The organism is Pedobacter sp. NEAU-ZC8, from assembly GCF_059278965.1.
The window spans coordinates 115344-164809 of the sequence record NZ_JCAJXC010000009.1; the positions used below are offsets into that span (position 1 = coordinate 115344).

A 49466-nucleotide genomic window follows, 5' to 3' on the forward strand; every position below is an offset into this window, starting at 1 on the left:
AATATTGGTGGGGCGAGTGCGGGTGGTGTAAACAGCACCTGGATAGCCGGACTACATTACAGTCAGAGCCCCGGTGGAAACAACGGATTCGCTACCCTATCCGGATTTTATAACAAATTCGAAGCTAACGATCAGCGCAGAGGTGGAGACTACCCTGGGGTTACAAATGTTAGTGGAGTGAAAGTTGGGTTTTTAGTTGGCCAGCAGGTTAACCAAACCGGAACCTTGCTGAAGGACAGAAGGGGTAACAACCTGATTTTTACCCCTGAAGTAAGTATAATCGAAAGAGATCCCAACCACCTTGAGGTTGCCGGTATCCGGGTAATTAAATATCCAATCGACTATGCCAATCTTGCAACCGGAGTTTCCGAAAATGACTGGGTTTATTTCCGTTATGCGGATGTACTGCTGATGAAAGCTGAAGCATTGTTGAGAACTTCGCAAAACGGACCAGCCTTAACCATTGTGAACAGTTTGAGAGCAGTACGCGGCGCCACACCAATGACGGGATTAACGCTGCAGAATCTTTTAGATGAACGTGGAAGGGAATTTTTCTGGGAAGGTGTGAGACGACAAGACCTCATTCGTTTCGGCGAGTATCTAACACCTACACAGGAAAAAACGGTTGATGATCCAAAATATCTGCTGTTTCCAATTCCGAACAACCAGTTAACCAATCAAAACCTGGTGCAAAATCCAGGCTATTAATATCAGTTAAGTTGAATAAGGGCTAATAACTTCAGGTTGTTAGCCCTTTTTTGTTGGTGTTGTGCAATCGCAGCGATTTCCTTTACAAAACCAAACATTTTGCACAGGTTTCCGTGCTTTTTTTACCTTTGCCAAAACTTTAATTTAATGCGTGAGAAAATACTTGTTTTAGGCTCCAACGGGCAGATAGGTACCGAACTTGTTACCGCTCTTAGAAAAATTTACGGCGAGGATTATGTAATCGCATGCGATATCCGCCGCCCAGACTATGACATCAAAAATTCTGGTCCCTTTGAGTTCGTCAATGTTCTGGAAAAAGATACCTTAAATACCATCTTCCAGAAGTATAAACCAACACAAGTTTATCTTTTAGCAGCATTATTATCCGCAACTGGCGAACAGAATCCAAAACTTGCCTGGGACCTGAACATGAACGGCTTGTTAAATGTGCTTGAGCTTGCTTTGACTTACAAAACTGCCAAAGTCTACTGGCCGAGTTCTATCGCTGTATTCGGTCCGAATTCACCAAAGAACAATACCCCACAATATTGTGTCATGGACCCAAACACCGTTTACGGTATCAGTAAGCTGGCAGGTGAAAGATGGTGCGAATACTATAACCAGAAATACGGGCTTGACGTTAGAAGCATCCGCTACCCAGGACTGATCAGCTGGAAAGCTGCACCAGGTGGAGGCACCACAGACTATGCCATCCATATTTTCCATGATGCTTTGAAAAAAAGCAGTTACGCGTCCTTCCTGGATGCGGACACCGAGCTGCCAATGATGTATATGGATGACGCAATCCGTGGTACAATTGAATTAATGGATGCACCCGCACAATACATCAGCATCAGATCTAGTTATAACTTCGCAGGTGTAAGTTTTACCCCAGAGGTGCTCGCCTCGGAAATTAAAAAGCATATTCCGGATTTTGAGCTAACTTACACCAACAATGATCCGCGCCAACTTATCGCCAACAGCTGGCCAAGTTCTATCGATGATTCCTTCGCCACCAAAGATTGGGCATGGAAACCACAGTTTGATCTGGCAAAGATGACCTCGGATATGTTAGACAATTTAAAAAACAAATAAGGTAACCCCTTCAACAAAATACAATGGGAAGAGCATTTGAATTTAGAAAAGAAAGAAAATTTAAACGCTGGGCAAAAATGGCTGTCCAGTTTACACGTATAGGTAAAGAGATCGTAATGGCTGTTAAAGATGGCGGCCCAAACCCTGATACCAACTCCCGACTGCGTACGGCCGTTCAGAATGCGAAAGCGGTGAACATGCCGAAAGATCGCGTCGACGCTGCCATCAAACGTGCATCAAATAAGGATGAGAACGGATACGAAGAACACGTATATGAAGGTTATGCACAACATGGTGTAGCCATCCTGATAGAAACTGCTACCGACAATACCAACAGAACCGTAGCCAACGTTCGTAGTTATTTCAATAAGACCGGCGGTACCCTTGGTAAAACAGGTTCCCTGGATTTTATCTTTAACCGTAAATCAATCTTCAGATTTATACCAGGTGATCGCGATCTTGAAGAACTGGAATTTGAATTGATCGATGCCGGACTTGAGGAACTCTACCTGGAATCTGACGAAGAAGGAAATGATATTGCAGTTGTTCAGACCGCATTCGAAGACTTCGGTAAAATGCAGAAGTCGCTTGAAGACCTAGGTGTTGAAATGAAGAGTGCCAAACTGGAGCGTGTAGCTTTATCTACCACGCCAATCTCCGAAGAGCAGGCTGCTGATGTTTTCAAGCTTATTGATAAGCTGGAGGAAGACGACGACGTACAGGCGGTTTACCATAACATGGCAGACTAGAAATTAAATAAAGCACATAAAAAAAGCGACTTACACTTAGTGTAAGCCGCTTTTTTTATGTGCTCCTGATAACGATTATAGCAGTTTAAAATCCGCTTCTTTAACGTCTCTGGAGTTTGATCCAATAAACAACTTGAAATCGCCTGGCTCGGCAACATATTGCAGATCGGCATTGAAAAACTTCAGATCATCCGCGGTAAGCGTAAAAGTCACTTCCTTACTTTCACCTGGCTTCAAGCTGATCTTCTGGAAGCCTTTAAGCTCCTTTACCGGGCGGGTGATGCTGCCCACCATGTCACGGGTATAAAGCTGAACTACTTCCTTACCTTGATACTTTCCAGTGTTTGTCACCGTAACTTTTGCCGCAATGGATTCACCAGCTTTGAAAGATGATGCAGACAACTTGATATCACCATAACTGAAAGTGGTATAACTTAATCCATAGCCAAAAGGATAAAGTGGTTCATTGGTTACATCCAGGTAATTGGAGCGGAACTTAGAAAACCATTTTCCTTCTTCCAATGGCCGGCCGGTATTTTTATGGCTATAATAGATTGGCACCTGACCAACATTCTGCGGGAAGGTTGCAGTAAGCTTTCCGGAAGGATTTACATTTCCAAAAAGCACATCTGCAATCGCTGGGGCTGCCTGGGTACCACCAAACCAAACGTTCAAAATCGCAGGTACATTTTCACTTTCCCATTTCAATGCCAATGGTCTGCCGGTAAATAGTACTAATACCACCGGCTTGCCAGTTTTTAACAAGGCAGCCAACAAACGTTGTTGTACATCTGGAATCTCCAGGTCTGTACGGCTGGAACTTTCGCCGCTCATCTCCGAACTTTCACCTAAAGCTGCAACAACAACGTCCGCTTTTTTAGCATTTTCTACCGCTTCCTGAATGATCACTTCTTCACTACGGTTATCACGTGGGATCTCACGACCAAACATGGTCGCTCTTTCCTGGTAAGCAGGATCTGAAAGCAAGTTTGAACCCAGGCTATGCAGGATCTTTACATTTTTGCTAACCACAGTTTGAAGACCCTCCAACAAGGATGGCGTGTTGTTCAATTCAGCATTCACACTCCAGGTACCCGGCATGTTGCTTCTGGTATTTGCCAATGGTCCCACCAGCGCAATGGTACCCGTTTTCTTAAGCGGTAACAAATTGTTCTGGTTTTTTAAAAGCACGAAACTTTGTGTCGCTACCTCACGTGCAGCTTGCAGGTTTGCAGGGGTTAAGATTTCTTTTTTCGCCCTTGCGTCATTGCAGTAGCGGAAGGGGTCATCAAATAAGCCGAGTTTATATTTTGCTTCCAAAACTAAACGGCAGGCATTGTTAATCTGTTCTTCGGTTACTTTACCTTCTTTCAGCGATTTTCCAAGGGTGTTCAAAAAGCCCTCACTTACCATATCCATCTCCACACCAGCTTTCAAGGATAAAGCAGATACCTGCTGAAGATCGCCAAGTCCGTGATCAATCAATTCGGAAACGGCAGTATAATCTGTAACAACAAAACCATCGAAGCCCCATTGCTTACGCAGCAGGTCAGTCATCAACCACTTATTTGCAGTCGCAGGCACACCGTTGATGTCGTTAAAGGAAGTCATCACGCTACCTGCACCAGCATCAATCGCTGCCTTGTAAGGTGGCAGGTATTCGTTGTACATGCGGTGTAAGCTCATGTCGGTGGTATTGTAATCACGACCTGATTCTGCAGCTCCATACAAAGCAAAGTGTTTTACACAAGCCATAATGGTGTTGTATTTCGTCAGGTCGTCACCCTGATAGCCTTTTACCATCGCTTTAGCGATTTCTGAACCCAGGTAAGTGTCTTCTCCACTGCCTTCCGAGATCCTGCCCCAGCGTGGGTCCCTCGAAATGTCAACCATAGGGGAGAAGGTCCAGTTCAGACCATCTGCACTGGCTTCTCTTGCTGCAATTTTTGCTGTTTTCTGGATCAAGGGCAGATCCCAGGTCGCTGCCAGACCTAGTGGAATGGGGAAGGTGGTTTTGTAACCATGGATCACGTCCTGACCGAAGATCAAAGGGATCTTCAATCTGCTTTTGTTCACCGCAATCTCCTGTGCTTTGCGGATGCGTTGTGGCGTGGTCATGCTGAAAATACCGCCGACCTGGCCACGCTGAATTTTACCTTCAACATCCGAACTTACCGCAGAGCCCGTTGTAGCCTCTCCGCCGGTCACCAGGTTTAACTGGCCAATTTTCTCTTCAATCGTCATTTTCGACATCAATGTCGAAATAAACGAATTCATTTTCGGATTTGCAGAAGCCGCTGGCTTCGTCTGTGCAAACCCACCGCCACTGCTAAAAAGCAGTGCAGTTATCATCAGATAAGTTGATTTTTTCATATTCATTTCTTGTCTTTATTCTGCCTTAATGATGTCCGACAATTTTGATTGTCCGTTCTCATTCAATGCCTCAATACGGAAGTAGTATGGCTTTTCTTTGTCCATGCCTTTGTACCAGTACTCGTTGGCACCATAGATCATGATGCAGTTATACAGCTTTTCGGGATCCGTACCAATGTAAATGTTGTAAGCATAGGCGTCATCATTCGTGATCCACCTGATCCAGGCGCTTCGCTTGTCTTTTTCAGTTCTTAAAACCATGAAGTCCTTAACAGGAGCAGGTTTCGCGATAGCTGCCTTTCCGAATACCCTTAAACCGCTGATCGCAAACTTTCCAGTTGGCATGTGGATGTTAACCATTTTGATGAATCTGGCATTTACCGGCTTTTCGAGCTCCAGGTAATCGTGTGGAACATCGGTTTTGTTCTTGCTCTTATCTACGAGCAACTGCCACTTCTTTCCATCTACGCTGTATAGAAGTTGATATTGGTGGTAAATGCCCTGCTGTTTACCCAGGAATGTTGCATCCTGATCAGCATAGTTCAACTGTACAGCATGTACGGTGGAAACACGGCCCAGATCTGTTTGGATCCATTCGCCATTTTTGGCACTTGCTGCACTCCAGTAGGTCCTGATGCGCTCATCCACGGCGTTGTTTGCGTGGTAGCCACCTAAGGTGCTCGAAACCTGTACGGGTTTGTTATAGTTTAGCAACATCCAACCAGTAAACCTGCTTTTTAGATGATTATCAGCCTTCGTCGGGAGGTAATGCGGATAGTCTCCAAAGGCTGTGTTGGTGTACATTACATCATCTTTATCAAAGCCAGTCGGCCAGATCCCGATCCGTCGTTCGAAGTTATTCTTCACCGATACGACCATCGTGGATACATGCCAGTAGTTCTTCCAGTTGTCCTGGAAGGTTGCACCATGACCTGCACCTCTGGCAAATCCACCCGCTTTCCAGGATAGGGGCAGCGACTGATGTTCGAAAGGCCCAAGCGGCGTTGTACCTATAGCTACACCATCTGCATAGCCGCTAAATTCTGTTGCTGGGGCACCATACTGCAGGTAGTATTTGTTGTTGTGTTTGGTTACCCAGGCACCTTCCATAAATGGATCCAGAAAGGTGTTGTCCAGGTGTTCGCCAAAGCGCTGCCAGCCGTAGCGATCCGGGCGTAGTAACAACAGCTCCTTGCGGGTACCGATCGGCTCAAAGGTTTTCCGGTTTAACTCCACACCATACAAGGGGTAAACATTGCTGCTGCCGTTGTACATGTATAAGCGCCCGTCATCATCTACAAAGTGTGCCGGATCCCATCCACCGATGTCAAAGTTCTCCACCACCTCTTTCCAGTCATTACCCTTCGGATTGGTACTCATCCAGATCGGGAAATTGCGGGCATAGGTAGAACCGAAAACCAGCATGGTATCGCCCTGTATCCATACAGAAGGCGCACAGAGGTCATCATAAACCTTGTGCTCGGGGCGCAGGAAAGATTTGGACACGAAGTTCCAGTTGCTTAAGTCACTGCTCCACCAATATCCCCATTGATTGGTGGAAAACAGGTAATAGTCGCCTTTATAGTTCACAATTACCGGATCAGCAGTCGCCCGGTGTTTACCTTGCGTAGCGAAGTTGGGGATAGGCGTATAGCCGTAATCCAGGTTAATTGGATTGCAATAGGTAAGCTGTTTCTTCTGTGCGATTAACTGCACAGAAAGCAATAATAAAGCAATCAAAAGTGGAGTTCTCTTAAACATACTATGGATTTAAAGCCGGACTTTTAAAGCCCAGCTTGGTTAAACCTGCTTTTACATCCGGGTTGCTCATAAAAAGCTTCCACAACAATCCGCTGCGGTGGTTCTCGATCATCAAGATGATCGGCCCTTGATCAATCGCCAGGTGCGACTTCGCTACCCAGTTGTGCTGATCACTAAAAGCGTCTGCAAATCCATATTCGGTCCAGATCTGATCACCTTTATCCTCGTAAAAGTGTCTTAAAGCCTGCATCGAATACTCCGGGGTATAAGGAAAGGACGACAAAGCCGCAGTAGGGGTGATTACACCCAGATCTTCCGTCGGTGAATGTGCCGCATAACCTTGCCAGCTGTCACTTGCAGTTAAACCCCAGCTGTTTGCGCTGTAGCCTTTGTAGCCTTTTGGATTTTCAATACAGTAGGCACGATTAATCAGCGTGTGTGCCTTATTCTGCTCAAAGTAGTCGGCCTTGCCATCGTTTAATCCTCTTGGATCAAGTCCCAGGAAGGAGTAATGTGAAAAGAACAGCGGACCGCCGTATTCAAAGCCTAAGGGAAGTGTGATGTCAAAGTATTTTTTACCATTGAAGAAAGTATTGTTATTGGCGAATCCATCTTCATATACTCTACGGCTAATGGAGTTTTTCGGCGAAGCCGCTGCCAATACATAACTCATCAGGCATTCATTCCAGCCTTTGATCTGGTGGTTCATGCTCCAGCCGTTATTAGGGCTCCAATGCCAGTAAAGAACATTCTGGTCTTGGGTAAACCAATCCCACTCAATGCCTTCCCACATCCAGGTAATCTTATTACGGATGTCCCGCTCTACGGCATTATCTGCTGTATAGTATTGTTTCGCGGTCAACAGTCCCTGGAAAAGAAATGCGGTTTCTACAATATCAGCACCATCGTCCTTAGGACTAAAACGAATGACCTTTCCCGTTGCACCGTTTAGCCAGTGCGGAAAAGCACCATGGAACATGTCTGCTTTCCAAAGGAAATCCACAATTTTCTTGGTGTGTGCTGCAGCCTCTTCGCGGCTGATGAACTTACGTTCGGCGGCAACAATGGTAGCCATAACACCGAAGCCAGTACCGCCTGTGGTCACTACTTCATCGCCATAGTCGAAGGAGCGATTGCTTCGTTCCCTTGCCATGCCGCTTACCGGGTGTGCAAAGTCCCAGAAATAGCGGAAGGTTTGTTTCTGCACCAGGTCAAGTAGCTGATCATCCGTCAGCCCTTTTTTGATCTTCAACTCCGGTTTAATGTAGTTTGCAGTTTTCTTTTGCGCCGATGCTGTGATACTCAGACAGGAGAATAAAGACACTACTGCGAGGATTAGGAGTTGCCTTTGGTTAATCTTTAGCATAGTCTTGATTTTAAAAAGGTTGCCGTTGATGCGGCAACCTTCAAGTTAAAATATAGATAAGGGTTTGTGTGTGTATTAGTAGCCGGGGTTTTGGGTAAGTAAGCCACCACTCAGGTCAATCTCCTGTTGTGGTACCGGCCAGACTTCGTTCTTATTCGCTTTCCAGCCTTTAGGACCAAATACTTCCAGTCCACGACCTTGACGAATGACGTCGAAATAGCGGTCGTTTTCCATCGCAAGTTCCACCTGACGCTCTTTGTAGATCGCGTTTCTAAGTATTGCCTGATCTGTTGCAGTTACCGGAGGTAATACACTCAGCGGATTATTGCCTCTTGCTCTGGCACGTACCAGGTTAAGTGATGTCAATGCGCGTCCCGCATCGCCAAGTTCGTTTGCCGCCTCAGCATTCATTAACAGAATGTCGGCATAGCGCAGTACGCGGATATTTTGTTGCGCACCTTCATTGAAGCCGGAAACACGAAGGTTAAATGGTACATACGACTTCTGGTTATACATTGGATTAGGAACCGTGGTCGGGATGGTATCTCTTTGAGGAGTAACTTCACCTCTGAAAATAATGGTTGCATCTCTTCTTGGATCATTTGGCTCATATGCTGCAGCCAATGCCGGTGATGGTACATTAAAGCCCCATCCGCCACCAGGTACACCAGCCACACCCTGAACCTGGCTGTACTGGGAATTCGACGCAGGCGCATTACCTGGTAGAAGTTCTGCCTGGATTTCAAACACAGATTCACTGTTATTTTCATTCTCCGTACGGAATTGCTTTTCATAGTCCGGAAACAACGCATAACCCATGCCCATTACCTGATTGGTCAGCGACAGCACGTCGTTCCACTTCTTCTGGTATAAAGCTACTTTGGCGTGTAATCCCAATGCTGCACCTTTGGTAGCGCGTCCGAGGTCTGTAGCAGGGTAGTTCGGCGGAAGTACAGCGGCCGCATCAGTTAGATCCTGCTCAATTTGTGCATAAACCTGATCCTTTGCTGCACGTGGCACGTTGTATTCAGAGGCGTCTTTCGGTATGGAAATCCTTAAAGGGACGTCTCCATAAGCCCGCACCAATCTAAAGTAAGATAAAGCCCGTAAGAACTTCGCTTCGGCAATGAATCTTGCTTTTAGATTTTCATCCATCTCAATTGCCGGGATATTTGTAATCACCTGGTTTGCAAGATTGATGTTCTGGTATTGACCGGTCCAGAAGCTCTGTAGTGATCCCTCGGTAGAGGTTACAGTATAGGTGTCATACAGGTTCCAAAAGGTTGCGTCATTCGGCGTGCTACCTTTATCCGCTTCATCCGAACCTACACTTTCAATAACCAATGCCGGGAAGGCTACATTCTCCCAGGAGCGTAGATTGGCGTAAATTGCGTTTACCGCTTTGGTTGCATCATCGGCGGAAGTCCAGAATTGTGATGATGGCTGTTGTGCTTGTGGGTCAACATCCAGGAAGCTTTTTTTACAAGCGGATACCAGGAGTGTCGTGGATAATAAAGCTACACCCAGACTTTTAATGATATAGGTATTATTTAGGGTTTTCATGGTTAGTTCAATTAAAATGTAACATTTACACCAACATTATAAGTTGCAAACAATGGATACACATTGGCGTCCACACCTGCATTGGTCGGCGATCCGCCAACTTCAGGGCTGAAGCCTCTGTAGCCGAAAAAGTTCAAGGCATTTTGTGCATTTGCGAATACCCTTAGTTTTCTCATTTTCCATTTACTTACCAGCTCAGTAGGTAAAGAATAACCTAACTGAACGTTTCTCAACCTTACATAAGCACCACTTTCTACATAGAATTCGTTCGGCTGGTAGTTGGTTGAACCACCCAATTTAGCAGATGGGTAGCTGTTGGTAGATCCAGGTCCTGTCCAACGGTTGTCAAAGAACTCTTTTGTGAAGTTCTCGTTACCGAAACGGTATCCCAGGTTCGCATTGTAGATGTCTACGCCTGCAACACCTTGGATATCCAGGGTCAGGTCGAAGTTTTTATAAGCAAAGTTGGTGTTCACACCATAATTGTATTTTGGATTCGGATTACCCAATGGAACACGGTCGCGTCCATCGATTAAACCGTCGCCGTTCTGATCAACATATTTGAAATCACCTGCGGTTGTTCCGGCTTGTGGAGATGCAGCCGCTTCTTCATTGCTTTGGAAGATACCCGCTACCTGATAACCGAAGAACTCACCAATAGGTCGTCCTGCGACGGTTCTGGTTGCCAAGGCGCCACTTACAAGACCAGTTCCACCGGCATAGATCGGGTTATTTCCGGTAGTTACCTCAAGCACCTTATTGTTGTTGATACCTAGGTTGGCACTGATGGTATAGGTCAGGTCACCAGCAGTCTTGTCAGACCAGGTTGCACTAACTTCGAAACCACGGTTACGGAAGTCAGCCTGGTTGCCAATTAATCTACTGTTAGAGGTACCCAGCGATCCGAAAATTGGAATATCAAAGATTGCCTGTTCCGTAGTTTTGTTGTAGTAATCTAACTCTACATTCAATCGGTTTTTAAGAAATCCCATTTCTAAACCGATGTCTGTTCCTGCACTACGCTCCCAGAATAATGCTGGTGGCACAAGAGTGGTGATACCGGCACCGGTATAAGGAAGTCCACCAAAGTACGCGATCAAGTTTGCACCTTGCGATACAAGTTGTGTAGTTGGATTAAATGGTACTCCTGCGTTACCTACTTTACCCCAGCTAGCACGAAGTTTCAAATTGGTGAATATGGTTTGATCTTTCATGAAATCTTCATTCGTGATCACCCAGCCTGCACCAATGGAAGGGAAATAGCCCCAAAGATCAGATCCGCCGAAGAACTGTGAGGCACCATCTGCTCTGATCGAAGCGTTCAATAAATATTTGTTTGCAAAGGAATAGTTTACTCTACCGAAATAAGAAGCTGCGGTATTTAAGGATCCACTATCGTTGATTACACGACTGGCCGCATCACCTAAGCTTAAATATAGATCTGCATCGCTGCTAAATGGTACGTTCTGGGCAGTAGCGTTTAAGTTATATCTCTTGAAACGCTGCGCAGTCTGTCCAGCTAAAATGGTGAACTTGTGATCGTTGATGGTCTTGTCGTAAGACAAGGTGTTCTCAATGATCCAATTTCTGTCTTCCACGCGATTAACACCTAACACACTTACCGTTGCATTCTGTGCCGTGGTAGCGAAGTATTTAGGGGTATATGAGCGAACTTCTTCTTGTCCAAAGTCACCACCAAAGCTGGTCTTGAAGGTGAAATCTTTTAAGAACTTTAGTTCCGCAAACACGTTACCGGTTACTTTATAACGTGCAGTACGCTGATTAAAGAAGTCCAAAGTTGCCTGCGGGTTCATGTTACTTCCGTTACCCAGGTTAAAGGTGTTTGGATCTCCATAACTGCCGTCTGGATTAAACACCGGTACTACAGGGGAGGCAGCGTACATGCCACGGAAAATAGAGCCCGGAGCATCTTTCGAAGCACTTGAACTACCAGTAACGTTATAACCAATTTTCAAAGGCTCAAAAATTTGGAAGTCGCTGGACAACCTTGCCGTATAACGTTTGTAGTTGTTGTTCTCCACGATACCATCCTGGTTTAAATAACCCAGTGATAAGTTGTAAGTAGATTTTTCCCCACCGCCATTAACGGAGATCTGGTGATTCGTTACCATCGCGTCTCTCAGAATCACATCACGCCAGTTGGTACCTTCACCAAGATTGGTGTTTGTAAATAATGGATCTTGATTTAGTAAACCATACAACTCGTTCACCGCAGTTGCATATTCTGTTGCATTGGTCATCTCAACGGCGTTGGTTACGCTTTGCAAACCTACATAACCGTTGTAGTTAATGGTGGCGTCACCTCTTTTACCGCGGTTTGTCGTTACCAATACCACACCATTCGCTGCACGAATACCGTAGATCGACTGGCTGGATGCATCTTTAAGGATACTGATATTGGCAATATCGGCCGGGTTCAGGAAGTTGATATCGTCATACCAAACACCATCTACCACATATAATACGCCGGTGTTACCATAAATGGTACCCGTACCACGAATGGTGATCTGCGGAGAGGAACCAGGTGTACCGTTGTTGGTGATAGACACACCCGCCACGCGGCCTTGCAAGGAACTTACCGGGTTAACTGATGCTTGTTTGGTAATGTCTTCTCCCTTAACGGAACTTACAGATCCGGTTACGTCAACTTTTCGCTGCGTACCGTAACCCACCACAACAACCTGTTCCAGGTTCTGGGCTTCTGTTTGTAATGCGATATTAAGGCTTGTTTGATTGTTAACAGGCACCTCTCTGGTGGTGTAACCGATATAAGTAAATACCAGGGTGCTGTTTGCTGGTGCAGCGATGGAATACCTTCCATTTGCGTCTGTTTGTGTTCCTGTAGTTGTGCCTTTTACCACAATGCTTACAGCTGGAATTGCCGACCGGTCTGCGGCATCTGTAACTACGCCCGTAATGGTAATATTTTGGGCAAAAGCATTACTGATAAAAAGTAACCCAAGAAAAGTCAGAACAGAGATTCTTGTAAACATTCTTTTCATACTCGTTTATATTTGAAATATATTGAAGGCTAAATCTCAGGCACAAAATGCTGTATCCCAAAATATTCACCTATACATGAATACATCAGGAAGCGGATGTGTATTCGTACAAGAGACGTAGTATGTTGTATAACAGCCGAACTGCCTGATTGTTGGGGATTTAACGTGTTTTTGAGAAAGGGGTACAAACCCTTGTTGGGTACAGGGTGTGAAGGGGTTTTTAACCCCCTGATGTAGTGTTGATGTAGTATTAAATGCTCATCAGGAACTCGGTAAGGTTCATATCGTGCGGTATATTCAGCTTTTTCCGTAAGCGATACCGGCGAATTTCCACACCCCGGAGTGAAATGTTTAACAAGGAAGCCATCTCTTTACTGCTCATATTCATGTGCAGAAAAGCACAAAGTTTAAGGTCATTTGGCACCAGTTCGGGGTGTTTTGTTTTTAGCTTTTTGAAGAAGCTATCATGCGCATCATTGAAGCTGTTTTCAAACAGTACCCAATCGCGTTCATCATTCATGCCTTCGGTGATGATTTGCTGAATCTTCCGTTGCTGATCTTCCGAGATCAACTTGCCGGTACCGTCTTTCAATTTAGCAACTTCCTGACTTAGTTTCTGCAACAATTCATTTTTATAAACCAGGCTCATTGCCGAGTTCGCAAGTTCACGGTTCTTACTGGCGAGTTCGGCCTGCAGCTTCTCGTGTTCAAGTTTGATGATCTGCTTTTCGGTATGTTCTGCTTCCCGCTTCAGGAACTCATCTTTTTCCTTTTGCAGCTTTTCCGTTATCCGCTGTTTGTCCTGAAGCAGTTTGTGCTCGTATAAACGTTTGGATAGATAGGCAAGCCCAACAAGCAGAAGCAGGTAAATGAAATAAGCAAAGTTCGTGGCATAGAAGGGTGGTAGCACTTCAAATTCAAATACGGTAACCTTACTTTGTGTCTCGCGATCTATGGATGCACGCACCAGGAATCTGTATTTACCCCAGCTTAAATTGGTGAAATCTTTCTGTGAAGCCGTACTCCAATCTGACCAGTCTTTAGAATAGCCTTCCAGCTTGTACTGATACCGGACATTGGCATTGCGGTAGTAAGGAAGGGAATAGGAGATACGGATGTTGTTCCTGCTGTAAGCAATTTCAATGGGATCCCTTGTGCTTCCGTGTTCTGAAATTACCTTGTAGGTATCGGTTAGGTCATAGAGCCCACGGATAAGCACGGATGGCAGTTGTTTAACATCCTTGGTTGCAGCCAGCGTTGCTTCATTATAGACCACAAAGCCATCATCCGCACTGATCAGGTAAATGCCCTCACTGATCTTGCTGATGTTCTCGTAATACTGCACCATGCGGCCATCAAGTACGCTGAAACGTTCAGACTCAATTTTCGCTTTCCCCGGTACACTGAAATCGGCCAGGCCGGTCTTCCCGTGATTGATGAACCAGTAGCGGTGCCGGCCAGCTGGAATGATCTTATTCGATCCCGCAAAGACCCCTAGTTCTTTGTTCAGTGCTGTATAGGGATTGAACTTGTTACTTACCTCGTCATAGAGGTAAAAGCCTCTATCGGAGGAAAAGATCAGTTTATTTTCAAAAGGAAATACATTGATGTTGATGTTATTGGGTAGGCCATTTCTTTCCTCATAAGATGTTGAGGCCGTTACTTTTTTAAGATCTGCACTTAAGGTAAGGCGGTAAAGGCCTTTATACGGGTGACTCACCCAGATGTCGCCTTTAGCATCCTGCTCCACATAGCGGGAAGGTTCCACGAAACCTTCGATCTTATGATGAAATCGCCAAATGCCGGAAGGATCTTTCTTAAATAACACCAAGCCATTGTAGGTGCCCTGTATTAGATATTCAGGGTCACGTTGTAGTCTGGTGATCGTCCACCCGCCACTGGCTGTAGAAATCCGCTCCAGATTACCAGCACTTACGCGGAAAGTTCCGTCGTTATGCCCACAAAACAGCTGGCCATCGATATTTTTCAGTTCCCATACTTGTCCCTGAGAGTTGGGGATCAGTTTGAAATCAAATGCGTTTCCACCCTCGGGTGCCCAGCGGCTATAGAACAGACCCTGATTGGTGCCCAGGTAAATGTTACCCTCGAAAATAAGGCTGGAGTACACGGTGCCAAATTGCCCGACCTTATCAAAGTAGAAGTTTAAAGGTGAGTTCAGCTCAATGCGGTCTATACCATTATCCAGTCCCAGCCAGAGATTTTGCTCCTGGTCAGCAAGAATGCTCAAAACGGTATTGTTTTGTAACCCGGTTGATTTATTCATCCGCTGAATGACAGCACCTCTTTCGTCAAGGATCACCAAACCATTCAGAATCGTGCCGTATGCATAGTATTTATTCAAGATCTTTGTTCCGTTATTCAGCTGGTAACGCTGCAGGAACTCATCAGCCTGTGTTTTAAACTGGCGGTAGCTCCGTCCATCATACAGGTACAAACCATTTTTTCGCGTTCCAATTAGAAGCTGCCCATCCTTAAAGGGCAAAATGGAAAGGACATCTGAAGGATTTACCAGGCCTTCATTTTTAAGTGCAACCAGGCGATTACCCTGGAGTTCAAATAATCCCTGACCAAGGACTTCAGCAATATACCGCTTGCCCACCTGATGCAAGAACAGCAACGAACCACGATGTTCTATCACCGTAACTTTGTTGTCCTGAAAAATGTAGATCGCCGAAAACGATTGAAAGATGGTACGCGTTCCTTCCGCATAGATCTTCCAGACTTCACTGTCTAAAGCATGTGTATTCGGAACCAGCCCCTTCAGCGAGGTATACTGCATCCGGTTATTTTTGATGCTCCAATATCCGAACTCGGCGTAGCTGCCAACGTAGATCCTGCCATTTTTATCAGCAGCGACCGATCGTACAATCTGCCGTCCAGGCATCTCATATTGTTTCCAATATTTGCCGTCGTAACTTAAGAGGCCCTCCCCGTTACCGAAGTACATTACCCCTTGTTTATCTCGTGTAATGGACCAGTTCTGATTGCCAGAACTGTACATGTCTTTGCTGTAGTTCTGGATGTAGGGTACACCAATACGCTTGATATCTTCGGCAGCAAGGTTGCTGAAAACACTTAAGCAGCATACAAAGAACAAAAGAAAACGTCTGAAACCGTTTTTCTGAAATAACATCAATGATCTGAACCTTCTTTATTTTCTATGTGAGAACAGCCATGGAAGCAGGGTAGGCTCTGCAAATGCAGCATCCCAGCTGTTGTGATTGGCCTCCGGGTAATGGGTGTACTTCACCTCTTTCCCAATTATTTTAAGCTGATCGGCAATCTCTTTGGAGAACCTTGGATCAACAACATCATCTTTTCCACCATGAAAGATCCAAAGTGGAACCTTTTTGTATTTATTTACGTTCGCAAGGTTATCGCCACCGCAGATGGCAAATGCTGCGGCAAATGTTCGTGGTTTCCTTCTGAGCATCTCATAGGTACCCATACCGCCCATCGAAAGTCCCCCGATATACACCTGCTTTTTATCCGCATATGGCTTATCCAGAAAATTGTCGACCATGCCAAGCAGCGCATGCATTGCTTTAGTAGGCTTTCCACCTTTCCTGAATTCAAAATGACGTTTACCGAGGGAATCTGTTGACGCTATGGTGTTCGACCAATAAGAATCCCTTGTGCACTGTGGAAAGATCACGATTGCCGGAAATTCTTTTCTGATACCCGGTTCCAGAAACAGCTTTGCGCCATGAACCAGCTGTGCCTCATTGTCATTGCCCCGTTCACCGCCACCATGCAAAAAGAAAAGCACCGGATATTTCTGTTTTGGGTCGAAATGCTCCGGAAATAAAACGCGGTATTGGATGGTGTCTTGTTTGTTGGCGTAAATACCTTTTACAAACGGTGTAAGATCCTGGGCATTCGACTTTATTGCCAGTGACAATAAAGTCAATAAGATCAACGGAAGTCTTTTCATCGCTAATGGTTATGGATTAACTTTATGGTTTTAACAGATGTGGCAGAAGTGCCTTTTTCCAAATGTCGTAGCCCGGTTTTTTCATGTGTAACATGTCCTCGCGGAAGAGCTCCGGCCGGGTATTCCCATTTTTATCGAGCATTTTAGCATTTACGTCTACATAGACCGCCTTAGACATGGTCGCGATATAATCTTTGATCATGCTGTTCGCTTTCAAAAGGGTGACACGATATTGCTGACGTGATGGTGATTCCTTCATGGAAAGATAAATCAACGGGACCTCTGGTTGTCTTTCCCTGATTTTAGTTACCAGCGTTTTAAAACGGTCAAAGGTCTCTGTTGCACTAACGCCCATCGCGACGTCATTTTCACCGCTATAGATCACCACTTGGCGAGGTTCATAAGGGAACACCAGGTAGTCGAGGTAGGTAATGGCATCTGCGAGTGTAGATCCGCCGAATCCACGATTGATCACCTGATACTTTTTGAATGTCTGCTCCGCATCTTTCCACATCCGTATGGAGGAACTACCCACGAACACGATGCCGTTTTTCGCTGGCATAGCAAGGCTATCCTGTTTTTGAAAGGCTTCAATTTCTGACCAGAAAGGACGTGCATCCTGTGCAAGGGCCTTCAGCTGCAGTGACATGCAGGCCAGACAGATCAAAAGAATAAGGTATAGATTACTTCGCTTCATACTGAGGTATTTTCAGTAACGAAGGTAATTATTTCGCCGGAACTTTAACAGGTTGCGGTACTTTCACATAATATCCGGTACCATCATACGTGCGGCGGCGTGGGTTGCTGATGCAGGCATCACTGCAGCATCCTAACATCTTTTCGCCACAAGCATCACACTGTGTAATGTGCTCGTTGCACTCTGGATTAGCGCAGTTGATCATCTTCGGTGTAACCGTTCCACAGTTGTAGCATTTAGATACCACTGTTGGGTTTACCGTATTCACGTCCACGGCGATCCGGTTATCGAATACATAACATTTACCTTCAAAATCTTCTCCTTTTGCCTCTTTTCCGTACTTAATGATACCACCATGTAACTGATAGACATCGTTGAAGCCGTGATGCAATAGCAAAGCACTTGCTTTCTCACATTTGATACCGCCAGTGCAGTAGGTCAGGATCTTCTTGTCTTTATATTTCGCAAGCTCATTGATCTTATCCGGAAAATCCCTGAAGTTCTCCATGTCAAGGGTCACTGCGTTTTTAAAGCGGCCAAGGTTATGTTCATAATTGGAACGCACATCCAGGATCACCACATCTTCTTCGTGGATCATTTTTTTAAACTCTTCCGGCTCCAGGTGTTTTCCAGTCTGTTTATTCGGATCAATGATGGTCTTGTCGCGTAAGCCAGAGTGCACAATTTCTGCTTTGTAGCGGCAGTGCATCTTCATGAAAGAAGGCTCGGCAACATCGTCGATCTTAAACTCGGTTTTGGCGAATCGCGGATCAGCATGTAACGCCGCCATATAAGCTTCACAAGATTCCTTGGTTCCTGAAACGGTGCCATTGAGACCTTCGTCAGCGACAATGATCCTTCCGGTAAGGTTCAGTGATTTACAAAATGCAAGATGATCGGCGGCAAATTGTTCAGCCTCCGCTATTGGGGAATAGCAGTAATAAAGTAAGGTTTGATACTGTGTCATAAGTTATTGATACCGCTGCAAACGGCGTTAAAATGTTGCAAAAGTAAGTAAATCGCTGACGATTGTCAATAGCAAGGCCATTAACCTGGGCCGGGTTTTGAACTGGAGTGGTATTGACAAGGAGTTAACAAGGGGTTCGCAAGGCTTTAGCCTTGACAAGGCCTTGTCAACCCCTTGTCAACCCCCTGTCAAAGCCATGATAACCACAGCCGGAAAACCTGTCACATACCTTTCTCATCCTGTATATCTCATGTGCATAATTCTGTTACAATATAAATACCGGAACTCCTTGACATTATCAATTTGAATACCCTATCTTAGTTAGTGTAAAAATTACACCATTGTCAACCTCAACCACCTCTTATAGATTAATTTAAAATGCCACCCCTGGGTGGCATTTTATTTTTTATGTTTAGGTAAATTATTCCCATGAAAAAAATTTCTACGCTCATTATTGCCTGTGGCCTGTATGCTACAGCGGCTGCACAATCACCTGTTGTGATCAATAAAGACCCGGAGATTGCTGGTATGGTCACGGAAGTTTCCGCCGATTCGCTTAAAGCGCACGTGGAGAAACTTGTCAGTTTCGGTACACGCAATACCCTGAGTTCGCTTACCGACAAAAAGCGCGGCATTGGTGCTGCCGGCAGGTGGATCCTGTCGCATTTTAATAGCTATGCAAAGACTTCTGGCGGGCGATTAACCGCCAAGCTGGACACCTCGACTTACCAGCCCGACGGCCGCCGTATTGATGTGCCTGTGCTGCTTACCAATGTGGTGGCGACCCTGAAGGGTGCTGATCCGAACGATAAACGTATTTTTATCATCAGCGGTCACATGGATAATATGCGTACCAACGTGATGGACCGTACGGGTGATGCACCTGGTGCGAATGATGATGGCAGCGGCACCGCGGCAGTTATGGAATGTGCCAGGATCATGAGTAAACACAATTTCCCGGCTACCATAATTTTCGTGGCCGTATGCGGAGAAGAGCAGGGGCTGTTGGGCTCTGGTTTTATGGCACGTAATGCCAAACGCGATAACTGGGAGATCGCTGCGGTATTGAACAACGACATTATGGGCAGTAACAACAGCAATGAAACGAACATCATCAACAATACACAGGTTCGTGTTTTTAGTGAGGGACTTCCTGTTTATGAGCTGGATGCGAAAAAGGCTGCAACCATCCGGTCTATGGGGTTGGAGAATGAAAGTCCGTCGAGGCAGCTTGCCCGTTATGTGAAGGAAACCGGCGAACGTTACGTGGACAACCTGCAGGTGATGATGATCTACCGCCCAGACCGTTTTCTGCGCGGTGGCGATCATACGCCGTACCAGCAACAGGGCTACGCTGCTGTGCGCATTACCGAGATGAATGAGAACTTCTATCACCAGCACCAGGATGTACGTAAGGAAAACGGGATTGCATACGGCGATCTGGTAGAGTATATGGACTTTGAATACCTGCGTAAGAATACCGCTATGAACCTGAGTAACCTGGCTAACCTTGCGAAATCGCCTTCCCTGCCGCAGGAAGTTAATATGCTGGTTGCTGGACTGGGCAATTCAACAAGTTTAACCTGGAAAGCACCGGCAACCGGTAAAACAAAGGGCTATTATGTACTGATGCGTGAGACTTCCAGCCCGGTATGGCAAAAGAAGTTTTTCACTGCAGAAACCAACATTAAGCTTCCATATTCCAAAGACAACTACTTTTTTGCCGTACAATCACTGAGTGCGGACGGAAACGAAGGGCTGCCTGTGGTACCAGGTGTACTGCGGCAGCCGCGCTAGAAGCCGTAGGAAATGCGGAATCCGTGTTGCACTTTCTTGTTACCATCATAGGCAAAGCCATAAGTTGCACGGAATATCAACCGTTGCAGCCCGAAGTAGTATTCCTTGTAATTCTTTTTGTCGGGCTGCGTCAGGAAGTTAACGCCGATCAGTTCTTCCAGCTTTAGCTTCCTGATGACCGGTAATTTATTCATGATCAATCCGGCGAAGTTCTGCTCAAAATGGGCTTCGAAGTATTGCTGATCCGTGCTGTATTCGTAGAAATCCAGAAACTGGAACTTGCGCAAATTCGGCAGGGTGGTCAGGGAGTTGTTACCACGGAAGTGTTTACGATCCGGGTAGTACACCGTTTCACGGTTCAGGAATTTACCGGCACTGATCATAAAAGAAGAGAAGCCCCATAAGCCTTCGCCAATGCGCTCCTGTGATATTTCAAGGTTCAGCAGGTCGTAGTCCGCGTCACTGCCAAATACGTTTTTGATACCTCTTCTATAGCTTAGCTGTACCTCCGGGTATCTGGATTCCTGGTAAAACTTGCCTTCAGGACGGGTGATGAACCTGCGGCCGATGTTGTAGGTTAAGGTGGCACGAGCTGTCAGGGCCTTGTAGTCAGGGAACAATGGTATTTCCGCTTCTGGCGTGAATGGGTTATTGGAAGTGAAGGAACGGTCGCTGTATTCAAAGAACCTGAATCTGGTATTGTTCATCAGGAACCTGTTTTCCGAATATTCCAGGTTTACATTACCCTGTAGCCCGGTGAAGATTTCCCTGGATGTACCTGCGGAAAGGAACGACTTCCGGTATAATTTCATAAAGTTTCGTTCGAATAACAGGTTGTTCAACGAATTTGACAGCATCGTCATGGTGCCATAACGGTTCAGATCGTACACCCCCGAACCCACACCGAAGTTTATGCTGGCCCTTTTTGCCGGGTTGTAAATGTAGGTCGCATTCAGATTTGCGGTGACCGTCTCCGAGGAGAAGCCGTAGCGGACTTCAGGGCGTATGGTATAGGAGCGGTAGTTAGAGAGTTCTTGTAGATAGGTGAGCCCGTAGTTGATACCAAAGCCCTCCACTGTATTGTAAAACATGGACTTTAACACCGGATCCAACTTCAGATAGCGCTTGTCGTAACGGTTATTGATGCTATGACCGCTCAACAGGAGTCTGCTGACGGAGAATTTATTGATGCTCCGCTCCAATGAATCGAGGTAACGTTTGGAAACTTTCAGCTGTTCGATCTGATCTTTACGGATATAGTCTGCCCGCTCTTCGGATGTTAGCGGAATTGGCCGGTTTTCCGCCCAATAGGTCGAATCCTTTTTGTTTACAGTTTGCGGTACTTTCAGCAGCTCGCCGGTAAAGAAGCCTTTTGGGAAGTTTGGGCGCAGGTTATACTGCGTGTAAACGCCAAGGTAGTAGCCCTCGAACTTGAAGCCCATTACATTTCCATTAAATTGAAAATTAACATTCGAAGGCATGTAGGCATTATCGACTTTGATAAACTGCTGTTTGATGTTCAATGTATCGATCAGGTTTACCCCGGTGTTTTTAGTCAGGTAAAGTTCTGCACCCAGTAAGCGCCAGCTGTCATCGGTGATGTACATGATCCCCCGGAATACCGGGTCATGTTCTCTGCGGGGAATGACCTGGATCTTGTTGATGGTTTCGCCGCTGTGGGTAGACATACCCAGGAACTTATAGTTGTAATAAAACAGGGCATTATCTGCCAGTGGAGAAACAAAGCCACGGGAACTTAATACGTTTTCCAGCAGCATGTTGTTGTAAAAATTGATGTTCAGGTCTGAAGCTTTGTTGAAACTGAAGGCATTATTCCGGCCTGCAACCTTTGAAGAGATCATTTCTTCGTGAATTTTGTCGGGCTGCTGGTAGTTGTAGATGGACTGTGATTCGGAGAGATAGAGGATGCCTTTGCGGTTGGTATCCAGATCTAGCGTTTTCTGTATGTCCCTGCCGAAGAACTTTTTAGGTGCACCAACCAGCTTTTGAAGGCCTTTGATGTAGACATTACAGTTGAATTCCTCCACTTCCTCCAGGTGTGCTTTTCTTCTTTTTATGGCCTGCCGGATGATCTCGTAGGCAGGGTCTTCCGCATTGGCGGAGATGGTTACCCCCTCCAGCGTGTAGGTTTCTGTAGGCAGGACCACGTCTTGCCTAAGCCCTTCGGCTGGGTTTATCGTGATCTCTACTGGTTTAAACCCGATAGCTTTGTATAACAGGGTATGCTGTCCCGGGTCAACCATGATGGTGTACACCCCGTCGATATTTGCTGAGGTGCCTTTACTGGTTTCTTTAACGTAAACAGAAGCGAAGGAAACCGCTGCACCCTGAGTGTCTTTAATCGTTCCACGAACCTTAATTTGTTGTGCATGGACTTGCTGAAAACCTAAGAGCGTTAGTAAGAAAACGAGAAAGAGTTTGTTCATAAATGAATTAAGAGGCCGTTTAATGCCCTAAAGATATGCGTTAACAGCATCTCCTGTATGAAAGTTTGACAACTCATCATGATTAGGGTTAGCAGCAAAGGTGAGAATTGCCTAACTTTGGTACATCAATATAGACATTTATGTACAAAACACTGCAGCCGGTTCTTCAACAAGAACTAGAACAAATCGAGAAAGACGGATTATACAAACGTGAAAGGATCATCACCAGTCCTCAGGGTGCCGATATCAAAGTGAGCACTGGTCAGGAAGTGATCAATTTCTGTGCGAACAACTATCTTGGGTTATCATCAGATCCAAGGGTTATTGAAGCCTCGAAAAAAGCACTGGATAAATATGGTTATGGCATGTCATCCGTTCGATTTATTTGCGGTACGCAGGATGTACATAAAGAATTGGAAGCAAAGTTATCCAGCTTCCTTGGTGCAGAAGATACCATCTTGTATGCTGCAGCTTTTGACGCGAATGGCGGTGTTTTCGAGCCCCTGTTCAATGATCAGGATGCCATCATCTCTGATGAACTGAACCATGCTTCGATCATCGACGGTGTGCGTTTATGTAAAGCCAAACGTTTCCGGTATAAACACAATGATATGGCCGATCTGGAAGCGCAGTTGCAACAAGCTGAAGGCTGCAGACACCGGATCATCGTGACCGATGGGGCATTTTCTATGGATGGTACCATTGCGCAGCTGGACAAGATCTGCGACCTGGCAGATAAATACGAAGCTTTAGTGATGATCGATGAGTCGCACTGCTCCGGCTTTATGGGTAAGAACGGTCGCGGTACACATGAGCACTTTGACGTGATGGATCGTATCGATATCATCACCGGAACATTGGGTAAAGCCCTTGGCGGTGCTTCAGGTGGTTTTACTGCCGGCCGTAAAGAGATCATCGATATGCTCCGCCAACGCTCAAGACCTTATCTTTTCTCCAACACTTTGGCTCCTGGTATTGCGGGTGCCTCTGTAGCGGTGTTAGATATGCTGAACGAGACGACAGCACTAAGAGACAAACTGGAATACAACACCATGTATTTCCGTAAGAAAATGACGGAAGCAGGTTTTGATATTAAGGAAGGTATTCACCCGATCGTACCGGTAATGTTATATGATGCCAAGCTTGCACAGGAGTTTGCCGCGAAAATGCTGAATGAAGGTATTTACGTGATTGGTTTCTACTATCCGGTTGTTCCGCAAGGAAAAGCGAGGATCAGGGTACAGTTGTCGGCAGCACATGAGCAACATCATTTAGATAAAGCCATCGAAGCTTTCACCAAGGTTGGTAAGGACCTTGGAGTAATATAATTCTTTTTTAAGCAGTATATTTGCGGCATGTTACAAGACAAGATAACACAATACACAGCGGAGATCAATGCATTCAGCACGACGAATGCAGATGAGCTGGAGCAATTCAGAATTAAATTCCTTGGTACCAAGGGTATAATCAAAGATATATTTGATGCGTTTAAAGCCGTTTCACCAGAGGAGAAAAGAACGCTGGGTAAGGTGTTAAATGAGTTCAAGCAACTTGCAGAAGCAAAATACCAAAGCTTAAAAGAAGAGGGTAGTCAGGAGCAGGGCGGCAAAGATGCCGGTATGGACCTGACCTTACCCGGCGAAGGATTTGAAGTGGGTACCCGTCACCCACTTGCATTGGTTCGAAGAGAGATTGTGGAGATCTTCAATAAACTTGGTTTCATCGTTGCAGAAGGACCGGAGATTGAGGATGACTGGCATAATTTCTCGGCCTTAAACTTCCCTGAGGAGCACCCTGCTAGAGATATGCAGGACACGTTCTTCATCAAAAAGGGCGGTGAAAAAGGGGATATTGCCCTGCGTACCCATACTTCTTCGGTACAGGTGCGGATGATGGAGCATGGTAAACCGCCTTTCCGGGCTTTAATGCCAGGCCGGGTGTACCGCAATGAGGCCATTTCTGCGCGTGCACACTGCTTCTTCCACCAGGTAGAAGGTTTGTATGTTGATGAGAAGGTTTCTTTTGCGGATCTGAAGCAAACGTTATTTTACTTTGTGCAGGAGCTTTATGGTGAAGGTACTAAGGTGCGTTTCAGACCATCTTACTTCCCCTTCACAGAGCCATCAGCAGAGATGGACATCAGCTGTACGATCTGTAAAGGTGATGGCTGTCAGCTGTGCAAATACAGCGGCTGGGTGGAAATTTTAGGCTGTGGTATGGTTGACCCGAATGTTCTGGAAAACTGTGGTATCGACAGCAAGAAATACAGCGGTTTTGCTTTCGGTATGGGTATTGAACGTATTGCCAACCTGAAGTTCGAGATTAAGGATCTGCGTCTGTTCTCTGAAAACGATGTACGTTTCCTTAAGCAGTTTAAAAGTGCATTAATTTAGACGTATTGTGTAAGCCTAAGTATATATGGTTGCTGTTGCTGGTATTGCTAAGCTGCTCGAAAGGGGAAGGGTATGTGCCTGAGATTCCGCTAAACTATTCGCTTACCATTCAGCAGTTTAACATTCAGGCAAAGAATGGCATCTATGAAGTGCCTGATGTGGGTGTTGCGGGCCTGCTTATTGTTGCTACCGCAACGGGTTATAAAGCTTATGACCGCTGCAGTCCTGTTAATCCGGAGAATTTGTGTAAGATTGTACCGGATGCCGGTGGTATTACCGTTACAGATCCTTGTACCGGGGCCAAATGGTTACTGATGGATGGCAGTCCACAGAAAGCCCCGGCAGTTCACTATTTAAAAACGTATACCGTCCGCATTCAGGGCAGTCAACTAATACAGGTCACTAATTAAATGGAACCAGAAAAGATTAAAGAAAGCATAATTAGGGCCGCAAAGGACTTATTTCGCAAATATGGCTATCATAAGACCAGTGTAAATGAGATTGCCAAGAAGGCCCGTATCGCCAAGGCTACCATATACAAGTACTTCGAAAGTAAGGAGCAGATTCTGGATGCCATTCTGATGGACTACCTGGATTTGAACCTGAAAGAGATCCTGAAGAACAAAGCCCAGTTTACCAATGAGGAAGCCCATCTTACTGCATTGGTGATGAAAACCTGCCGGTTAACCTATACCGTGTGTAATGAATTTATCGGTTGGGATTTCGTTCGCGAAAATGCCAACTCGCAGGAGTTTCTGAAACATTTATCGGATCAGTTGGAATCGCTGCTATTGGCAGCATATCTGGAACTGGATCATTTTAAAAACAATCCTTCCCGACGTGAAGGCCTTGCATTTTTGCTTAAAGCGAGCAAAAGCATTGTATTTTCATTTGCATTTACCTCCGTTAGCGAGTCTGACGTTAGAAAAAATTTTGTGAGTTTCCAAAAAGATCTGCTTCCATTCCTGGTTAAAGCTGCTTTATAAATCTTTGTAGCAGGTCCGGCGTTTTACTTTACAAATTCTTAACATAGACCGTTCTGGTTTTTGGTATGAAATCTGCTATATTTGGTATATATCGCCGTTTATCATGAGCAAAGAGGTTTTAGAATTTTCAGTTTTGGTAGAGGAGAAATTTGATATGAGCTTTAACCTGGTTGGGGGTGTTTTTGGTTTTTTCCTTAAATTCTTTGACAAGTAGAAGTTTGAGATCCTGATTTCTTGTTTCCTGTGTACCGTTAAAACGTTACATGGGCTTGCTATTGCCTGAATTTTTCCTGCTTCATGCATAAAAATCTTAAATTTGCATTCTGATGAGTAGAAAAAGAAAAGACGGAGTGGTAAGTATCCTTCAGGACTTGCACATAATTGATATCGCAGAAGAAGGGAAGGGTGTTGCAAAAGCGGAAGATCTTGTTGTATTTGTAGAGAAAGCCGTACCAGGTGATGTGGTTGATGCACGTGTGGTTAGAAAGAAAAAGAACTTCGCAGAAGCGGTTATAGAAACCTTGCACACCAGTTCTGCGCTTAGGACAGATCCTTTTTGCCAGCACTTTGGCACCTGTGGCGGTTGTAAGTGGCAACACATGCAATATGAGGCACAGCTTCAATTTAAATACAAAAGTGTAGAAGCTGCTTTACAACGTTTGGGTAAAGTAGATACCTCCATGATGGAGCCTATTCTAGGTTCTGCAGAAGATACCTATTACCGGAATAAGCTGGAGTATACTTTCTCGAACAAACGCTGGTTGAACCGCGGTGACATGGATGATACCTCCGAGCTGGAGATGAATGCCCTTGGTTTCCACGTACCCTTGCGTTTCGATAAGATATTAGACATTCAGCACTGCTATTTGCAGGCAGAACCCTCAAATACGCTTCGTAATCAGGTTAGGAACTATGCATTGCGTATGGGACTTAGTTTTTATGATCTCCGTAATCATACTGGCAATTTGCGTAACCTGATCATCCGGACTTCCTCAATAGGAGAAGTGATGGTGGTTGTGGTGTTTGCTTATGTGGAGCAGGAGCAGATCGATGGGTTGATGACCTATCTGCAGCAGGAGTTTCCGCAAATTACGTCTTTACTTTACATCATCAATCAAAAGAAGAATGATACCATCTTTGATCAGGAAGTGATCACCTTCGCAGGTCGCGATCACATCTTTGAAGAGATGAATGGTCTTAAATTTAAGATCGGTGCGAAGTCGTTTTACCAGACGAACTCTGCACAGGCTTATGAACTGTATAAGATTACCAAAGCGTTTGCTGGCTTTAAAGGCGATGAGCTGGTTTATGACCTTTACACAGGTGCAGGTACCATTGCAAACTTTGTGGCCGGTGGCGTAAAGCAGGTGGTAGGTATTGAATATGTACCAACTGCAATTGAAGATGCCAAGTTTAACAGTGCGCTGAATGGCATTGACAACACCATCTTCTATGCGGGTGACATGAAGGACATTCTTACAGCCTCATTCATTGAAAGTCATGGTAAACCGGATGTCGTTATTACCGATCCACCACGTGCGGGGATGCACGCGGATGTGGTAGCCCGTTTGCTGGAAATGGAAGCCGAGAAGATTGTTTATGTAAGTTGTAATGCGGCAACGCAGGCCAGAGACATCGCATTGCTGAATGAGAAATACGACGTGGTCCGGATTAAACCAGTAGATATGTTTCCTCACACACAACATGTGGAGAACGTTGTTTTACTTAAACTGAAAGCTAATTAATGGATATAGAAGAATTAATGCCCCAGCAGCCGGAAGGCGAAAAGAAAGATAAGAAGAAGGAGAGTCCGCTGGTAAGTCTCGAGAAGGATTTGGATCTGTATGCAGACTCCATCCGGGAGGTGGCCATTGACATTATGTTTGAGGGAATTTCCTCACATCCGATTTTTATTGCACATCAGCACAGTGTAAGTATCGGCGAAGTGATCCTGAACCGCGAGGAGTTGAATACCAACTGGACGATACAGGCTTCTACCTTGGAGGAGTTTGTGGAAAAAGGTATCATTAACCCTGAAAAGAAGGTGCTGTTTTTGAAAAGCTACAAGAAGCCTGAGGACTTCATGTGTGTATTTGTAATTGTGCCTGAAGGTGCAAACTTCATATACTACCCATACAAGACCAAACGTGCATAAAAAAGCCCGGCAGGACATCCATCCGGCCGGGTTTCTTAACTAAAAACTCAAACTAACTAATTTTTACGCTTTACGCTTCCACTTTTGGAAGATGATGTTTTCTTGTAAGAAGCATCACCGCTGAAAGTAACGTCGCTGCCGCCGCTTGCATCCGCTTCAAGCGCCTTGTTTACGCGGACATCTGCATCAGAACCGCCACTGGCATGTACCTTTGCGTAGTCTACGCTGAAAGCCTCAGCGTCTACATCACTACCGCCGCTGATATCCAGATTCATATTCGTTGCCGAACCTTTAAGGTCTACATCTGAACCTCCACTTGCCTTTATGGAAATGTCTTTGCAGACGATATTCATGTCTACGTCTGAACCGCCGGAGCTGGCCAATGTTAACCTATTGGTCTTAATCGTATTTTGTGTGTACACATCGCTACCGCCACTGGAAGAAAGTTCATCTAAATTCTTGAAGCTCAGGTACACCTTTATGCCTTGTCTATTTCTGAACATGCCAGACCAGCTGCTGTTTTCCTTAAACCTGATGGTTAAATGGTTCCCTTCCTTTTGAAGCACAATCTTCTCTACAAGCTCCTTGTCTCCGACAACCTTAGCGGCCTCTGTGCTGCCTTGGCTAAGGTATAGATCGATGCCACTGGACACGCTGACCTTGCTGAAGTTGTTGACAGCGATGTTCTTCGTGTATTGTGCAAATACGCTGTTGCTAAATAACAAGGCGCCGGTAAACAGGATGGCTGATGTTGTATAGATCTTTCTCATGTTCTGCTTGGTATGTTTATGGATTAGACGCAGATGCTTCAAAAACGTTGCAGTGAAAAGTAAATATTTTTAGGATATTTGATTAAACCCGTTTAAATTGTTCTTTTTGCAGGGTAAAACATATTCTATGGCAGATTCTCCATTACTCATCTTAGACAAAACACAAATTCAGCAGAAGATTAACAGGATAGCGTACCAGATATTGGAAGATAACCTAAATGAGAAGGAGATCGTGCTTGCTGGTATCTGGGATAGAGGTTACAAGTTTGCATTAAGGCTGCAAAGCAAACTTCAGGAGATTTCAAGCCTTAATATTTTGCTGCTGCGGATTGACCTGGAAAAAGAGAACAGTAAACTGGTTGCCAAAACCGACCTTGAGGAGGCGAAATGGAAGAACAAGGTGATCATTATTGTAGATGATGTTTTAAATAGCGGTCGAACCCTTGCTTATGGACTCGGTGTATTTCTGAATACGCCGCATAAGAAGATCAGAACGGTTGTTCTGGTAGACAGGAGTCATAAGATCTTTCCAATAGCGACTGATTTTGTAGGGCTGAAAATGGCTACGGTATTAAAAGAGCATATTGATGTTGTGATGGATGTACCTAATGAGGAAGACGGTGTTTATTTAAGTTGATATGATCGTCTTTACGTTTACGGTACTCGTTTTCCTTGTGCTTCGGTTTACCGTAACGCTATTTAATTTTCTATCCAACCCTAAACTTAGTGCTTTCCGGCCTGCTTTTGCCTCCTCCGTATCCATTGTCATTATGCTGCGGAATGAAGAAAGCAATCTTCTGAACCTCTTGGATTCTATAAAACTGCAGGATTTCTCCAACTTTGAAGTGTTCATCTGCTATAACGAAATGGAACAGCATGATGAAGAAACCGTTGCCCAATTCTGCAGCCAGGACGCCCGCTTTTCGATGCTTCAGGGCTACTTAAACGATTATTCATGGATTGAGAGCCGTGCCAAGGGGAATTACCTGATGCTGCTGGACTCAAACACCCATATTCAGGCAGGCTTGCTGAATTCCTTGATCTATAGAATCCGGATCTTTAAACTCGGCATCATCAGTGTTATTCCAACGCAGGTTGTAAAAAGTTTCCGGCAGCAGCTGTTGGTTCCATTGAGCGATTTTATACTGCTGAATATGGTTCCGTTACGACTGGTACGGCTTTTTAGAACGCCGGTGCTTTCGGTTTCAAGCCGGGATTGTCTTTTTGTCGATGCAGAAAAATGCTTTGCCAATGAATGGCTGGCGCGACTTGATCTGAAAAAGGGGCCATCCGAGTTGCTCAGGATGGTGAAGCAGGACCAGCAGAAAGCGGAGGTGTTGCTGGGCAATACTTTCCTGTATAAACGCCCGAAACATAATGACGAAGAAGCATTGTCTACTGCGGCTGAAAACTTGAAATTGTACTTTAATGGCAACTTACTGGTAGCCTTTCTTTATGTCTTTCTCGTGGTTTTAGGGCCACTTATTGTGCTGATCGGTTTTGACATCAAGGTGCTGGTGCTGCCAATCGGACTGATTTTTCTTTCCCGGGTGATGACGGCTTTTTTAACCCTCCAAAACCCGGTATACACCGTGCTTACCCATCCCTTACAAATGGCCATGCTGCTGGTGATTTACGTAAAAGCGCTGAGCAAACAATTATTGACCTCCGGTAAACAGAAGTCGTAATATTGTACTGCCTTTTTGTGTAAATTTGTGGCTTAAACTTGCAACCTGGATGAGTTATAATTTAGCTGTAAACATTGACAAAGCATCGGGCTTCTGCTTCGGCGTGGTTTATGCCATTGATATGGCAGAAGATATTCTGGACCGGGAGGATTACCTGTATTGCCTCGGCGACATTGTACACAACGATGAAGAGGTGAAAAGGCTTACCGACAAAGGGCTTCGGATCATTGATCATGAGGACCTGAAGAACCTGCGCCAGGAGAAAGTGCTGATCCGTGCACATGGGGAGGCGCCATCTACTTATCAGATTGCTTTAGAAAATCAGCTTACACTTATCGATGCCTCCTGCCCCGTGGTGTTAAAGTTGCAGAACCGCATCAAGAATTCCCATGATGAAAAAGAACAGATCGTGATCTTCGGTAAACATGGACATGCGGAAGTGATCGGTTTACAGGGGCAGACCAACGGGGAAGCCCTGGTTTTCCAGGATGTTGCGGAGTTGGAGCAGCTGAACCTGCCACAAAAGTTCACTTTATATAGCCAGACGACTAAAAGCACGGATAAGTTTTACGCCATCAAGGATCACCTGATCAATAAAGGTTATGACGTCAAAGCGAATGACACGATCTGCAGACAGGTTTCCAACCGATATGAAGATCTCGCAAAGTTTGTGGTCGATTATGACAAGATTGTATTTGTTTCAGGTAAGAAGTCTTCTAATGGAAAGGTCTTGTATGATGTCTGCAAGAAATATAATGAACATTGCTACTTCATATCCGCTGTTGATGAGCTTGATAAAAGCTGGTTTAGTCCGAACGATCGTGTCGGCATTTGTGGGGCAACATCCACTCCAATGTGGCTCATGGAAAAGGTTAAGGAAGAAATTCAATTATATTAAAATTTAAACGAATCAGGCGGTTTGATGCCTGAATATATATGGGAAAAAAGGGTGTACTATTAGTGAATTTGGGAACGCCGGATAGTCCGGAGGTGAAGGATGTGCGTAAGTATCTTGATGAGTTTCTGATGGATGAACGTGTGATTGACATTCCTACTTTAAACCGGAACCTGTTGGTTCGCGGTATTATTGTTCCGTTCAGGAGCCCTAAGACGGCAAAATTATACAAAGAGATCTGGGATGAGAATGGTTCGCCTTTGTTGTATTTCAGTGAAGTACAGCTGGCGATGGTTCGCGAACAGCTTGGTGACGAATACCAGGTGGAGCTCGCCATGCGTTATCAGAATCCTTCGATCGAGTCTGCACTTGCGAAACTCCGGGCAGGGCAGGTGGATAGCATCCGGGTGTTGCCACTATTCCCGCAATACGCTTCTGCGAGTACAGGTTCTGTCATTCAGAAGGTGATGGAGATCGTTGGAAAATGGCCGACCATACCAAATGTGAGCTTTGTAAACTCCTTCCATGATAACAAACTGATGATTGAGGCTTTTGCGGATAATGCGAAGAAGTATCAACCGGAAACGTATGATCATGTGTTATTTAGCTTTCATGGCTTACCGGAACGTCAGCTGATCAAATGTGATGTTTCTGGAAAACATTGCCTTAAAACTGCGGATTGCTGTTCCAGGCTTACTGATGTAAACAAGTTTTGCTATTCCGCACAAAGTCATGATACGGCACGTTTGATTGCCGCAGAATTGAATATTCCTTCGGAGAAGTTTTCGGTATGTTTCCAGAGTCGCCTGGGTAAGGAACCCTGGGTGCAACCCTACACTAGTGATGTGCTGAAAGATCTGGCTGCGCAAGGGAAGAAAAGGCTGTTGGTATTCTGTCCTGCATTCGTTGCAGATTGTCTGGAGACCTTATACGAGGTTACCGTTGAATACGGGGAGGAGTTTAAGAAGCTTGGTGGCGATGAAGTACAGTTGGTTGCCAGCCTAAATGATCACCCGAAATGGATCGAAGCGATGATCCAGATGATTAAAAATTAATTCAGGTATTTCCTGATCTTATCATAGATGCTTGCGGTGGCACCTTTCTGTTGTGCTACATATTCTTTGGCAAGCTGTGCTGCTTTCTGGTTGTTTTTCAACAGCTGGAAAGCAGTAATTAACGACTGATCATCTTCTATACTTTTTGCGGCACCCAGCTTTAGCAGGTCATGTGCTTCCTGAAATTTGCGGTAGTTTGGTCCGAAGATCACGGGTAGGCCGAAGGCTGCTGCTTCTAAGGTATTGTGGATGCCCACGCCAAAGCCACCGCCAATGTAGGCTACACGGGCATACTGATAAAGGGAGGATAACATCCCGATGTTGTCGATTAGCAGGATTCTCGATGCCCCGGCATTTTCAGCATTTAAGTTTGAATACCGGATGGCTGTTGGAAAAAGGCTCTCGATCTGCTTCAGGTGATCAGCAGCAATTTCATGCGGCGCAAGAATGATCTTCCAGTCTTGAATTTCTGCGTCAAGGGCTTTTATCATGCTTTCATCTGCGGGCCAAGTGCTTCCGGCGATGAAGACCTTACTGCCTTCCGCGAAAGTCTGGACCAATGTTAAGGCTGGCGGATTTGCTGCGTTCTCGGCTACCCGGTCGAACCTGGTATCGCCTGCAATACTTACCTGAGTGATGTCTAATGACTTCAGCAGATCTACGCTTTGCTGGTTTTGTACAAAGAACCAGTTTACCTGCCTAAGGATGTTACGGTTAAATCCGCCGTAGAATTTGAAAAAGATCTGATCCGGACGGAAGATACCGGAGATCAGAAATAGCGGGATTTCCCTCGCGGAAAGTGCTTTAAAGTAATGGTGCCAGAATTCATACTTTGTGAATATGGCAAGTTCAGGATTGATCGCTTCGATAAATTTTTCTGCATTGCTGCGGGTATCTAATGGCAGATAGAATACACCTGTAGCAAGGGCATAGTTCTTCCGGACCTCATATCCCGAGGGAGAGAAAAAGGTTACGACAATCTTTTTACCGGGGTATTCTGCCTTGATTTTCTCCAGCACCGGGCGGCCCTGTTCAAATTCACCAAGCGAAGCGAAATGAAACCAAATATGTTTGTCGGCATTGCTGATGCGTTCAGCAATTTGTTTGAAGATGTGTTTTCTGCCCTCTACAAATTGTTTGGCTTTAGGGTTAAATGTAGCGATGAGCCTGACCATCAGTCCGTAAAGGAAAATGCCAATATTATAAAGGAAAATCATTTTGTATGTTTATTTATTATCTTAGCCGAAGATACCCCAATTAAATTAAAGGGAAACAAATTTAAAGAAAAGGCAGTTTAAAGACAGCCAAGGCTATTGCAATCGTACAACGTCATACCCTTACTTATATCTCAAAATAAATGAAACGCAAAAGAGTATTAATCACCGGTGCTGCCGGTTTCTTAGGTTCGCACTTGTGCGACAGGTTTATAAAAGAAGATTTCCATGTGATTGCAATGGACAACCTGATTACCGGAGATTTAAAGAATATTGAACACCTATTTCCACTGGAGAACTTCGAATTTGCGCATCATGACGTGTCAAAGTTTGTATATGTTCCTGGTGACCTGGATTATATACTTCATTTCGCTTCTCCAGCAAGTCCAATCGACTATTTAAAGATCCCGATTCAAACCTTAAAGGTAGGTTCCCTGGGTACCCATAACCTGCTTGGACTTGCACGTGCTAAAGGTGCAAGAATGATCATCGCTTCTACTTCAGAGGTTTACGGTGATCCAAACGTAAATCCACAGCCTGAGGAATACTGGGGTAATGTAAACCCGGTTGGTCCAAGGGGTGTATATGATGAAGCGAAACGTTTTCAGGAAGCCATGACCATGGCATATCATACTTTCCACGGTCTGGAGACCAGGATTGTAAGGATTTTCAATACCTATGGTCCTAGAATGCGACTGAATGATGGACGTGTATTACCTGCTTTTATTGGTCAGGCGCTAAGGGGTGAAGATCTTACTGTGTTTGGCGACGGCTCACAAACCCGTTCTTTCTGTTATGTGGATGACTTGATCGAGGGTATTTATCGTTTGTTATTCAGCGACTATGCACTACCGATGAACATCGGTAACCCAGATGAAATTACGATTAAGCAGTTTGGCGAGGAGATCATTAAACTGACTGGTACAACACAAAAGCTGGTGCTTAGAGATCTTCCAGTGGATGATCCAAAACAGCGTCGCCCGGATATCACAAAAGCAAGAGAGATCTTAGGCTGGGAGCCAAAGGTGAGCAGGGAAGAAGGTTTGAAGATCACCTATGAATATTTCAAAACCCTTCCTCAAGAAGCTTTGGTTAACGTTGAACATAAAGATTTTACAACTTATAACAAATAGTAAATGGCAAAGATATTAGTTACCGGTGGCACGGGCTTCATCGGCTCACACACTGTAGTAGAACTATATGCAGCAGGCTATGATGTCATCATCGTCGATGATTTTTCAAATTCAAATCCTAAGATATTAAACCAGTTAGAAACAATCACCGGTAAGAAGCCGGAATTCGTGGAGCTGGATCTATGTGATGAAACAAAAGTAAGGGACTTTGTAGCGGCAAACACTGACATTACAGGTGTGATCCATTTTGCTGCTTTCAAAGCAGTAGGGGAGTCGGTACAGCAACCCCTGAAGTACTACAGAAATAACTTTTACTCACTGCTTAACCTGCTGTTCGCTTTTAACAGCAAAATTGATTTTGTATTCTCTTCATCCTGCACAGTATATGGCCAGCCAGACCAGTTACCGGTGACGGAAGCTGCCCCGGTTAAAAGAGCGGAATCTCCTTATGGTAACACCAAACAGATCGCTGAAGAAATGTTGTCTGAGGCCTGTGCAGTGAGCCCGGAGCTGTTCGTGACCTCTTTAAGGTATTTTAACCCTGTAGGCGCCCATGAATCTGCATTGATCGGTGAACTTCCGATTGGAGTACCGCAGAACCTGGTGCCGTTCATTACACAGTCTGCGATAGGCAAACGTGGTCCGATAACGGTTTATGGTAACGACTACAATACCCCGGACGGCAGTGCGATCCGCGATTACATCCACGTGGTAGATCTTGCTAAAGCGCACGTTGCTGCTATTAAGCGCTTGGAAAGTAAGGTGGCCAGCTCTAATTATGAGGTGTTTAACCTTGGAACCGGTAAAGGTTCATCGGTACTGGAGATCATCCATGCCTTTGAAGAATCAACAGGTGAAAAGCTAAATTACCAGATTGGTCCAAGGAGAGAAGGGGATATTGAGCAGGTTTACGGAGACGTGACCAAAGCTGCCAATGAACTAGGCTGGAAGGCTGAACTTGGCATTCAGGAGATGATGCGTTCGGCATGGAACTGGGAGAAGTACTTGAAAGATAACCCGTTTTAATGGTTTTAAGCGAACATAAGGATCTTAAATACGCCATCACTTCTCTGCCTGCAAAGGAAAAGGATAAGCTGCTGCTGCGGTTGATTGCGAAAGATAAGATCCTTACCGAACACTTGCACTTCAAGCTGCTGGAGGATGCTTCAGATTTGGAAGGACGAAGATTGGCCCTTTCAGAATTGATTGAAGATAACATCGCTGCCCTGACAGCAAATATCAGGTTCAACGTGAAGGATACCCTGCTTCTGCTGCGTACCCTGAATGGTAAGATCAATCACCACTATAAAGTAACGAAAGATCTGAACTCGGAAATTGAGCTTCGTATGCAGCTGCTGAACCAGATTCCACTGGTGCTGACCGCAAGTATTCACGCCACTTTAAGTAAATATAATGACCGGATGGTGTTGTACTTTCTACGTACATCACTTTCCGTTTATAAGAAATTCCTGAAACTACATGAAGACCTGCAGTTTGATCTGCAGGACGCGCTAAATAAATTGCTCAAAAAGGCATATATGCCCAAATTTGCAGAAACTGCCGAAGCCTTAGGCTTACCAGAAAGTTTCTAGCAGGTGTGGGCTGAAAATGCTTCATTTAATACAATATACCCCATGAAAAAAATCTTAATCACCGGTGGAGCCGGTTTTATCGGTTCACATGTTGTACGGAGATTCGTGAACACTTATCCGGAGTACGAGATTGTAAATCTCGATAAACTAACTTATGCAGGGAACCTGGCAAATCTTAAGGATGTTGAAGATAAGCCAAATTACAGATTCGTAAAAGCGGACATTACAGATGCTGCCGAGATGAACAATCTGTTTGAAGCTGAAAACTTTGACGCTGTAATTCACCTGGCCGCAGAATCGCATGTTGACCGCTCGATCTCGGATCCGACAGCTTTTGTGATGACTAATGTTATTGGTACGGTAAACCTCCTAAATGCCGCAAGAGAATATTGGAAAGGACACTACGATACCAAAAGGTTCTATCATGTATCTACTGACGAGGTTTATGGTGCCTTGGGGGAAACCGGAATGTTTACTGAAAGCACGGCGTATGATCCACATAGCCCATATTCAGCGTCAAAAGCAAGTTCAGATCATTTTGTACGTGCTTATCATGATACCTACGGACTGGATGTGGTGATCTCCAACTGTTCAAATAACTATGGATCGCACCATTTCCCAGAGAAACTTATCCCACTTGCCATCAACAACATCAAGAACAATCAGCCTGTTCCGGTTTATGGAAAGGGAGAGAACGTTCGCGACTGGTTATGGGTAGAAGATCATGCACGCGCAATTGACGTGATCTTTCATCAGGCGGCAAGCGGTGAAACGTATAATATTGGCGGTCATAATGAATGGAAGAACATTGATCTGATCAACCTGCTATGCCGTATCATGGATGAAAAGCTTGGAAGACCAGCGGGTGAATCTGCAAAGCTGATTACCTATGTTACTGACCGTGCAGGCCACGATCTTCGCTACGCGATCGATTCTACTAAGCTCCAGCAAAAACTTGGTTGGGTACCAAGCCTGCAGTTTGAAGAAGGTCTGGCAAAAACCGTAGACTGGTTCCTGGAGAATGAGGAATGGTTGAAAGACGTGACTTCTGGAAACTACCAGGCTTACTATGACACGCAGTACAAAGCGCGTTAGTCATAGAAAAGTTCATATACAAAGAAGGGTGCCGATAAGTTATCGGCACCCTTCTTTGTATAGGTTAAGTTAGCGACCAGGCCCGCAGTGCTGGCAGGGAACTAACCGAGTTAATTCTTTTACGCGGTATAGATGGTTATTCGTAACGTAAAGCTTCTACGGGATCGAGTTTAGATGCCTTCTTAGCAGGATAGTAGCCTGAAATAATACCTACAAACACACAAAGTGCAAAGCCTCCAACGATGAACAGCCAAGGGATAATAAAAGTACCACCCATGGCGAGCGATATGGCGTTCCCGAGACCAATTCCAAGCAATATGCCTAGCGCACCACCAAACAGGCAGATCATCACCGCTTCGATCAGGAACTGTTTACGGATGGTTGAGGGATTGGCGCCGATAGCTTTGCGAATCCCGATCTCCCGGGTACGTTCCGTCACCGAAACCAGCATGATGTTCATTAGTCCGATGGAAGCCCCGATGAGCGTAATTGCTCCGATAGCTACACCGCCAATTGCAATGAAGGCCAGGTTTTCGAATAGCGTTTGTGCTACTGCATCACTCTTGGTGATCTCGAAATTGTTAGGCTGTTTAACTTTGAGCTTCCGGATGTTCCGGAATTCCGCGGTCGATTCACCAATGATGTTCTCCATTAGATCGTTGCTCGGCACCATTACCGTGATGGTATAGGAAGGCTCGGAGCTGGTGATCATCTGTTTTCCTCTAAGCAGTGGTACGTAAACGGATCTGTCACTGTTATTGCCCATGCTGGAGCCCTTAGCATCCAAAACCCCAATGATCTTCAATCTGTTGTTACCAACGTTTATGATCTTATCTATCGGAGATTCATCTTTAAACAAGGTGGTCTTCAATTCATTTCCGATGATGCAGTTATTGGTGCCGGTGAAGATTTCCGACTTGTTCAGGTTCCGTCCCTCGACGAGTTCCAGTCCTTGTGCAGCAAGTCCATTTTCATCAATGGCTTGCACGCTGATGTTCGGATTGGTCTTAATCGAACCATATTTCGCTGTTGCTCCCCCAGTGGCCCTAATGGTCACCGCTACGGTAGCTGGTGTATTAAGCTGTTCTTTAAATTTGATGGCATCTTCGTAACGGATCACCGGGAAAGGTTTTGGTCGCTGGCCCGAGCCACCTACACGAATACCGATCCCGCGGTTGCGGATGGTAAAGGAATTGGCACCCATGCTAGAGAAAGCGTCCGTCATACTTTTCTTAACCGCATCCAAGGTTGTTAGAATGCCTACCAGTGCCATGAGTCCGATCGCAATGATCAATGCCGTTAACATGGTACGCAGACGGTTACTTTGAATGGATTGCAGCGCGAGCCGGACGTTTTCTTGATAAGTCATTGAAGTATGTGGTTAGCCAATAAAGGGACTTCACAAAAAAGTCCCGCTGTTAAGACAACGGGACCCTGTGATATGTTACAAAGAATATCTACTATTTATACGGAGAAACTGCTGCCGCATCCACATGAACTTGCTGCATTCGGATTGCTGAAAGTAAATCCTCTGGAATTTAAGCCATCCTGCCAGTCCACCTGCATTCCTAAAAGGTACATCTGGTGTGCTTTATGCATGAAAACCTTAATTCCGCTGATGATAAATTCCTGATCGCCTTCTTTCTTCTGGTCGAAACCCAACACATAGCTCATGCCCGAGCAACCTCCGCCTTCTACGCCAACACGTAAGCCAAAGTTTTCACCGATCTCTTGCTGGTCTTTCAGCTTAAGTAGTTCTTTTACTGCGCCTTCTGTAAAAATAACAGGTGCAAATGCTGTATCAACTGCTGTACTCATCTTGTTTCAATTTAGGAATAACAAATATAATTAATATAAATAATTTGTACATTTTTGTTGAAGCGAAAGCATTAATTATTACGGAACTTAAACAAAAATCCGTAGGCCTAGACCTCATTGACATGACTGAAAAGAAATTTGTGACCAGCTCTGGTATTGAAATCAAAGAAACTTATCCACCTTATAATCGTACACCTGAAAAGCCCGGAGCATTTCCTTTTACAAGGGGTATACAGAAAGATATGTACCGAGGCCGGCTCTGGACCATGCGCCAATATGCCGGATTCTCTACTGCTAAAGCTTCCAATGAACGCTACCACTATCTCCTAAGCCAGGGTACCATGGGCTTGTCGGTGGCTTTTGACCTGCCCACGCAGATCGGCTACGACTCCGACCATGACATGGCAGAAGGAGAGGTCGGAAAAGTAGGGGTAGCTATTGATTCTTTAAGAGATATGGAGATCCTCTTCGATGGCATCAAGCTGGAAGACATCACCACTTCCATGACCATTAATGCCACAGCTTCTATATTATTGGCGATGTACATTGCATTGGCCAAAAAGCAAGGCGCTGACCTGAAGAAGATCTCCGGTACCATACAAAATGATATACTTAAGGAATACGCGGCACGTGGCACCTATATCTATCCGCCTAAACCCTCCATGCGTATCATCACCGACATCTTTGAATATTGCAGTAAGGAGGTGCCCAAGTGGAACACCATATCCATATCCGGATACCACATCCGCGAGGCAGGATCTACAGCGGTGCAGGAATTGGCCTTCACTTTAGCTAATGGAAAAGCATACTTAAACGCCGCCTTAGAGAAGGGTTTAGATATTAACATATTCGCAAAACGACTGTCCTTCTTTTTTAACTGTCACAATAATTTCTTTGAAGAGATCGCCAAGTTCAGAGCCGCAAGGCGGATGTGGGCAGGCATCACAAAAGGTCTTGGCGCGACCGATGAGAAAGCGCAGATGCTCCGTTTTCACACCCAGACCGGGGGCTCTACATTGACGGCTCAACAGCCCCTGAACAACGTGATCAGAGTAACCAACCAGGCCATGGCGGCAGTGCTTGGCGGCACCCAATCCCTGCATACAAATGGCTATGATGAGGCCCTGTCATTGCCTACCGAGGCGGCTGCCAAGATCGCCCTGCGCACCCAGCAGGTCATTGCCTTTGAGAGTGGGGTAACTGACACTGTAGACCCTCTTGCGGGCTCCTATTTCATAGAGGCACTAACCGACGAGATCGAGCAGGCAGCCCAAATTTACATCGAAAGGATCGATGCGATGGGCGGTTCGGTCGAAGCCATCGAGAACGGCTACATCCAGAACGAGATTGCTGCAGCAAGTTATCAACACCAGCTCGAGGTGGAGAATGGCAGCCGGATCATTGTCGGTGTTAATAAGTTTACTCAAGATCTTGAAAACATCACTGAAACCATGGAAATCGATGAATCCATCCGTACTTTTCAGATGGAGCAGCTAAGATTGTTGAAAACGCAGCGGAATGCCGATTTGGTGCAAAAAACGCTGGATGATTTAAAGGCTGCAGCAGCAACAGAAAGCAACTTAATGCCCTTTATACTAGCTTCAGTGGAGGTTTATGCTACTTTGGGCGAAATTGCGGACGTGTTGAGAGGGTCTTTTGGTGAATACTAAAAATAACCGGATTTGCACAATTTATTTGCCGATTTTAGAGTTATCCACATTAAACGTTGAAGTTCGGTGAGGTATGCAGCTACGTCTTAAGCAGTTACGATTTAAATCAAATTTCTGTTCATTTTGTTGATAATTTTTTGAATTTTTGATCTCTCGAATGAGCCAATTCATTACGCTCCTATCGTCACTGTAAACCAACAAATTAAGAATAACAATGGAAAAAACTTGTACCGAAGTGTGGAAAAACTGTCTTCAAATCATTAAGGATAACATCCCGAGCCAAAGTTTCAAAACTTGGTTCGAGCCGATCACAGCCCTTAAGTTAGATGGCAAAGTTTTAACCATACAGGTGCCTAGTTTATTCTTCTATGAGTGGCTGGAAGAGCACTATGTTGGATTGCTTCGTAAGACTGTCAAAAAGCAACTTGGGGATGAAGGAAGACTGGAATATAACATCGTTGTTGACAAGTCCTCAAGCACGGGTAATCCATACACCACGAACATGCCTTCCAACGGTAACGGAGCTGAAGCGAAGATCCAGTCGATGCCTATTCCTGTAGCCATCAACAAAGACATTAAGAACCCATTCATCATCCCAGGATTGAAGAAACTGAATGTTGACCCACAGTTAAATTCTAACTACACATTCGAAAACTACATTGAGGGCGATTGCAACCGTTTAGCCCGTTCTGCAGGTTATGCTGTTGCTGCTAAACCGGGTGGTACTTCTTTTAATCCACTAATGATTTATGGTGGTGTAGGTCTTGGAAAAACACACCTTGCACAGGCTATCGGAAATGAAATCAAGAGAACCATGCCAGACAAGCTGGTCATCTACGTTTCTTGTGAAAAGTTCTGTCAGCAGTTTGTGGATTCCTTGAAGAACAACACCATTAATGACTTTGTAAACTTCTATCAGGCGATGGATGTAATCATCATGGATGATGTGCACAACTTTGCCGGTAAGGAGAAAACACAGGATATCTTCTTCCACATCTTCAATCACCTGCATCAATCGGGCAAGCAGGTTATCTTATCTTCTGATAAATCACCAAAAGATCTATCCGGATTAGAAGAGCGTTTGTTAAGCCGTTTCAAGTGGGGCCTTTCTGCCGACCTACAGGTGCCGGACCTGGAGACCAGAATTGCCATCCTTAAAAAGAAGATGTATGCAGACGGTATTGAGTTACCTTCAGAGGTGATTGAGTATGTAGCCCATAACATTGATAACAATGTGCGTGAGCTGGAAGGCGCGATGGTATCATTGCTGGCTCAGTCCACCATGAACAAGAAGGAAATTGACCTGGCACTTGCGAAAACAATGCTTAAGAATTTCATTAAGCACACTTCTAAAGAGATTTCAATGGAGTTCATACAGAAGTTGGTATGCGAGTATTTTGAGGTTCCTGTAGATATGGTAAAATCACCTACACGTAAACGTGAGATCGTTCAGGCCCGTCAGATCTCGATGTACCTTTCTAAGAGCCATACGAAATCATCGTTAAAGACTATTGGCGCATTCTTTGGCGGAAGAGATCACTCAACCGTAATCTATGCCTGCCAAACTGTGGAAGACCTGATCGAAACAGACAAGAAATTTAAAGGATACGTACACGATATCCAGAAGAAGCTGAAGATGAGCTAAATTTCACTTCAAAAAAGAAAGGCCCTGATGAACGTTCATCAGGGCCTTTCTTTTTTGAAGTGAATGCTAACTTAAAACACCAAGTTTCGCCAATCCATAGAAGATACCCGCACTGTGTAATGCCTGGTCAATTTTATTGTTCAATAACAACTGTTTAACTTCTTCAAGCGTATACTCTTCCACGGCCAGGAACTCGTGTTCATCAAGGCTTTGTTCATGCGTTTTCTCGCCCCCGGTTAACAGGTAGGTGAAAGTCTGATTGGTGGACGTCGCCGGATTCGGGTATAAGGTTGCAATTAACTCAATGTTTTCGAAAGAATAGCCGGTTTCCTCCAATAGCTCTCTTTTTACGGCATCTGCCGGGTCTTCATCGCCATCGATCACACCACCGGGTATCTCCAGTGAAATGATGTCTGCAGCATGTCTATACTGCCTTACCAGGATCATCTTGTTTTCTTTGGTAATCGCTACTGCATTAACCCAGTTCGGGTATTCCAGTACATAGTAATCATCTTTAATAACGCCGTCCTGCAGTTTACAGGTATCGACACGTAACGTAGCCCATTTTTCTCTAACCACATATCTTGTGGAAAGCTTATCCCATTTTTTAATTTCCATTTATTGTTTTAATTACCAACTGCCGCTGCTTCCGCCGCCGCCAAAACTTCCGCCGCCAAAACCGCCGAAGCCTCCGCCACCGCTGCCCCCGCCAAAACCACCTCCGCCGAAGCCACCACCATGATGACCGCGATTTCCGCCACCAAGGAGCATGCTCCAGAATAGCGCATCTGCCACACCACGGCCACCGATAACCTGACTTCCGCCCCGGCCACCGCCTTTTCTGATGATCAGGATGATGATAACGATGATGATGATCAGCACAGGAATAGCGCTGCTGTTGTCGCGTTTTTTAGCACGCGGGTTATCATTCTTATATTCGCCTTTAACCAACTTGATCATAGAGTCGGTACCTGCCTGCAGGCCGCCATAGTAATCGCCGGCTTTAAAAGCAGGTTTGATATCAGTCTCTATAATCCGGTTGGTATAAATATCTGGCAAGGCACCCTCTACACCATAACCTGTCTGAATGGAGATCTTCCGGTCGCCAAGGGCAACTACAATCATGATCCCATTATTCTTCTCGGCACCGCCAACGCCCCACTTTCGACCCAGCTGTAAAGTATAATCGTTGATGTCATAATCCCCAACCGTCTTCACGATAGCAATTGCAATCTGTGTTGAAGTGGAATCATCAAAGGCGACCAGTTTATTTTCGAGCTGCTGTACTTCCGAGGCGGACAAAGTTCCTGTATAATCGTTTACCAGTTTACTGGGCTTTTCAGGTAAGTCCTGCCCAAAAACAGTTCCACAGGTAAGCGCCAGTAAAAAAGCTATTACTAGTTTTTTCATCTGTTGTATGTTTGGTTTTATTGATGAAGGTAACATGATCTTCGTCATGGTGTAGATTGCAAGATCATGTAATTTCATGCCGTGTTAAAATTTATGTTTATCCATATCGATGATGTCGTTAGGCAGCTCATTTACATCATCATGCGCAGTAGGGAAGAATACGGCAAGCTTCTCACCGGCAAGTGTAACACCGGCGATGATGCCACTGGCATAGTTCCCGCTGGCGAAATGCGCTTTCATCGCAATCTGCGTGGTCTCCCAGAAATCTTCCGGAACCACACGGTTGATGCCGCTGTCGCCGATAATGGCGAACTTATGGTCTTCATAAGCCAGGTAGATCAATACGCCGTTTTTCTCGGCCGTCTTATCCATGTCCAGCTTAAAGAAATATTCCGTTGCACGTTCAAAAGCATCGGTTTTACAATGCTTTTCAATGGCAATGCGGATTTCCCCGGAGGTCAATTTCTCCGCATCGGCAATGGTAGTTGCAATAAGTTCCTGTTCTTCTTCTGTGAAAATAGCCATAGCTTGCTATAATAAAGATAAGGGTAAGGCTGGTCTTAGAAAAAACCAGCTTTACCCTTACCAGATGTGATCAATAAATTAGAATTCAATTTTAGGTGCATTTTGCGCACCAGCATCAGCTTTGAAACCAGCTTTTTGTTGGAACCCAAATAAACCTGCAGTTAGGTTGTTCGGGAAGGAGCGTACTTTCGTGTTGAAAGTCTGTACCGATTGGTTAAAATCACGACGTGCAGTTGCAATTCTGTTCTCCGTACCTTCCAGTTGTACGGAAAGATCGCTGAACTGTTGTGTGGCACGTAGCTGCGGATAGTTTTCTGTAAGCACCATTAAACGTCCTAATGCCTGGCTAACTTCACCTTGAGCGCTCTGAAATTTTTCAATGTTCTCTGCGGTAAGTTTAGTTGGGTCTACCGTAATCTGGCTAGCTTTTGAACGTGCCTCGATAACTTGCGTTAGCGTTGTCTGCTCAAATTTCGCAGCACCTTTAACCGTGCTCACTAAGTTTGGAATTAAATCAGAACGGCGTTGGTATTGTGTCTCTACCTGACTCCATTTTGTTTTTACATCCTCATCCAGTTGAACTAAGTTATTGTAGCCACTGCAACCGCTGAAGACCACAAATAGAACCAGAATACCTACAACTACTAATACAATTTTTTTCATGTCTTAAAAATTAATTAAATGAAGTTTTAAATTTTAGCTTCACCTATAACATTGGTTTATCCACGTTAATATACGGTTTAGAATCAATTTCTGTACCTTTGTTACGATTCAGGATAAAAACCTGACAGGAATATGCTAAAAGACATAGAAATTAAACTCGCTCCGGAAAATCTGGACAACAAGACTGTTATTTTGCACACTTTGGCAGATGCGCTAAAGATCAACCAGGCCAGAATAAATGACTACAAGATTCTGAAAAGATCCATTGACGCCCGTTCCAGGGTGGTCATTTACCGTTTACAAGTTCGTGTTTTCATCGATGAAGTCCCCCAACCGGAAAACGATGTGGTAAAGTATCTGAGTGTAGCGGATAAAACTCCTGTGCTCATTGTTGGTGCTGGTCCCGCTGGTTTATTCGCGGCACTGCAGTGTATCCAGAATGGCTTTAAGCCGATTGTACTGGAGCGCGGTAAGGACGTAAAGCAACGGCGCCGGGATCTTGCAGCCATTAACAAGCAAGGGTTGGTAAATACCGAATCCAACTACTGCTACGGTGAGGGTGGGGCAGGCACCTACTCAGACGGTAAATTATATACTCGTTCCAATAAACGCGGAGATGTGAATCAGGTACTGGAAATTTTTGTACAACACGGTGCAAAAGAAGATATCCTGATTGATGCGCGTCCACATATTGGTACTAATAAGCTGCCCCAAATCATAACTGCCATACGGGAGACCATTCTTGAAGCTGGTGGTGAAGTGCAGTTCGACCGTAAGGTTACTGATCTTATCCTGTCGTCAGGAAAGATCAAGGGCGTGATTGTAAATGACGGCGAGAAGCTACTGGCTGATGCCGTGATTCTGGCAACGGGGCATTCGGCACGTGACATTTATGAATTGCTGCACCGGAAGAATATTCTGGTAGAGGCTAAACCTTTCGCACTTGGCGTTCGCATTGAGCATCCGCAAGCGATCATTGACGCCGCGCAATATCATTGCGATATCCGCAGTCCTTTTCTGCCCCCGGCCAACTACAGCCTCGTAGAGCAGGTGGAAGAACGTGGGGTGTTCTCCTTCTGCATGTGCCCCGGGGGGATCATTGCACCATGTGCTACTTATAAAGAGGAGATCGTGGTAAATGGCTGGTCGCCTTCTAAAAGAAATAATCCTTTTGCAAATTCAGGAACGGTAGTGCAGATCAACTTGAATGATGTACCAGGCGAGGATCCGCTGCGGATGATGCATTTTCAGGCCGCAATTGAAAGAACGGCGTTCAAGCTTGGTGGCGGAGATCTTGTTGCGCCCGCACAGCGGATGGTAGATTTTGTAGAGAACCGCTTGTCCGTCGATCTACCGAAGAACTCCTATCTGCCGGGTACGAAAAGTGTTATGCTAAAGGATACCCTGCCAGACTTTGTATTTACCAGTTTGCAGCAGGCCCTGCCGAAATTTGGCAAGAAAATGAAGGGTTATTATACCAATGAAGCTATTCTGGTAGGTGTGGAAAGCAGAAGCTCCTCCCCGGTACGCATTCCGAGGGATAAGGAAAGTTTCCAGCATCCACAGGTGCAGGGCTTATTCCCTTGCGCGGAAGGTGCAGGCTATGCTGGCGGGATCGTGTCTGCGGCAATTGACGGCATCAACTGCGCGAATGCTGTGCTAAAATTTCAATAAAACATTAATTTAGGGGACTTGTTGTAAAGCATGGATTAAATACAATCTTGTTTTATCATCCTTATATATATTGTTATGAAAAATACATTAATCATAGGCGCAACGCCAAACCCGAGTCGATATGCTTACAAGGCGGCTCAGATGCTTAAAGCTAAAGGCCACGACATCATCAATGTGGGCATTAAGAACGGGGCAGTTGCTGGGGTGGACATTGAGAAGCCAGGTGAGATCCATCAGGATGTGCATACGATTACAATGTATGTAGGTCCACATTTGCAGAGTGAATATTACGATTATATTTTGAAGACCAATCCGAAAAGGGTGATCTTCAATCCAGGTACAGAAAACGATGAGTTGGAAGCATTGCTGAAGAGCAATGCGATCGAGCCCGTTGAAGCTTGTACCTTGGTGATGCTGGCTACCGGGCAGTATTAGTCGCAAGTTTAGGAATACACAAAAAAGGGTACCGGTCAGGTACCCTTTTTTGTGTATTCCAATGTAGGAGGTGGTGATCAGTTATTATGTTGTTCAAAGATTTTCTTGCTCGTCACATACCGCAGGTTTGTTATGGCATAGGCCCTGGTGAAGGTGGCTGAACCTTCTGTAAAGTAGATTGTCACCCGGTTAAACGGAATTGCCGATTTAACTGCAAACAGCCGGGCACCTCCAGGCGATTTCACCTCCTGGTATATTCGCCCGATCGGACGATCGTCAGGTAGCCGGTCTGTATCCAGGTAACTCGCGCCATATACAACAGGATCGTCACTGCTAAAGTTCAGGAGTGCTGACATCTCAAATCCAAAAACGTAACATTTCTTGGAAAGCGTTATGGTAGTTGTAGACCAGTCACTCGTAATCAACACGTGCGGATTTTTTTCTTCAACATATGGGCTTTCATTCCAGTTTCTCCACCACCCGGTTGTGGTAGGGTTGTATTTCCTGGGTGAACTGTCGTCACCAAAGGATAGGGTCATTGTTAAATTTCCATCTTGTAACGTAGACACAAACGTTTCATTAGGGATTTTTGAAATGTCCATTTTTGTTGTATACCTGAGGTAGGGTGCACAAATGGTGTCCAACGCTTCAAAGTACTTTCCAAATTCGTTTTGCACCCGTACTTTCGATAGTGGTACTGTTGCCGCCGCTTCAACATCGATGCTTGCCTCGCGCTCAAAGTTTTCTTCCTTTTTTTCACATCCCAGTAGAACAATCAGACCGAGCAGGAATAAGGTTTTAGTGTTCAAGTTTTTCATAATATGATGGTTTAAGTTGATTGCAAGCTTGGCGATGGATCACATCGGTTGCATAAACGGGCAGTAATGATGAATGCTTGTGACCTGTTCAGTATCGTAGGTATTCTGGAAGAAAGCTTAGGGCATTGTAAGGAAGGGTGGCAGCTTAAAAAGAGTGCGTTAAGTGCAAGTCGAGTTCCTGGATGTAGATCAGCTGAGTAGGTTGTTTATAAAGCGCTATCTGGGCTGGTGAGCTAAGGTACTGAATATTAGTGTTTAGTACGATGAGATATTTCAAAAATTGAGCAGGTCTCCTAGGATTGCTAATAAGCACTCGAAAAATCGAAGTCCAGACGGGTTGAAGGTTTCAAATAGCCGAGCCTAGCATGCAACTTTGCTATTGAATGTTATGGGGGTTCGAATGATAGCATTAACACAGGACTTCTTTGAGGCGTAGTCTTTTTTGGAGTATCAACTGTGGACAACCCGCTTGAATAAGCCTTAGTTGTAGGTACTATATGAAACTACAGAAGTGATGGGCAGCGAACAGCTTTGCTTGTTGATCGGCTCTTGTTCGCCTCTTGACCGCGTATTGTTCGCCTATTGTTCGCCTATAGTTCGCCTCCAGGCGAAGAAAATGCGTTTAAGAGGCGTCGGAAAGCCCTTTAAGAGCAATCAAAAAAGCCATTTAAGTCACCATACTACTCGTTTTGACGGCAGACTTGAGGTTGGTACGATGGCGGTGATACTATATCGTAGAGGTTGATACTCTATATATATGCTACATCAAGCTGTAGGTAGCTAGATGCATGTTTTGGCTGAAGGTTGGTAATCCTGGACATTAAAAAGGCGAGGGGATCTTTCTTCGCTACAGATAGATAACACACCTCTGTAACACTAAAATGTGCCGGTAAAATGGAGTCTCTGGCAATAAAGCATTGTTAAACAGCGTTTTGAGATTTGTTGTAAACAGCAGGATAGTAAGGGTTGATCTAAGGATAAGCCTGCTTAGAAAGGGAAGTATTAACCCGCCGGTTTACCTTATTGTACAAGCGACACGAAGTACTGTGAAAAGCTGTGCAAATAATTTGCCTTGTCTCACAGCATCTTAGCAGGTTTAAACAAGATATTTCTACATATTGTTTTGCAGCCCGAAAATTTTCTTCTACATTTGCACTCCGCTTCGGAGGAAGGGAAACAGTGAGAAGGATAAAGAAGAAAGATTTGAAAGGCTGAAAAGGAGTAAGATAACGTCTCTTTTTGCGTTTACCTCTAGCAGGTAACCATCGCTGGAAACAGTGAAAAACAAAAAGAAAAAATTTAGAAATAAATTCTTGACAATATCAAAATCA

42 protein-coding genes (1 of these 42 only partly in view) are annotated in these 49466 nt (G+C 45.0%); 22 read left to right on the plus strand and 20 right to left on the minus strand.

All coding sequences use genetic code 11. The annotated features are described in order from the left end of the window. From AC5WJX_RS09265 to AC5WJX_RS09275, 3 genes are all read left to right on the plus strand, one after another. Positions 1 to 708 carry the end of a RagB/SusD family nutrient uptake outer membrane protein gene (locus AC5WJX_RS09265; protein WP_494484281.1) on the plus strand. The gene continues 804 nt to the left of window position 1, outside the view, so only the last 708 of its 1512 coding nucleotides appear in the window; the start codon falls outside the window, past its left edge; the stop codon is at positions 706 to 708. Between the two features lie 147 nt (positions 709 to 855). Next, positions 856 to 1803, plus strand: coding sequence for an NAD-dependent epimerase/dehydratase family protein (locus AC5WJX_RS09270; protein WP_440431732.1), 948 nt, complete (start codon positions 856 to 858; stop codon positions 1801 to 1803). 23 nt (positions 1804 to 1826) lie between these two features. Next, complete coding sequence (locus AC5WJX_RS09275) at positions 1827 to 2552, plus strand: YebC/PmpR family DNA-binding transcriptional regulator (protein WP_440431730.1); 726 nt, start codon at positions 1827 to 1829, stop codon at positions 2550 to 2552. Positions 2553 to 2627: 75 nt separating this feature from the next. Here the strand turns inward: AC5WJX_RS09275 and bglX are convergent, their stop codons facing one another. The 9 genes from bglX to trhO all read right to left on the minus strand — a co-directional run bounded on the left by bglX (position 2628) and on the right by trhO (position 18257). Continuing rightward, complete coding sequence (gene bglX, locus AC5WJX_RS09280; protein WP_494484282.1) at positions 2628 to 4931, minus strand: beta-glucosidase BglX; 2304 nt, start codon at positions 4929 to 4931, stop codon at positions 2628 to 2630. 9 nt (positions 4932 to 4940) lie between these two features. Further along, entirely contained in the window at positions 4941 to 6686 is a 1746-nt protein-coding gene (locus AC5WJX_RS09285; protein WP_494484283.1) for a family 43 glycosylhydrolase, read from the minus strand. A 1-nt stretch (position 6687) separates the two neighbouring features. Then, entirely contained in the window at positions 6688 to 8052 is a 1365-nt protein-coding gene (locus AC5WJX_RS09290; protein WP_494484284.1) for a glucoamylase family protein, read from the minus strand. A gap of 75 nt (positions 8053 to 8127) precedes the next feature. Beyond that, positions 8128 to 9615 (minus strand): RagB/SusD family nutrient uptake outer membrane protein, encoded by a 1488-nt coding sequence (locus AC5WJX_RS09295; RefSeq protein ID WP_494484285.1) that lies wholly within the window; start codon positions 9613 to 9615, stop codon positions 8128 to 8130. Positions 9616 to 9626: 11 nt separating this feature from the next. Then, complete coding sequence (locus tag AC5WJX_RS09300; RefSeq protein WP_494484286.1) at positions 9627 to 12638, minus strand: SusC/RagA family TonB-linked outer membrane protein; 3012 nt, start codon at positions 12636 to 12638, stop codon at positions 9627 to 9629. 250 nt (positions 12639 to 12888) lie between these two features. Then, entirely contained in the window at positions 12889 to 15792 is a 2904-nt protein-coding gene (locus AC5WJX_RS09305; RefSeq protein ID WP_494484287.1) for a ligand-binding sensor domain-containing protein, read from the minus strand. An 18-nt stretch (positions 15793 to 15810) separates the two neighbouring features. Beyond that, positions 15811 to 16593, minus strand: a complete 783-nt coding sequence (locus tag AC5WJX_RS09310; RefSeq protein ID WP_494484288.1) for a carboxylesterase family protein — start codon at positions 16591 to 16593, stop codon at positions 15811 to 15813. 22 nt (positions 16594 to 16615) lie between these two features. Then, on the minus strand, positions 16616 to 17290 hold the full coding sequence (locus tag AC5WJX_RS09315) for a GDSL-type esterase/lipase family protein (protein WP_494484289.1): 675 nt from the start codon (positions 17288 to 17290) through the stop codon (positions 16616 to 16618). Between the two features lie 28 nt (positions 17291 to 17318). After that, positions 17319 to 18257: an oxygen-dependent tRNA uridine(34) hydroxylase TrhO gene (gene trhO, locus AC5WJX_RS09320; RefSeq protein WP_494484290.1), complete on the minus strand. Its 939-nt coding sequence runs from the start codon at positions 18255 to 18257 to the stop codon at positions 17319 to 17321. Between the two features lie 429 nt (positions 18258 to 18686). Here trhO and AC5WJX_RS09325 point away from each other — a divergent pair, with 429 nt between their 5' ends. Next, positions 18687 to 20054: a M20/M25/M40 family metallo-hydrolase gene (locus AC5WJX_RS09325; protein ID WP_494484291.1), complete on the plus strand. Its 1368-nt coding sequence runs from the start codon at positions 18687 to 18689 to the stop codon at positions 20052 to 20054. Here the strand turns inward: AC5WJX_RS09325 and AC5WJX_RS09330 are convergent. After that, positions 20051 to 22501: a DUF5686 and carboxypeptidase regulatory-like domain-containing protein gene (locus AC5WJX_RS09330; RefSeq protein WP_494484292.1), complete on the minus strand. Its 2451-nt coding sequence runs from the start codon at positions 22499 to 22501 to the stop codon at positions 20051 to 20053. The genes AC5WJX_RS09325 and AC5WJX_RS09330 overlap by 4 nt on opposite strands. Positions 22502 to 22641: 140 nt before the next feature. Between AC5WJX_RS09330 and kbl the strand changes: the two genes are divergently transcribed. The 6 genes from kbl to AC5WJX_RS09360 all read left to right on the plus strand — a co-directional run bounded on the left by kbl (position 22642) and on the right by AC5WJX_RS09360 (position 28035). After that, positions 22642 to 23829 (plus strand): glycine C-acetyltransferase, encoded by a 1188-nt coding sequence (gene kbl / locus AC5WJX_RS09335; protein ID WP_494484293.1) that lies wholly within the window; start codon positions 22642 to 22644, stop codon positions 23827 to 23829. Between the two features lie 27 nt (positions 23830 to 23856). Next, a complete protein-coding gene (pheS, locus tag AC5WJX_RS09340) occupies positions 23857 to 24894 on the plus strand; it encodes a phenylalanine--tRNA ligase subunit alpha (protein ID WP_494484294.1) in 1038 nt (345 codons plus the stop codon). 5 nt (positions 24895 to 24899) lie between these two features. Continuing rightward, the gene (locus AC5WJX_RS09345) at positions 24900 to 25304 is read left to right on the plus strand and encodes a Rieske (2Fe-2S) protein (protein ID WP_440431704.1); all 405 of its coding nucleotides are present in this window, start codon (positions 24900 to 24902) and stop codon (positions 25302 to 25304) included. Further along, entirely contained in the window at positions 25305 to 25880 is a 576-nt protein-coding gene (locus tag AC5WJX_RS09350; RefSeq protein ID WP_440431703.1) for a TetR/AcrR family transcriptional regulator, read from the plus strand. Positions 25881 to 26206: 326 nt separating this feature from the next. Further along, the gene (gene rlmD / locus AC5WJX_RS09355) at positions 26207 to 27625 is read left to right on the plus strand and encodes a 23S rRNA (uracil(1939)-C(5))-methyltransferase RlmD (RefSeq protein WP_494484295.1); all 1419 of its coding nucleotides are present in this window, start codon (positions 26207 to 26209) and stop codon (positions 27623 to 27625) included. Further along, positions 27625 to 28035, plus strand: coding sequence for a hypothetical protein (locus tag AC5WJX_RS09360; RefSeq protein ID WP_440431699.1), 411 nt, complete (start codon positions 27625 to 27627; stop codon positions 28033 to 28035). The genes rlmD and AC5WJX_RS09360 overlap by 1 nt, the downstream gene beginning before the upstream one ends. Before the next feature lie 56 nt (positions 28036 to 28091). Here AC5WJX_RS09360 and AC5WJX_RS09365 read toward each other — a convergent pair whose 3' ends face one another. Then, positions 28092 to 28805 (minus strand): head GIN domain-containing protein, encoded by a 714-nt coding sequence (locus tag AC5WJX_RS09365; protein WP_494484296.1) that lies wholly within the window; start codon positions 28803 to 28805, stop codon positions 28092 to 28094. 127 nt (positions 28806 to 28932) lie between these two features. Between AC5WJX_RS09365 and AC5WJX_RS09370 the strand changes: the two genes are divergently transcribed. From AC5WJX_RS09370 to hemH, 4 genes are read left to right on the plus strand one after another with little or no spacing between them, the layout of a single operon-like run. Beyond that, entirely contained in the window at positions 28933 to 29442 is a 510-nt protein-coding gene (locus AC5WJX_RS09370) for a phosphoribosyltransferase family protein (RefSeq protein WP_440431695.1), read from the plus strand. Between the two features lies 1 nt (position 29443). After that, a complete protein-coding gene (locus AC5WJX_RS09375; RefSeq protein ID WP_494484297.1) occupies positions 29444 to 30493 on the plus strand; it encodes a glycosyltransferase in 1050 nt (349 codons plus the stop codon). Between the two features lie 49 nt (positions 30494 to 30542). Continuing rightward, positions 30543 to 31391 carry a 4-hydroxy-3-methylbut-2-enyl diphosphate reductase gene (locus tag AC5WJX_RS09380; protein ID WP_494484298.1) on the plus strand — a complete coding sequence of 283 codons (849 nt, stop codon included), beginning with the start codon at positions 30543 to 30545 and terminating at the stop codon, positions 31389 to 31391. Between the two features lie 38 nt (positions 31392 to 31429). Then, positions 31430 to 32443 carry a ferrochelatase gene (gene hemH, locus AC5WJX_RS09385; RefSeq protein ID WP_494484299.1) on the plus strand — a complete coding sequence of 338 codons (1014 nt, stop codon included), beginning with the start codon at positions 31430 to 31432 and terminating at the stop codon, positions 32441 to 32443. On the opposite strand, the gene AC5WJX_RS09390 is transcribed toward hemH, so the two are convergent. Further along, entirely contained in the window at positions 32440 to 33660 is a 1221-nt protein-coding gene (locus AC5WJX_RS09390) for a 3-deoxy-D-manno-octulosonic acid transferase (protein ID WP_494484300.1), read from the minus strand. The genes hemH and AC5WJX_RS09390 overlap by 4 nt on opposite strands. A 140-nt stretch (positions 33661 to 33800) precedes the next feature. On the opposite strand from AC5WJX_RS09390, the gene AC5WJX_RS09395 reads away from it, so the two are divergent. Genes AC5WJX_RS09395 through rfbB form a run of 4 tightly spaced genes read left to right on the plus strand, consistent with a single transcriptional unit; the run spans position 33801 to position 37477 of the window. Next, a complete protein-coding gene (locus AC5WJX_RS09395; protein WP_494484301.1) occupies positions 33801 to 34790 on the plus strand; it encodes a UDP-glucuronic acid decarboxylase family protein in 990 nt (329 codons plus the stop codon). 3 nt (positions 34791 to 34793) lie between these two features. Further along, positions 34794 to 35816 carry a UDP-glucose 4-epimerase GalE gene (gene galE, locus AC5WJX_RS09400; protein ID WP_494484302.1) on the plus strand — a complete coding sequence of 341 codons (1023 nt, stop codon included), beginning with the start codon at positions 34794 to 34796 and terminating at the stop codon, positions 35814 to 35816. Further along, positions 35816 to 36382: a hypothetical protein gene (locus AC5WJX_RS09405; RefSeq protein WP_494484303.1), complete on the plus strand. Its 567-nt coding sequence runs from the start codon at positions 35816 to 35818 to the stop codon at positions 36380 to 36382. The genes galE and AC5WJX_RS09405 overlap by 1 nt, the downstream gene beginning before the upstream one ends. A gap of 42 nt (positions 36383 to 36424) precedes the next feature. Then, positions 36425 to 37477 (plus strand): dTDP-glucose 4,6-dehydratase, encoded by a 1053-nt coding sequence (gene rfbB / locus AC5WJX_RS09410; RefSeq protein ID WP_494484304.1) that lies wholly within the window; start codon positions 36425 to 36427, stop codon positions 37475 to 37477. A 136-nt stretch (positions 37478 to 37613) separates the two neighbouring features. Here the strand turns inward: rfbB and AC5WJX_RS09415 are convergent, their stop codons facing one another. Continuing rightward, on the minus strand, positions 37614 to 38846 hold the full coding sequence (locus tag AC5WJX_RS09415) for an ABC transporter permease (protein ID WP_440431678.1): 1233 nt from the start codon (positions 38844 to 38846) through the stop codon (positions 37614 to 37616). Between the two features lie 95 nt (positions 38847 to 38941). Further along, positions 38942 to 39295, minus strand: a complete 354-nt coding sequence (locus AC5WJX_RS09420) for a HesB/IscA family protein (protein ID WP_440431676.1) — start codon at positions 39293 to 39295, stop codon at positions 38942 to 38944. A 122-nt stretch (positions 39296 to 39417) separates the two neighbouring features. On the opposite strand from AC5WJX_RS09420, the gene AC5WJX_RS09425 reads away from it, so the two are divergent. Further along, complete coding sequence (locus AC5WJX_RS09425; RefSeq protein ID WP_494484305.1) at positions 39418 to 40965, plus strand: acyl-CoA mutase large subunit family protein; 1548 nt, start codon at positions 39418 to 39420, stop codon at positions 40963 to 40965. A gap of 214 nt (positions 40966 to 41179) precedes the next feature. After that, on the plus strand, positions 41180 to 42610 hold the full coding sequence (dnaA, locus tag AC5WJX_RS09430; RefSeq protein ID WP_440431673.1) for a chromosomal replication initiator protein DnaA: 1431 nt from the start codon (positions 41180 to 41182) through the stop codon (positions 42608 to 42610). Between the two features lie 66 nt (positions 42611 to 42676). Here dnaA and AC5WJX_RS09435 read toward each other — a convergent pair whose 3' ends face one another. The 4 genes from AC5WJX_RS09435 to AC5WJX_RS09450 form a co-directional block, all read right to left on the minus strand. Continuing rightward, positions 42677 to 43228, minus strand: coding sequence for an NUDIX hydrolase (locus AC5WJX_RS09435; protein ID WP_440431671.1), 552 nt, complete (start codon positions 43226 to 43228; stop codon positions 42677 to 42679). Between the two features lie 12 nt (positions 43229 to 43240). After that, complete coding sequence (locus tag AC5WJX_RS09440) at positions 43241 to 44020, minus strand: TPM domain-containing protein (RefSeq protein ID WP_440431669.1); 780 nt, start codon at positions 44018 to 44020, stop codon at positions 43241 to 43243. Positions 44021 to 44104: 84 nt separating this feature from the next. Next, positions 44105 to 44545 carry a TPM domain-containing protein gene (locus AC5WJX_RS09445; protein WP_494484306.1) on the minus strand — a complete coding sequence of 147 codons (441 nt, stop codon included), beginning with the start codon at positions 44543 to 44545 and terminating at the stop codon, positions 44105 to 44107. A 78-nt stretch (positions 44546 to 44623) separates the two neighbouring features. Beyond that, the gene (locus tag AC5WJX_RS09450; protein ID WP_440431666.1) at positions 44624 to 45208 is read right to left on the minus strand and encodes a LemA family protein; all 585 of its coding nucleotides are present in this window, start codon (positions 45206 to 45208) and stop codon (positions 44624 to 44626) included. A gap of 132 nt (positions 45209 to 45340) precedes the next feature. On the opposite strand from AC5WJX_RS09450, the gene AC5WJX_RS09455 reads away from it, so the two are divergent. Continuing rightward, positions 45341 to 46882: an NAD(P)/FAD-dependent oxidoreductase gene (locus AC5WJX_RS09455; RefSeq protein ID WP_494484307.1), complete on the plus strand. Its 1542-nt coding sequence runs from the start codon at positions 45341 to 45343 to the stop codon at positions 46880 to 46882. 75 nt (positions 46883 to 46957) lie between these two features. After that, complete coding sequence (locus AC5WJX_RS09460) at positions 46958 to 47317, plus strand: CoA-binding protein (protein ID WP_440431663.1); 360 nt, start codon at positions 46958 to 46960, stop codon at positions 47315 to 47317. Positions 47318 to 47394: 77 nt separating this feature from the next. On the opposite strand, the gene AC5WJX_RS09465 is transcribed toward AC5WJX_RS09460, so the two are convergent. After that, positions 47395 to 48135: a hypothetical protein gene (locus tag AC5WJX_RS09465; protein WP_494484308.1), complete on the minus strand. Its 741-nt coding sequence runs from the start codon at positions 48133 to 48135 to the stop codon at positions 47395 to 47397. 1144 nt (positions 48136 to 49279) lie between these two features. After that, the coding region (locus AC5WJX_RS09470; RefSeq protein WP_494484309.1) for a hypothetical protein at positions 49280 to 49466 on the minus strand (187 nt) is incomplete at its 5' end.

Bases quoted from the DNA above. Each gene is read 5' to 3' on its own strand.
- AC5WJX_RS09270 (WP_440431732.1), top strand. From the start codon at position 856: ATGCGTGAGAAAATACTTGTTTTAGGCTCCAACGGGCAGATAGGTACC.
- AC5WJX_RS09275 (WP_440431730.1), top strand. From the start codon at position 1,827: ATGGGAAGAGCATTTGAATTTAGAAAAGAAAGAAAATTTAAACGCTGG.
- bglX (WP_494484282.1), bottom strand. From the start codon at position 4,931: ATGAATATGAAAAAATCAACTTATCTGATGATAACTGCACTGCTTTTT.
- AC5WJX_RS09285 (WP_494484283.1), bottom strand. From the start codon at position 6,686: ATGTTTAAGAGAACTCCACTTTTGATTGCTTTATTATTGCTTTCTGTG.
- AC5WJX_RS09290 (WP_494484284.1), bottom strand. From the start codon at position 8,052: ATGCTAAAGATTAACCAAAGGCAACTCCTAATCCTCGCAGTAGTGTCT.
- AC5WJX_RS09295 (WP_494484285.1), bottom strand. From the start codon at position 9,615: ATGAAAACCCTAAATAATACCTATATCATTAAAAGTCTGGGTGTAGCT.
- AC5WJX_RS09300 (WP_494484286.1), bottom strand. From the start codon at position 12,638: ATGAAAAGAATGTTTACAAGAATCTCTGTTCTGACTTTTCTTGGGTTA.
- AC5WJX_RS09305 (WP_494484287.1), bottom strand. From the start codon at position 15,792: ATGTTATTTCAGAAAAACGGTTTCAGACGTTTTCTTTTGTTCTTTGTA.
- AC5WJX_RS09310 (WP_494484288.1), bottom strand. From the start codon at position 16,593: ATGAAAAGACTTCCGTTGATCTTATTGACTTTATTGTCACTGGCAATA.
- AC5WJX_RS09315 (WP_494484289.1), bottom strand. From the start codon at position 17,290: ATGAAGCGAAGTAATCTATACCTTATTCTTTTGATCTGTCTGGCCTGC.
- trhO (WP_494484290.1), bottom strand. From the start codon at position 18,257: ATGACACAGTATCAAACCTTACTTTATTACTGCTATTCCCCAATAGCG.
- AC5WJX_RS09325 (WP_494484291.1), top strand. From the start codon at position 18,687: ATGAAAAAAATTTCTACGCTCATTATTGCCTGTGGCCTGTATGCTACA.
- AC5WJX_RS09330 (WP_494484292.1), bottom strand. From the start codon at position 22,501: ATGAACAAACTCTTTCTCGTTTTCTTACTAACGCTCTTAGGTTTTCAG.
- kbl (WP_494484293.1), top strand. From the start codon at position 22,642: ATGTACAAAACACTGCAGCCGGTTCTTCAACAAGAACTAGAACAAATC.
- pheS (WP_494484294.1), top strand. From the start codon at position 23,857: ATGTTACAAGACAAGATAACACAATACACAGCGGAGATCAATGCATTC.
- AC5WJX_RS09350 (WP_440431703.1), top strand. From the start codon at position 25,305: ATGGAACCAGAAAAGATTAAAGAAAGCATAATTAGGGCCGCAAAGGAC.
- rlmD (WP_494484295.1), top strand. From the start codon at position 26,207: ATGAGTAGAAAAAGAAAAGACGGAGTGGTAAGTATCCTTCAGGACTTG.
- AC5WJX_RS09360 (WP_440431699.1), top strand. From the start codon at position 27,625: ATGGATATAGAAGAATTAATGCCCCAGCAGCCGGAAGGCGAAAAGAAA.
- AC5WJX_RS09365 (WP_494484296.1), bottom strand. From the start codon at position 28,805: ATGAGAAAGATCTATACAACATCAGCCATCCTGTTTACCGGCGCCTTG.
- AC5WJX_RS09370 (WP_440431695.1), top strand. From the start codon at position 28,933: ATGGCAGATTCTCCATTACTCATCTTAGACAAAACACAAATTCAGCAG.
- AC5WJX_RS09375 (WP_494484297.1), top strand. From the start codon at position 29,444: ATGATCGTCTTTACGTTTACGGTACTCGTTTTCCTTGTGCTTCGGTTT.
- AC5WJX_RS09380 (WP_494484298.1), top strand. From the start codon at position 30,543: ATGAGTTATAATTTAGCTGTAAACATTGACAAAGCATCGGGCTTCTGC.
- hemH (WP_494484299.1), top strand. From the start codon at position 31,430: ATGGGAAAAAAGGGTGTACTATTAGTGAATTTGGGAACGCCGGATAGT.
- AC5WJX_RS09390 (WP_494484300.1), bottom strand. From the start codon at position 33,660: ATGATTTTCCTTTATAATATTGGCATTTTCCTTTACGGACTGATGGTC.
- AC5WJX_RS09395 (WP_494484301.1), top strand. From the start codon at position 33,801: ATGAAACGCAAAAGAGTATTAATCACCGGTGCTGCCGGTTTCTTAGGT.
- galE (WP_494484302.1), top strand. From the start codon at position 34,794: ATGGCAAAGATATTAGTTACCGGTGGCACGGGCTTCATCGGCTCACAC.
- AC5WJX_RS09405 (WP_494484303.1), top strand. From the start codon at position 35,816: ATGGTTTTAAGCGAACATAAGGATCTTAAATACGCCATCACTTCTCTG.
- rfbB (WP_494484304.1), top strand. From the start codon at position 36,425: ATGAAAAAAATCTTAATCACCGGTGGAGCCGGTTTTATCGGTTCACAT.
- AC5WJX_RS09415 (WP_440431678.1), bottom strand. From the start codon at position 38,846: ATGACTTATCAAGAAAACGTCCGGCTCGCGCTGCAATCCATTCAAAGT.
- AC5WJX_RS09420 (WP_440431676.1), bottom strand. From the start codon at position 39,295: ATGAGTACAGCAGTTGATACAGCATTTGCACCTGTTATTTTTACAGAA.
- AC5WJX_RS09425 (WP_494484305.1), top strand. From the start codon at position 39,418: ATGACTGAAAAGAAATTTGTGACCAGCTCTGGTATTGAAATCAAAGAA.
- dnaA (WP_440431673.1), top strand. From the start codon at position 41,180: ATGGAAAAAACTTGTACCGAAGTGTGGAAAAACTGTCTTCAAATCATT.
- AC5WJX_RS09435 (WP_440431671.1), bottom strand. From the start codon at position 43,228: ATGGAAATTAAAAAATGGGATAAGCTTTCCACAAGATATGTGGTTAGA.
- AC5WJX_RS09440 (WP_440431669.1), bottom strand. From the start codon at position 44,020: ATGAAAAAACTAGTAATAGCTTTTTTACTGGCGCTTACCTGTGGAACT.
- AC5WJX_RS09445 (WP_494484306.1), bottom strand. From the start codon at position 44,545: ATGGCTATTTTCACAGAAGAAGAACAGGAACTTATTGCAACTACCATT.
- AC5WJX_RS09450 (WP_440431666.1), bottom strand. From the start codon at position 45,208: ATGAAAAAAATTGTATTAGTAGTTGTAGGTATTCTGGTTCTATTTGTG.
- AC5WJX_RS09455 (WP_494484307.1), top strand. From the start codon at position 45,341: ATGCTAAAAGACATAGAAATTAAACTCGCTCCGGAAAATCTGGACAAC.
- AC5WJX_RS09460 (WP_440431663.1), top strand. From the start codon at position 46,958: ATGAAAAATACATTAATCATAGGCGCAACGCCAAACCCGAGTCGATAT.
- AC5WJX_RS09465 (WP_494484308.1), bottom strand. From the start codon at position 48,135: ATGAAAAACTTGAACACTAAAACCTTATTCCTGCTCGGTCTGATTGTT.